47 protein-coding genes and 1 pseudogene are annotated in these 56,448 nt (G+C 63.2%); 14 read left to right on the top strand and 34 right to left on the bottom strand.

The window, feature by feature from the left end:
* Positions 1-19: 19 nt before the first annotated feature.
* From amaB to NMG80_RS19455, 16 genes are all read right to left on the bottom strand, one after another.
* The gene (gene amaB / locus NMG80_RS19530) at positions 20-1,531 is read right to left on the bottom strand and encodes an L-piperidine-6-carboxylate dehydrogenase (RefSeq protein WP_254019603.1); all 1,512 of its coding nucleotides are present in this window, start codon (positions 1,529-1,531) and stop codon (positions 20-22) included.
* A gap of 181 nt (positions 1,532-1,712) precedes the next feature.
* Entirely contained in the window at positions 1,713-2,984 is a 1,272-nt protein-coding gene (locus tag NMG80_RS19525) for an RNA polymerase sigma factor (RefSeq protein ID WP_254019602.1), read from the bottom strand.
* Positions 2,981-3,355 (bottom strand): YciI family protein, encoded by a 375-nt coding sequence (locus NMG80_RS19520; RefSeq protein WP_254019601.1) that lies wholly within the window; start codon positions 3,353-3,355, stop codon positions 2,981-2,983. Before NMG80_RS19520 ends, NMG80_RS19525 begins: the two co-directional genes overlap by 4 nt.
* 115 nt (positions 3,356-3,470) lie before the next feature.
* Positions 3,471-4,571, bottom strand: coding sequence for a DNA topoisomerase IB (locus NMG80_RS19515; protein ID WP_254019600.1), 1,101 nt, complete (start codon positions 4,569-4,571; stop codon positions 3,471-3,473).
* Positions 4,572-4,729: 158 nt separating this feature from the next.
* Positions 4,730-5,614, bottom strand: coding sequence for a transglutaminase family protein (locus tag NMG80_RS19510; RefSeq protein ID WP_254019599.1), 885 nt, complete (start codon positions 5,612-5,614; stop codon positions 4,730-4,732).
* A gap of 25 nt (positions 5,615-5,639) precedes the next feature.
* A complete protein-coding gene (locus NMG80_RS19505; protein WP_254019598.1) occupies positions 5,640-8,045 on the bottom strand; it encodes a circularly permuted type 2 ATP-grasp protein in 2,406 nt (801 codons plus the stop codon).
* A 6-nt stretch (positions 8,046-8,051) separates the two neighbouring features.
* Complete coding sequence (locus NMG80_RS19500; RefSeq protein WP_254019597.1) at positions 8,052-11,447, bottom strand: transglutaminase family protein; 3,396 nt, start codon at positions 11,445-11,447, stop codon at positions 8,052-8,054.
* 285 nt (positions 11,448-11,732) lie between these two features.
* Positions 11,733-12,938, bottom strand: a complete 1,206-nt coding sequence (locus NMG80_RS19495) for an acyl-CoA dehydrogenase (protein WP_254019596.1) — start codon at positions 12,936-12,938, stop codon at positions 11,733-11,735.
* A 670-nt stretch (positions 12,939-13,608) separates the two neighbouring features.
* Positions 13,609-15,921: a Tex family protein gene (locus NMG80_RS19490; protein WP_254019595.1), complete on the bottom strand. Its 2,313-nt coding sequence runs from the start codon at positions 15,919-15,921 to the stop codon at positions 13,609-13,611.
* Positions 15,922-16,050: 129 nt separating this feature from the next.
* The gene (locus tag NMG80_RS19485; protein ID WP_254019594.1) at positions 16,051-17,232 is read right to left on the bottom strand and encodes a serine hydrolase domain-containing protein; all 1,182 of its coding nucleotides are present in this window, start codon (positions 17,230-17,232) and stop codon (positions 16,051-16,053) included.
* A gap of 172 nt (positions 17,233-17,404) precedes the next feature.
* Complete coding sequence (locus NMG80_RS19480) at positions 17,405-18,601, bottom strand: serine hydrolase domain-containing protein (RefSeq protein WP_254019593.1); 1,197 nt, start codon at positions 18,599-18,601, stop codon at positions 17,405-17,407.
* A gap of 67 nt (positions 18,602-18,668) precedes the next feature.
* Entirely contained in the window at positions 18,669-19,703 is a 1,035-nt protein-coding gene (locus NMG80_RS19475; RefSeq protein WP_254019592.1) for an ABC transporter substrate-binding protein, read from the bottom strand.
* A gap of 11 nt (positions 19,704-19,714) precedes the next feature.
* Positions 19,715-20,521, bottom strand: coding sequence for an ABC transporter permease (locus NMG80_RS19470; protein WP_254019591.1), 807 nt, complete (start codon positions 20,519-20,521; stop codon positions 19,715-19,717).
* Entirely contained in the window at positions 20,514-21,434 is a 921-nt protein-coding gene (locus NMG80_RS19465; RefSeq protein WP_254019590.1) for an ABC transporter permease, read from the bottom strand. The genes NMG80_RS19470 and NMG80_RS19465 overlap by 8 nt, the downstream gene beginning before the upstream one ends.
* Entirely contained in the window at positions 21,434-22,528 is a 1,095-nt protein-coding gene (locus tag NMG80_RS19460; RefSeq protein ID WP_254019589.1) for an ABC transporter ATP-binding protein, read from the bottom strand. The genes NMG80_RS19465 and NMG80_RS19460 overlap by 1 nt, the downstream gene beginning before the upstream one ends.
* A gap of 125 nt (positions 22,529-22,653) precedes the next feature.
* Positions 22,654-24,321, bottom strand: a complete 1,668-nt coding sequence (locus tag NMG80_RS19455) for an amidohydrolase (RefSeq protein ID WP_254019588.1) — start codon at positions 24,319-24,321, stop codon at positions 22,654-22,656.
* Between the two features lie 169 nt (positions 24,322-24,490).
* Here NMG80_RS19455 and NMG80_RS19450 point away from each other — a divergent pair, with 169 nt between their 5' ends.
* Positions 24,491-25,522, top strand: a complete 1,032-nt coding sequence (locus NMG80_RS19450; protein WP_254019587.1) for a histone deacetylase family protein — start codon at positions 24,491-24,493, stop codon at positions 25,520-25,522.
* Positions 25,523-25,567: 45 nt separating this feature from the next.
* On the opposite strand, the gene NMG80_RS19445 is transcribed toward NMG80_RS19450, so the two are convergent.
* On the bottom strand, positions 25,568-26,821 hold the full coding sequence (locus NMG80_RS19445) for a DUF5996 family protein (protein ID WP_254019586.1): 1,254 nt from the start codon (positions 26,819-26,821) through the stop codon (positions 25,568-25,570).
* A gap of 597 nt (positions 26,822-27,418) precedes the next feature.
* Entirely contained in the window at positions 27,419-28,312 is an 894-nt protein-coding gene (locus NMG80_RS19440) for a LysR family transcriptional regulator (protein ID WP_254019585.1), read from the bottom strand.
* 155 nt (positions 28,313-28,467) lie between these two features.
* Here NMG80_RS19440 and NMG80_RS19435 point away from each other — a divergent pair, with 155 nt between their 5' ends.
* The gene (locus tag NMG80_RS19435) at positions 28,468-29,118 is read left to right on the top strand and encodes a hydrolase (protein ID WP_254019584.1); all 651 of its coding nucleotides are present in this window, start codon (positions 28,468-28,470) and stop codon (positions 29,116-29,118) included.
* Positions 29,119-29,528: 410 nt separating this feature from the next.
* Positions 29,529-30,364 (top strand): annotated as a pseudogene (locus NMG80_RS19430) (alpha/beta fold hydrolase).
* Positions 30,365-30,470: 106 nt separating this feature from the next.
* Here the strand turns inward: NMG80_RS19430 and NMG80_RS19425 are convergent.
* The 4 genes from NMG80_RS19425 to NMG80_RS19410 all read right to left on the bottom strand — a co-directional run bounded on the left by NMG80_RS19425 (position 30,471) and on the right by NMG80_RS19410 (position 32,633).
* A complete protein-coding gene (locus NMG80_RS19425; protein ID WP_254019583.1) occupies positions 30,471-31,019 on the bottom strand; it encodes a dihydrofolate reductase family protein in 549 nt (182 codons plus the stop codon).
* A 41-nt stretch (positions 31,020-31,060) separates the two neighbouring features.
* A complete protein-coding gene (locus tag NMG80_RS19420; protein WP_254019582.1) occupies positions 31,061-31,207 on the bottom strand; it encodes a hypothetical protein in 147 nt (48 codons plus the stop codon).
* A 161-nt stretch (positions 31,208-31,368) separates the two neighbouring features.
* A complete protein-coding gene (locus NMG80_RS19415; protein WP_254019581.1) occupies positions 31,369-32,295 on the bottom strand; it encodes an SRPBCC family protein in 927 nt (308 codons plus the stop codon).
* On the bottom strand, positions 32,292-32,633 hold the full coding sequence (locus tag NMG80_RS19410) for an ArsR/SmtB family transcription factor (RefSeq protein ID WP_254019580.1): 342 nt from the start codon (positions 32,631-32,633) through the stop codon (positions 32,292-32,294). Before NMG80_RS19410 ends, NMG80_RS19415 begins: the two co-directional genes overlap by 4 nt.
* A 287-nt stretch (positions 32,634-32,920) precedes the next feature.
* On the opposite strand from NMG80_RS19410, the gene NMG80_RS19405 reads away from it, so the two are divergent.
* Positions 32,921-34,564 (top strand): MFS transporter, encoded by a 1,644-nt coding sequence (locus NMG80_RS19405; RefSeq protein ID WP_254019579.1) that lies wholly within the window; start codon positions 32,921-32,923, stop codon positions 34,562-34,564.
* 78 nt (positions 34,565-34,642) lie between these two features.
* Here the strand turns inward: NMG80_RS19405 and NMG80_RS19400 are convergent, their stop codons facing one another.
* The gene (locus tag NMG80_RS19400; RefSeq protein WP_254019578.1) at positions 34,643-35,638 is read right to left on the bottom strand and encodes an NADP-dependent oxidoreductase; all 996 of its coding nucleotides are present in this window, start codon (positions 35,636-35,638) and stop codon (positions 34,643-34,645) included.
* A gap of 108 nt (positions 35,639-35,746) precedes the next feature.
* Here NMG80_RS19400 and NMG80_RS19395 point away from each other — a divergent pair, with 108 nt between their 5' ends.
* Complete coding sequence (locus tag NMG80_RS19395) at positions 35,747-36,361, top strand: TetR/AcrR family transcriptional regulator (protein WP_254019577.1); 615 nt, start codon at positions 35,747-35,749, stop codon at positions 36,359-36,361.
* Entirely contained in the window at positions 36,358-37,224 is an 867-nt protein-coding gene (locus tag NMG80_RS19390) for an alpha/beta fold hydrolase (protein WP_254019576.1), read from the top strand. Before NMG80_RS19395 ends, NMG80_RS19390 begins: the two co-directional genes overlap by 4 nt.
* Before the next feature lie 205 nt (positions 37,225-37,429).
* Here the strand turns inward: NMG80_RS19390 and NMG80_RS19385 are convergent, their stop codons facing one another.
* Positions 37,430-38,848: a coiled-coil domain-containing protein gene (locus tag NMG80_RS19385; protein WP_254019606.1), complete on the bottom strand. Its 1,419-nt coding sequence runs from the start codon at positions 38,846-38,848 to the stop codon at positions 37,430-37,432.
* Positions 38,849-39,123: 275 nt separating this feature from the next.
* Positions 39,124-40,236, bottom strand: a complete 1,113-nt coding sequence (locus NMG80_RS19380) for a TauD/TfdA family dioxygenase (protein ID WP_254019575.1) — start codon at positions 40,234-40,236, stop codon at positions 39,124-39,126.
* 477 nt (positions 40,237-40,713) lie between these two features.
* On the opposite strand from NMG80_RS19380, the gene NMG80_RS19375 reads away from it, so the two are divergent.
* Positions 40,714-40,998, top strand: a complete 285-nt coding sequence (locus NMG80_RS19375) for an SCP2 sterol-binding domain-containing protein (RefSeq protein WP_091594836.1) — start codon at positions 40,714-40,716, stop codon at positions 40,996-40,998.
* A gap of 59 nt (positions 40,999-41,057) precedes the next feature.
* Here NMG80_RS19375 and NMG80_RS19370 read toward each other — a convergent pair whose 3' ends face one another.
* Both NMG80_RS19370 and odc2 read right to left on the bottom strand, forming a co-directional pair.
* Complete coding sequence (locus NMG80_RS19370; RefSeq protein WP_436798638.1) at positions 41,058-41,729, bottom strand: GNAT family N-acetyltransferase; 672 nt, start codon at positions 41,727-41,729, stop codon at positions 41,058-41,060.
* 160 nt (positions 41,730-41,889) lie between these two features.
* Entirely contained in the window at positions 41,890-43,023 is a 1,134-nt protein-coding gene (gene odc2 / locus NMG80_RS19365) for an ornithine/lysine decarboxylase (protein WP_254019574.1), read from the bottom strand.
* Positions 43,024-43,568: 545 nt separating this feature from the next.
* Between odc2 and NMG80_RS19360 the strand changes: the two genes are divergently transcribed.
* The 4 genes from NMG80_RS19360 (at position 43,569) to NMG80_RS19345 (ending at position 47,557) form a co-directional block, all read left to right on the top strand.
* Positions 43,569-44,768 (top strand): amidase, encoded by a 1,200-nt coding sequence (locus tag NMG80_RS19360; protein ID WP_254019573.1) that lies wholly within the window; start codon positions 43,569-43,571, stop codon positions 44,766-44,768.
* 1 nt (position 44,769) lies between these two features.
* A complete protein-coding gene (locus NMG80_RS19355; protein WP_254019572.1) occupies positions 44,770-45,669 on the top strand; it encodes a LysR family transcriptional regulator in 900 nt (299 codons plus the stop codon).
* A gap of 84 nt (positions 45,670-45,753) precedes the next feature.
* Positions 45,754-46,422 (top strand): DUF1007 family protein, encoded by a 669-nt coding sequence (locus NMG80_RS19350; RefSeq protein WP_436798637.1) that lies wholly within the window; start codon positions 45,754-45,756, stop codon positions 46,420-46,422.
* A 58-nt stretch (positions 46,423-46,480) separates the two neighbouring features.
* Entirely contained in the window at positions 46,481-47,557 is a 1,077-nt protein-coding gene (locus NMG80_RS19345) for a nickel/cobalt transporter (RefSeq protein WP_254019604.1), read from the top strand.
* A 264-nt stretch (positions 47,558-47,821) separates the two neighbouring features.
* Here NMG80_RS19345 and denD read toward each other — a convergent pair whose 3' ends face one another.
* From denD to NMG80_RS19325, 4 genes are all read right to left on the bottom strand, one after another.
* Positions 47,822-48,793: a D-erythronate dehydrogenase gene (denD, locus tag NMG80_RS19340; protein ID WP_254019570.1), complete on the bottom strand. Its 972-nt coding sequence runs from the start codon at positions 48,791-48,793 to the stop codon at positions 47,822-47,824.
* A gap of 1 nt (position 48,794) precedes the next feature.
* Entirely contained in the window at positions 48,795-49,001 is a 207-nt protein-coding gene (locus NMG80_RS19335; protein ID WP_254019569.1) for a hypothetical protein, read from the bottom strand.
* 63 nt (positions 49,002-49,064) lie between these two features.
* Positions 49,065-50,048 (bottom strand): cation diffusion facilitator family transporter, encoded by a 984-nt coding sequence (locus NMG80_RS19330; RefSeq protein WP_254019568.1) that lies wholly within the window; start codon positions 50,046-50,048, stop codon positions 49,065-49,067.
* A 134-nt stretch (positions 50,049-50,182) separates the two neighbouring features.
* Positions 50,183-50,869, bottom strand: a complete 687-nt coding sequence (locus tag NMG80_RS19325) for a GNAT family N-acetyltransferase (RefSeq protein ID WP_254019567.1) — start codon at positions 50,867-50,869, stop codon at positions 50,183-50,185.
* Between the two features lie 83 nt (positions 50,870-50,952).
* On the opposite strand from NMG80_RS19325, the gene NMG80_RS19320 reads away from it, so the two are divergent.
* Entirely contained in the window at positions 50,953-52,137 is a 1,185-nt protein-coding gene (locus NMG80_RS19320) for a pyridoxal phosphate-dependent aminotransferase (protein WP_254019566.1), read from the top strand.
* A gap of 34 nt (positions 52,138-52,171) precedes the next feature.
* Entirely contained in the window at positions 52,172-52,552 is a 381-nt protein-coding gene (locus NMG80_RS19315) for a YciI family protein (protein ID WP_254019565.1), read from the top strand.
* 9 nt (positions 52,553-52,561) lie between these two features.
* On the opposite strand, the gene NMG80_RS19310 is transcribed toward NMG80_RS19315, so the two are convergent.
* The 3 genes from NMG80_RS19310 to trhO form a co-directional block, all read right to left on the bottom strand.
* Positions 52,562-53,317, bottom strand: coding sequence for an SDR family oxidoreductase (locus NMG80_RS19310; protein ID WP_254019564.1), 756 nt, complete (start codon positions 53,315-53,317; stop codon positions 52,562-52,564).
* A gap of 278 nt (positions 53,318-53,595) precedes the next feature.
* Entirely contained in the window at positions 53,596-54,375 is a 780-nt protein-coding gene (locus NMG80_RS19305) for a tellurite resistance TerB family protein (protein ID WP_254019563.1), read from the bottom strand.
* A 178-nt stretch (positions 54,376-54,553) separates the two neighbouring features.
* A complete protein-coding gene (trhO, locus tag NMG80_RS19300; RefSeq protein ID WP_254019562.1) occupies positions 54,554-55,477 on the bottom strand; it encodes an oxygen-dependent tRNA uridine(34) hydroxylase TrhO in 924 nt (307 codons plus the stop codon).
* A gap of 191 nt (positions 55,478-55,668) precedes the next feature.
* Here trhO and NMG80_RS19295 point away from each other — a divergent pair, with 191 nt between their 5' ends.
* Positions 55,669-56,307: a 2-dehydro-3-deoxy-phosphogluconate aldolase gene (locus NMG80_RS19295; RefSeq protein ID WP_254019561.1), complete on the top strand. Its 639-nt coding sequence runs from the start codon at positions 55,669-55,671 to the stop codon at positions 56,305-56,307.
* The last annotated feature ends 141 nt before the right edge of the window (positions 56,308-56,448 follow it).

Below are 56,448 nucleotides of genomic sequence, written 5' to 3'. Positions count from 1 at the left end.
ACATCACTGTGAAAAGGTACTAGTCGATGTCGAAGGATACGCCCTGGGCCAGCGGCAGCGCCTTGGAATAGTTCACCGTGTTGGTGGCGCGCCGCATGTAAGCCTTCCAGGCGTCGGAGCCCGACTCGCGGCCGCCGCCGGTCTCCTTCTCGCCGCCGAAGGCACCACCAATCTCGGCCCCCGATGTGCCTATGTTGACGTTGGCGATGCCGCAGTCGGACCCGTCGACGCCGAGGAAGCGCTCGGCTTCCTGCAGGTCGCGGGTGAAGATCGACGACGACAGCCCCGCTCCGACCGCATTGTGCTCATCGAGCACGGCGTCGAAGTCCGAGTATTTCATCACGTAGAGGATCGGCGCGAAGGTCTCTTCCGTCACCGGCGATACCTGCTTGGGCATCTCGACCAGCGCCGGACGAACGTAATAGGCGTCGGGATGGCCATTCTCGACCCGCACGCCGCCGGTGACCTTGCCGCCTTGAGCGGCGGATTCCTTCAACGCATTCTGCATGCTGTCGAAGGCCGCCTTGTCGATCAACGGTCCGACCAGCGCTGATGTCTCCAGCGGATTGCCGACCGAGACGCTTTCATAGGCCTTCTTCAGGCGCGGAACGAGTTGGTCGTAGACGCTCTCATGCACGAACAGGCGCCGCAGCGTCGTGCAGCGCTGGCCGGCCGTGCCCATGGCGCCGAAGGCGATGGCGCGCAGGGCCATGTCGAGATCGGCTGTCGGGCAGACGATGCCGGCATTGTTGCCGCCGAGCTCCAGCACGGCGCGGGCAAAGCGCTTCGCCAGCCGCGGACCGACATCCCTGCCCATGCGGGTCGAGCCAGTGGCCGAGACCAGCGGCACATCAGGATGATCGACCAGAATTTCGCCGACGGCCCGATCGCCGATCAGCACCGAAATCAAGCCTTCCGGAGCATCGCCGAAACGTTGTGCCGCACGCTTGAAGATCGCCTCGCAGGCGAGCGCCGTCAGCGGTGTCTTTTCCGACGGCTTCCACACCACCGCGTCGCCGCAGACCAGCGCCAGCGCGGCGTTCCACGACCACACCGCGACCGGGAAGTTGAAGGCCGAAATCACGCCGACGACGCCCAGCGGGTGCCAGGTTTCCATCATGCGATGACCCGGGCGCTCGGTGGCGATGGTCAGGCCGTACAATTGCCGGGAGAGGCCGACGGCGAAATCGCAGATGTCGATCATCTCCTGTACTTCGCCGAGACCTTCGGAGGGGATCTTGCCGACCTCGATCGACACCAGCCGGCCAAGCTCGGCCTTGTGCGCGCGCAATTCCTCGCCAAGCAGCCGCACCAGCTCGCCGCGCTTCGGTGCCGGCACCAGCCGCCATGTCTGGAAGGCTTTATGCGCCCTGTCGATGGTCGCTGCCGCGCCGGCCGCCGAGATCGCCTTCAGCGCGGCGATCTGCTCACCCGTCACCGGGCTGCGCACGATGAGATCGCCGCCCGAAAGCGCGGCATCAGCGACACCCAGTTTCGCCAGCAGCCCGGCTGTTTCCTTCGCAATCGTCATTTTCTTTCCCTTCAGATCCCGTCGCTCTCATATGGCGTCGGTCAAAGCCTTGTGCCATGCCGTCCCCGTGCGGATCGGCACATCAGGCGCAGTCAATGGCGTGGCATTACTCGTTTCGGGGAAAAATCGCCATCCCGGCATGGTCTAAGCCAAAGGCAGACCGTTGAACCAGCGAGTCGTCTCAGCGCGCTGTCTTCGCACCCCGCACGGCGCCTTCCTTCATCAGCCGGTCGATATGCATGCGGATATGGGCGGCCTCGGCGGCCGTATTGGCAAGCGCAATGGCGCGGTCGAAGGCGATGCGCGCCTCCTCGCCACGACCAAGCTGCATCAGCAGGCCACCCTTGAGGCCGAAGAAGTGAAAATAGCCGGAAAGCCTTTGATCCAGCGGCTCGATCATGGCAAGTGCGGCTTCCGGCCCGCGCACCTTGGCGACCGCGACGGCGCGATTGAGCGTCACCACCGGCGACGGCTGCATCTGCTCGAGCAGGCTGTAGAGCAGTTCGATCTCATTCCAGTCCGTGTCCTCGGGCTTTGTCGCGCGCGCATGCAGGGCGGCGATCGCCGCCTGCACCTGGTAGGGACCGGGCTTCTGGTGGCGCAGCGCCTTGTCGACCAGCGCCAGCCCCTCGTCGATCATCTTGCGGCTCCACAGGCTGCGGTCCTGGTCTTCGAGCAGCACGATTTCGCCGTTCTCGTCGAAACGCGCCGGCGCACGCGCATGCTGGAGAAGCAAGAGCGCCGTCAGGCCCATGATCTCCGGCTCGGTCTGGAACAGCCTGAGCAGCAGCCGGGCCAGCCGGATCGCCTCCTCGCAGAGCGGCGCGCGCGCCGGTGCCTCGCCGCTGTTGGTCGAATAGCCCTCGTTGAAGATCAGGTAGACCATGGCGGCGACCGCGGCGAGCCGCTCGGAGCGCTCGACCGCGCCGGGCGTCTCGAACGGCACGCCGGCATCGGCGATGCGCGCCTTGGCGCGGGTGATGCGCTGCTCCATCGCGCTTTCACCGACGAGAAAGGCGCGGGCGATCTGCTTGACGCTCAGGCCTGAAACGATGCGCAACGCCACGGCGATCTGCTGCGTGGCCGGCAGGTCGGGATGACAGCAGATGAACAGCAGCCGCAATATGTCGTCGCGGTAGTGCGCGCCGTCCAGCCGTTCGGCGATATCGGTCTCGGCATCTTCGAGATCGGAGATCTGGTGCTCTTCCGGCAGCGGCGCCTGCTTGGCACGTTTGCGCACCGCGTCGATGCCGCTGTTGCGGCCAACGAAGATCAGCCAGGCTGCCGGATCGCGCGGCGGGCCGTTTGTCGGCCAGTTCTTCAGGGCTCGCAGGCAAGCGTCCTGGAAAGCTTCCTCCGCCGCGTCGAGATCGCGGAAGTAGCGCAACAGCGCGCCCATCGCCTGTGGGCGGGCGGTGCTGATCGCTGTGCTGATCCAGGTAAGGTCGGTCATGCTGAAACCTTGGCGGGACTGAAGAGCGAAACCGGCCGTATTTCGTAGGAGCCGCCGCTCGGGTTGACCTCGGAAAGCTCGCGCGCGAAATCGACGGCCTCATCGAGATCGGCGCATTCGAGCGTGTAGAAGCCGAGGAACTGTTCCTTGGTCTCGGCAAATGGGCCATCGATGACGACCGATTCGCCTTTGACCTTTCTCAGCGTAGTCGCAGCGGTCGTCGGCAGCAGCCGCGCCACTGGGCCAAGCCGGCCGGCCCGAGCGTATTTTTCCTGCACGCCCAGGAGTTTTTCCATGACGGCATCGTCCTGTTCCTTGCTCCACGAGCAGACGACGTCTTCGGAGGCATAGCAGAGGATTGCGTAGAGCATGGGTGCGTCCTTTTCTCTCTCAAAGGACGAAACAGTAGGACCGATCCCGACACAACGTCGATAAAAAAATCGCGTCCTGCCAACACAATGAAGGTCTATGGCTGCTCTGTTCGGTTCAGCTTTCCTGCGCCTTCAGCCATCTCAGAACGACGGCTTCTTCGTCGTCAAGGCCGGCTATCGATCGCTTCCGCTTGTTCACATCCGCCATTTCGCTGAGCAGCCGTCCTTCGGACCAGGCTTCGAAGACCTGTGGGTGGATGTAACATTTGCGGCAGATGGCGCGCGTGTTGCCCAGCCGCTCGGCGACCTTGTCGATGACGCCGTTCATCACCCGCTTCTGTTGTGCCTGGCTTTCGGGTCGTTCGGTTTGCGCAAACAGCGACGCAGCATGGATGGTGCCGCCCCAGGTTCGGAAATGCTTGGAGCTGAAATCCGCCCCCGCCGTCTCCCTGATATAGCGGTTGACGTCGTCGGAGCGGATCGGTCGCCTGCGTCCGTCCTCGTCGAGATATTGGAACAGCTTCTGGCCCGGCAGATCCTGCGCCCCGCGCACGATCCTGGCGATCCGGCGATCGACGAGCTTCAGCTTCCATTCCTTGCCGGACTTGCCCTTGAAAGCGAAACGCAGGCGCGAGCCATCGATGTCGACATGGCGGTCGCGCAGCGTGGTCAGCCCAAAGCTGTTGTTGTCGCGGGCGTAGGCGGCATTGCCGACGCGGATCATCGTGTTGTCGAGCAGCCAGACCACAGCGGCGACGACGCGTTCCAGCGGCAGGCCGTGACGGCGCAGATCGGCGTCGATCTGGCGTCGCAGCTCAGGCAGGCTCTCTGCAAAGGCAACCAGGCTCGAATATTTGACGCCGTCGCGCTCCTCGGCCCATTGCGAATGGTAGCGATATTGCTTGCGTCCGCGCTGATCCCGGCCGGTCGCTTGGATGTGACCGTTGGCATCCGGCGCGATCCACACATCCGTCCACGCCGGCGGGATGGCGAGCGCCTTGATGCGGGCCATGGTGTCCTCGTCGACAGCCTGCCCGTCAGGCCCTTTGTATGAGAATCCCCTGCCGACCCTGAAACGGCGGATACCGGGCTCGGCATCGGTGAGGTAGGTAAGCGAGGCTCGATCGGCAGAGGCTTGCGACCCATTTGTCAGCGCCCCTGGTGCAATCTTCGTGCTAGCCGACCGGCCAGGCGACGATCCGGATTTGTCCAGCATGTCCTCTCCACGAAATTTTCCCGTAGATAAGCGCAGGAACGGCTGCTGGTTCCGCTAATGACTTTCAGAATGATGTCAGGCTCACCGCGTGTGCCTTCGAGGAGCCGTCTTCAATCGATGTTCGGCGCATACGAAATCGATTGCCGCCTCTCTTGCCGTCACGCCTTTTCCAGGACGACCGGAACGACGTCGACAGCCTGCTCGCCGACCTGTCCGCCCGTCGTCTTCAGCACGCCGACGATCGGCGCTACATCCGAATAGTCGCGGCCGTGGCCGACGGTGATGTGGTCGTTGCTTGCTCGCATGCCGTTGGTCGGATCGAACTCCTGCCATCCGGTGTCGCGCCCGCACCACACCTTCACCCAGGCATGCATGGCGTCGGCCCCTTCCAGTCGCGGCTTTCCGCGCGGCGGAATGGTGCGCAGGAAGCCGCTGACATAGCCGGCGGGGATACCGAGGCCGCGCAGGCCGGCGATCATGATGTGCGAAAAATCCTGGCAGACACCCCGCTTCAGGCTGAAAGCATCGCTCGCCCGGGTCTGCACCGTGGTCGCCTCGCCATCGTAGGTGAAATCGCGATGAATGCGGTTGCACAGGTCCATGGCGGTGCCGACGACAGAACTGCCGGCACTGCTCCGCGCATACAACGTGATATCAGCATCGACGCCGGCATGGTCGCTGGCGGCCAGGAAGTGATGCGGTGTATCGGGCGACAGCGACCGCATCGCTTCGAGTTGCTCCCGCAGCCGGCGAATGTCGGGCGACACGTCAAGCCCGGGTTCCGGCCGCGAGACGGCGACGCGCGCGCTCATCCTGATGTCGAGCGCATCATGGGCATCGCGAAAGGCGATCGACGTGACATTGTTGCCGAAGAAATCGGAAAAATCCGAGCGTTCGCTCGGCGCCGGCGCGAACGACAGCGAAGCGGCGATTACGCGCTGCACGCCGGATATCGTCGGCGGCAGCACGCGCACTTGATGGCGGCCGCCGCCGGCTGCAGCATCATAGTCGTAACGCAGATTGAGCCTGATGTCGTAGAGCATGCCAGCCTTTATCCGGACCCCGTCCTTAGCCGAAATACGCCTTGGCGAGGCTGTTATAGAGGCCGCCGATCTCGGTGGCGAGATCGTCCAGGGCCTGCGCCGTCATATCCGAGGGCTCCTTGATGGCGATTGCCGTATTGAGCTGCAGTATCTCTTTCGCCGCCGGCGACATATGCCCCTCGCCGCCGATAGAGGGCAACAGCGCGATTTCGGCCTTCAGCCGCTCGAGCTGGAACAGGATGGAGCGCGGGTTGAGCGGATCGAGCACCAGGAGGTCGATCACCGTGCGCCGGCCGGCCTGCACCGGATACTGCCGCCGGTGGGTCATGACGCTGTCGCCGATCTCCAGCATCATGTCGAGCGCGCCTTCGGGCGCCGCAGCCCTGGTCAGCCGGGCCAGCGTGCGGGCGATCTGGATGCCGCGTTCCAACCGCCGGCCGATCTCCAGGAAGCGCCAGCCGGTGAAGCGGTACATATTCTCATGCAGCAGGCCGGAAAACCCGGCGAGCTTGCGCAGGATGACAGTCATCGCCTGCGTCGCGTCATCGCCCGGCGCCACCGTTGTCGCGAATTGATGAATGGTCTTCGAAAGATCCTTCAGCGCCAGCCAGCCGTCGGGCGAGAAGCGGTCGCGGATCTGCCCGGCGCTGTAGACGGCGCTGTCCAGCGTGCCGATCAGCCCCGGCGGGATCGCCGCCGCGACGTCGATGCCGAACGGTTCGAGATGGTCTCTGATATCGGCAAGCAAAGGCATGTCCGGGTCGGAGGCCTCGGCCAGCCGCACGTGATAGGCGCGCAGGATGCGCACCGTGTCTTCCGATCGCTCGATATAGCGGCCGAGCCATGTCAGGTTTTCCGCCGCCCGGCTGGGCAGGCTGCCTGGCGAGGTGCGGGTGAAGCTGTCATGCTCCTGCGGCAGCAGCGTCTCGCGCTCTACCGGCCTGTCGCTGACCACCCATACATCCGCAGCCTGGCCGCCGCGCTGCATGGCGATCGCAGTCGGGTCGAGCGAAAAGCCGACACGGGCGAAACCGCCTGGCATCACCGTCCAGCCTTCGGGCATTCGCGCCAGATAGACGCGCAGGGCTGCCGGCCGCGGCTCAAGCCAGCCGCCGACATAGACCGGCGTGGTCGAAAGCGTCACCGCTTCCTGTCCGACGAAGGCGCCGCCGTCCCGTTCGATCCGGGCTATCAGTTCCGCCCGCTCCCCGGCAACCAGCGCCGAGCCCAGCCTGGTGCAATCGTCATCCTCGAAGGCAAGCCGCGTCGACAGCGCCGGACCGATCACCATGCGGTCGAGATTGGCCAGCACATGGTCACGGTCCGCGTCCCGCCCGCACCACCATGTCGCGACACTCGGCAAGAGAAGCTCCTCGTTGCGCAATTCGCGCGAAATTTTTGGCAGGAAGGCGAACAGCGCCCGCGTTTCCATCAGCCCGGAGCCGAGCGCGTTGACGGCTGAAACGGCCCCCCGGCGGATCGCCTCGACCAGCCCTGGTGTGCCGATCTGCGAATCCGGCCGCAGCTCCAGCGGATCGGCGAAGGCGGCGTCGAGCCGCCGCCAGAGCACGCTGACCGGCATCAGCCCGGAAACCGTGCGCACCATCAATCGACCGCCGGAGACGGTCAGATCCTCGCCTTCGAGCAGCATGATGCCGAGATAGCGGGCGATATAGGCATGCTCGTAATAGGTTTCGTTGAGCGGCCCCGGCGTCAGGATGGCGACACGGCCGCCCGATACCTTAGCCATGCCGTTCAGCGCGTCGCGAAAGCGACGGAAGAAGCCGGCAAGGCGGTGCACATGCATTTCGCCATAAATGTCGGACAGCGCACGCGTGGTGGCGACGCGGTTTTCCAGCGCAAAGCCGGCCCCCGACGGCGCCTGCGTGCGGTCGCCCAGCACCCACCAGCGGCCATCCGGTCCACGGCCGAGCTCGAACGCGCAGAAATGCAGGAAATGACCGCTGTGCGGTCTGGTGCCGACGACGGGCCGCAAATATTCTGGGCTGGCCGCGATCAGCCCTGCCGGCAGGATGCCTTTCTCGACCAGGCGGTTCGGCCCGTAGATGTCGGCAATCGTCTCCTCGAACAGTTCGGCCCGCTGGACCAGGCCGGCACTGATCGCGGCCCATTCCTGCTCCTCTATCAGGAGAGGCACATGCGCCAGCGGCCATTCGCGCTCATTGGCGCCGGCCTGATCGTAGAGACGGTAATAGACTCCGGCGTCGCGCAGATACTGGTCGGCGCGGGCAAAGCGCTGGGCGAGCTCTTCAGGCCCCAGTTCTTCCAGCGCTTCGATGAACTCCTTCCAGACCGGACGGGGATTGCCTGATGCATCGACCATCTCGTCGACGACGCCGTCGATCGGCTGGTAGTGCTCCAGCAAATTATGCGGCCTGCCGCGTAATTCCTTGTGATTCCCCTTTGCCATGGCTGATCAGAGTCTTGCAGGCCGCCGCAGGTCGAGGGTCATCGGGAAATCTTCGGAGGCTTGTTCGTCGCGCAGCACGTAGGCGGACGGCGTGTGGCCACGCGGCTCGAAGCGGGCAAGTCGTCGCGCCTCCGCTTCGTTGCCGTTGACCGGGAAAGTGTCGTAGCTGCGCCCGCCGGGATGCGCGACATGGTAGACGCAGCCGCCGACCGCCCGGCCCGACCAGCGATCGTAGATGTCGAAGACCAGCGGCGTGTTGACCGGCAGTGCTGGATGCAGGCCAGATGCCGGCTGCCAGGCCTTGAAGCGGACGCCGGCCACCGCGATTTCTCTGCTGTCGGTCACCTTCATCGGCACGATGCGGCCGTTGCAGACGACGGCATGACGCTCCGGGTTGAGCCCTTCGGTCTTCACCTGCAGCCGCTCGACCGAGGAATCGACGAAGCGCACGGTTCCGCCGATCGCGCCCTGCTCGCCCATGACATGCCACGGCTCCAGCGCTTGCCGCAGCTCCAGCTTGATGCCGGCATGCTGGACCTCGCCGCAGAACGGGAAGCGGAATTCGAGCTGCGCGTCGAACCATTCGGGACGAAACTGGAAGCCGTTCAGCTTGAGGTCGTCCAGCACGTCGAGAAAGTCAGCCCAGACATAGTGCGGCAGCATGAAACGGTCATGCAGCGACGTGCCCCAGCGGACGAAACGGCCATCGAGCGGATTCTTCCAGGCGCGGGCGATGACGGCGCGCACCAGCAATTGCTGCGCCAGGCTCATGCGCGCATTGGGCGGCATCTCGAAACCGCGGAACTCGACCAGCCCCAGCCGGCCGGTCGGCCCGTCCGGCGAAAACAGCTTGTCGATGCAGATTTCCGACCGGTGGGTGTTCCCAGTCACGTCGGTCAACAGGTTGCGGAACAGCCGGTCGACCAGCCAGGGCAGGGGTGCCGCGCCCTGGTTCGGATGCGGCACCTGAGCCATCGCGATCTCGAGCTCGTACAGCGAATCGTGCCGCGCCTCGTCGAAGCGTGGCGCCTGGCTGGTCGGACCGATGAACAGGCCCGAGAATAGATAGGACAGCGACGGATGGCGCTGCCATTGCAGGACAAGGCTTTTCAACAAATCGGGGCGGCGCAGGAACGGACTGTCGTTGGGTGTTGCGCCACCGACGACGACATGGTTGCCGCCGCCGGTGCCGGTATGACGGCCGTCGATCATGAACTTGTCGGCGCCGAGCCGCGTCTGCCGCGCCTCCTCGTAGATCGCCGTGGTCGTCGCCACGCAGTCCTGCCAGTTCGCAGCCGGATGGATGTTCACCTCGATGACGCCGGGATCCGGAGCCACGCGGATGACGTTGAGGCGCGGATCGTGCGGCGGGCCGTAGCCCTCGATATGCACCGGCAGGCCGATAGTTTTTGCAGCGTTCTCGGCCGCCGCGACCAGTTCGAGATAGTCTTCCAGCGCCTCGACCGGCGGCATGAACACACAAAGCCGTCCGTCGCGCGGCTCGACCGACAGCGCGGTGCGCACCGCGCCGCCGATCTCGGTGATCTCCTGTTCGACACGGTCCTGCTGGCCAGTCGCGGCGGTGAAGGACGCCGCCTGTTGGCGGCGCGCCATTTCGTCGGCGCCTTCAAGTTCGGCCGGAGCAGGCTCCGGCACCGGAGCAGCTCCCGGCAAAATCGCCTCGCGCGCCGGCAATGGCCCGCGCGGCAGCGAAGGATCGACCGGCACGATATAGGGGAACTGCGCCGGCGGCACATGGGGCAGCGTGCCGAGCGGCAGGCGGTAGCCGACCGGTGAATCGCCCGGCACCAGGAACAGTCTGCCGCGCCGCGTTTTCCATCTCTCCGAACGCCAGCGCGGTCCCGACGCCTGGCTGTTCCAGCGCTGGACAGGCAGTACATAGCCCGACGGCTTGGTCAGGCCGCGTTCGAACACCCGCGCCATGCGGCTGCGCTCCTCGGGGTCGTCCAGCTTCGAATTCGACGGATCGACATTGTCCGGCAGCTTGCCTTCCTTGAGCAGCCACTCGGCCGGGTCCTCATAGGCTTCGCTGACCATGGTGTTGTCGATGCCGAGTTCATCGGCAATCGCCGTCAGCAGGCTTTCGGCCTGCTTCGGCCCCACCTCTGCTTCGCCTGCTTCATTTGCTTCGCTGTTTTCTCGTGCGATCAGCGACGGGTCGCTCCACACCGGCTCGCCGTCGGCGCGCCAGTACAGCGAAAAGGTCCAGCGCGGCAGGCTTTCGCCCGGATACCACTTGCCCTGCCCGTAATGCAGGAAGCCGCCGGGCGCGAAACGCTCACGCAGCCGGCGGATCAGCGCATCGGCCTTTTCGCGTTTTGTCGGGCCGACGGCGGCGGTGTTCCACTCCTCAGCCTCGAAATCGTCGATCGACACAAAGGTCGGCTCGCCACCCATGGTCAGCCGCACGTCTCCGGCCTCGAGCGAGGCGTCGACCTGCTTGCCCAATGCGTCAAGCGCCTGCCAGCTTTCGTCGGAGAATGGCTTGGTGATGCGGGGGTGCTCGGCGATGCGGTCGACCCGCATGTCGAAGCCGAACTCGACATTGGCGAAGCTCGCCATGCCGGAAATAGGCGCGGCGTTGCGGAAGTGCGGTGTTGCGGCGAGCGGCACATGGCTTTCGCCGGTGAGCAGGCCGGAGGTCGGGTCGAAGCCGATCCAGCCGGCGCCCGGCAGATAAACCTCGCACCAGGCATGGAGATCGGTGAAGTCGATCGCCGTGCCAGGCGGACCGTCAAGCGCGACGAGGTCGGGCTTCAGCTGGATCAGGTAGCCGGAAACGAAGCGCGCGGCGATGCCGAGGTTCCTCAGGATCTGCACCAGCAGCCAACTCGTATCGCGGCACGAGCCCTTCTTGGCGGCCAGCGTTTCCTCCGGCGAAAAAACGCCGGTTTCCATGCGCACGATATAGGCGATCTCGCGCTGCAGGCGTGCATTGAGGTCGACGACGAAATTAACGGTGTTGGTAGGACTGCGATCGATGGTTTGCAGGAATGCCGATAGTAACGGTCCAGCCGGTTCCGGAGCCCGGTAGATGGTGAGATCGTCGCTGATCTCTTCCGGGTATTCGAACGGAAAGATCTCGGCCGACGGCTCGACGAAGAAATCGAACGGATTGTAGACCGTCATGTCGGCGACGAGGTCGACCTCGATCTTCAGTTCCGTCACCGGTTCCGGAAACACGAAGCGGGCCAGGAAGTTGCCGTAGGGATCCTGCTGCAGGTTGACGAAATGGTTCGCCGGCCCGACCTTCAACGAATGGCTGAGCACCTTGGTGCGGGAATGCGGCGCCGGCTGTAGCCTGATGACCTGCGGGCCGAGAACGACCGGCCGGTCATATTTGTAATGGGTCAGGTGGTAGACGGCTGCCAGAATTGCCATGGGGCCTCGAAAGTCGGCGTTTCAACGAATTCGCCGAACCCTGACACAAATGCTGGCCATTCTCCAAGCAGAGATGTTGCGCTGCATCTAATTTAAGCAGCTATTGGCCGCTGTAATTTCGCTCAATGCGACTGGCCACCACCGGCCTCCAGCGTCTGCGATTTGCGAAAGCCCGCGCGTTTTCGTCATTCTGGGGCGGAGCAGGAGCGAAGCGACGCGGCGCAGACCCCAGAATCCATGCCGTGACGCTAACCGAAGAATGCAGCAGTGCAGGGCATGGCCGGCTCAGAAAAACGCCTGCAATCCCGTCTGCGCCCGCCCGAGGATCAGCGCATGCACGTCATGCGTGCCCTCATAGGTGTTGACCGTCTCCAGGTTCTGCGCGTGGCGCATGACGTGGTAGCCGATCTGGATGCCGTTGCCGCCATGCATGTCACGGGCCTGGCGGGCGATGTCGAGCGCCTTGCCGCAATTGTTGCGCTTGACGATCGAGATCATCTCCGGCGCCATTTTGCCTTCGTCCATCAGCCGCCCGACCCGCAAACTGCCCTGCAGGCCGAGCGCGATCTCGGTCTGCATGTCGGCGAGCTTCTTCTGGAACAGCTGCGTGCCGGCTAGCGGCTTGCCGAACTGCTTGCGGTCGCAGCCATATTGGCGGGCCCGGTGCCAGCAATCCTCGGCCGCGCCCATCGCCCCCCAGGAGATGCCGTAGCGCGCCCGGTTGAGGCAGCCGAACGGCCCCTTCAAGCCGGAGACATTGGGCAGCAGCGCATCCTCGCCGACCTCGACGCCTTCCATCACCACTTCGCCGGTGATCGACGCGCGGAGACTGAGTTTGCCGTCGATCTTCGGCGCCGACAGCCCCTTCATGCCTTTTTCCAGCACAAAGCCGCGAATCTCGTCGTCATGCGCGCCCCTACTCTTGTCGGACAACTTCGCCCAGACGACGAACACGTCGGCGATCGGCGCGTTGGAGATCCACATTTTCGTGCCGGAGATCCTGTAGCCGTTCGTCGTCTTCTCGGCCCGCGTCTTCATGCCGCCCGGGTCGGAACCGGCATCCGGCTCGGTCAGGCCGAAGCAGCCGATCCATTCGCCTGACGCCAGCTTCGGCAGGTATCTTTTGCGTTGCGCTTCCGAGCCATAGGCATGGATCGGATACATCACCAGCGACGACTGCACGCTCATCATCGAGCGATAGCCCGAGTCGATGCGCTCGACTTCGCGCGCCACCAGGCCATAGGTGACGTAGTTGGCGCCGAGCCCGCCATATTCTTCCGGAATGGTGATGCCGAGCAGCCCGACCTCGCCCATCTCGCGAAAGATCCCGGCATCGGTCTTTTCCTCGAGATAGGCCTCCTCGATTCTCGGAGCGAGCTTGTCGGCGGCGAATGCCGCCGCGCCATCACGCACCATCCGTTCGTCTTCCGAAAGTTGGTCCTCGATCAGGAAAGGATCATCCCAGACGAATGCGTTCTTGTCGGCGGCCATGGCTCTCGGTCTCCAGATCACGGAAGTGCGCGGCTTATCGGCTTCCGGCTCGAAAAAATCAAACGAAATTGCTTCGCCGATAAATGAGCGAAAGTAATGGATCATGAACGTGCAGCGCCGCCTTTTGACTGGTATCGGCGCCCTTGCCACCTCCGAGGCGGGCCCGGCCGATGCAGAGCCGCGGCGCCTATTACCTCGTCGTGCCGCACGACAAGGCGCGGCCATCCGCCGGTCGCAAAAAACCCGCCTCTTGGGCGGGTCGGTGGCGCACATGCACTGTGCCTGAATCATTAGCATAGCTGCAGCATAGCTGCCGGCACAAAGCAAGAACAAATATGCTCTACCTCCGGGCAATCAATCACCTGAGGTTGGCGCTGCCCCTCATTGCCCTGCCGGGCATCTGTTAGCTCTTCCTTCTCCCCTTGTTGTGGGAGAAGGTGGATCGGCGCGTAGCGCCGAGACGGTTGAGGGGTGTTGGACGGAGTGCTGTCGGTGCCAAGCTGGAACACCCCTCATCCGACCTCGCTTCGCGAGGCCACCTTCTCCCACAAGGGGAGAAGGAAGAGCCGCGCTGCTTGCGCCGTCACTATACGGGGAGAAGGTGCCGGCAGGCGGATGAGGGGCAGCGCCGACATCGACAGCGCCAGTTTCTCTTTGGCCGGTCTATCAGCTACTTTCGCTTCATCGCTTCCGCCAACGCGGCGCCGAATGCGCCCTGCCCAGCCGGTCGTTCCGGCTGGCGCTGCGGCGCCGGCCCGCGCGGCGCCGGTCTGTTGCCATTGTCGCGCGGCTTCGGTGTGCCGCCGTCACCATCCCTGCGCATCGACAGGCCGATGCGCTTGCGCTTGATGTCGATGTCGACCACGCGCACCTTGACCACGTCGCCGGCTTTGACCACCTCATGCGCGTCCTTGACGAAACGGTCGGCCAGTTGCGAGACATGCACCAGGCCGTCCTGATGCACGCCGATATCGACGAAGGCGCCGAAAGCGGCGACATTGGTGACAGTGCCCTCCAGCAGCATGCCTGGCTTGAGATCTTTGATGTCGTCGACGCCGTCGGCGAAGGTCGCGGTCTTGAAGCCGGGGCGCGGATCGCGGCCGGGCTTTTCCAGTTCCGCCAAAATGTCTCGCACCGTCGGCAGGCCGAACCGCTCATCGACGAAGACACGCGGATCGAGCGCCTTGAGAGCGGCACTGTCGCCCATCAGCGAGCGGAGGTCACGTCCGCAGGCCGCAACGATTTTTTTCGCCACGCCATAGGCTTCGGGATGCACGGCCGAGGCATCGAGCGGTTCGGTGCCGTTGGCAATGCGCAGGAAGCCGGCGCATTGCTCGAAGGCCCGAGGTCCGAGCCGGACCACCTTCAACAGGTCGCGGCGGCTGGCGAAAGGGCCGGTCGCGTCACGATGCGCGATGATCGCCTCGGCCAGCGAGGCGCCGAGACCCGAAACCCGCGCCAGCAGCGGCGCCGAGGCGGTGTTGAGGTCGACGCCGACGGCATTGACCGCGTCCTCGACCACCGCTTCCAGCGAGCGGCCGAGCCGGTACTGGTCGACATCGTGCTGATACTGGCCGACGCCGATCGACTTTGGCTCGATCTTGACCAGTTCGGCGAGCGGATCCTGCAGCCGCCGCGCGATCGACACGGCGCCGCGCAGCGACACGTCGAGGCCGGGAAATTCCGCCGCTGCCGTTGCCGAGGCGGAATAGACCGAAGCACCCGCTTCGCTGACGATCACCTTGAGCGGCTTCGGCCCAGAATCCGACGGCATGTCGGACAGCATGTCGGTCACCAGCCTTTCCGTCTCGCGGCTGCCGGTGCCGTTGCCGATGGAAATCAACTCGACCTTGTGCAGGCGGATGAGCTTTGCTAGTTCGGCCTGCGTGCCGCGCACGTCGTTCCGTGGCGGAAACGGATAGACTGTCGTCGTCGCCAGCAGCTTGCCGGTGCCGTCCACCACCGCCACCTTGACGCCGGTGCGGATGCCGGGGTCGAGCCCCATCGTGGCGCGCGAGCCGGCCGGGGCGGCGAGCAGCAAATCCTTCAAATTGCGGGCGAAGACATGGATCGCTTCTTCCTCGGCCCGTTCGCGCAGATCGCGCATCAGATCGAGCGTCAGATGCAGCGACAGCTTTATGCGCCAGGTCCAGCCGGCCACCTCCATCAGCCAGCGGTCGCCCGGCAACTGGCGGCCGATGGCATAGGCATCGGCGATCATCCGCTCGACCGGCTTCACCGGCGACGCGTCGTCGGAATCGACTTCGATATCGAGTGACAGCACTTCCTCATTGCGGCCGCGCAGCATCGCCAGCGCGCGATGGCTCGGCACATTGGCCCAGCGCTCGACATGGTCGAAATAGTCGGAGAATTTCGCGCCGGCCTCCTGCTTGCCGTCGACGACGCGCGACCGCATGAAGGCGCGTTCCTTCATGTAGCTCCGCAGTTTGCCGACCAGATCGGCATTCTCGGCGAACTGCTCGGACAGGATGTCGCGCGCGCCCTCCAGCGCCGCCTTGGCGTCGGCCACCTCTTCACTGATGTAGGCCAGCGCCAGCTCGGCGGGCACCGCCGCGCGGTCGACAAGGATCGCCTCGGCCAGCGGTCCCAAGCCGCGCTCGCGCGCGATCTCGGCCTTGGTCCGGCGCTTCGGCTTGTAGGGCAGATAGATGTCTTCGAGTTCCGCCTTGGTGGCCGCCGCTGCGATCTTGGCTTCAAGGTCTTCGGTCAGCTTGCCCTGGTCGCGGATCGAACCGAGGATGGTGTCGCGACGCGCGTCGAGCTCGCGCAGATAGACGAGCCGCTCGGCCAGCAGGCGCAGTTGCGTATCGTCGAGGCCGCCGGTGACCTCCTTGCGGTAGCGCGCCACGAACGGCACCGTCGCGCCTTCGTCCAGCAGCCCGATCGCCGCCGCGGCCTGTTCGGGCCGGGCCGCGATCTCGGCTGCGATGATTGCTGCGATGCGCTTGATGTCAGATGCCATGTCGTTCCTGCCGTCCTGTCGAAAAGAGCGGCGACCATAGGCGCAGAGCGTCGCTCCGCCAACCGCGGCGTTTTCGATCACCCTGACAGGTCCACAGGAAAGCTGCGATCGCGGTCGGGCTGGAATCGGTCAGACTATCCGGCTCAGTGCTTCGAAGACGGCAACCGTATCGACATCGAGCGGCTCGTCGACCGGCTCCGGCTGCGACGACATCTTGGCGATAACCACCTCGGCCGTCGGATTGACGTAGAGCCACTGGCCGTGGATGCCGATACCGCAGAAAGCGCCGCTTGCCGCGCCGGTCTGGTACCATTTGTTGCGGTAGCGCCCTTTCGGGAAGAGGAACGCCATCGCGCCACGCTGCCAGGCCTCGGTGTCTCCGCCTGCGCTGACAGTGTCGCGCACCCAGGCTTCCGGCACGATGCGCCGGCCATAGGCCATGCCGCCCTGCCGCATCATCTCACCGACACGCGCCAGGTCGCGCGGCGTCACCGAGATGCCGCCGGCCGTGCGCGCTGTGCCTTCCATGTCGACCGTCACCGACGCTTCGCTCGTTGCACCAAGCGGCAGCCAAAATTTTTCGCGCGACAGCTCTGCGAAGCGCTGGCCGGACGCGCGCTCGAGCAGGATGCCGAGCAGGTCGGAATTGGGCGAGCGGTAGCGGAAGATCCGGCCATGCGGCTCGGCAAGGCGCTGCAGCGTCAGGATGAAGTCGGCCAGGCTTTCCGTGCCTTCGCCCGGATTCCACAGCGTCGCGCGGCGATAGCGGGCAAAGGCGCTTTCCGGATCGAGATAGGCTTCTTCGAAGTCGAGGCTGACGCTCATGTCGAGCACATGCCGCACGCTGGCATCGCCATAGGCCGAGCCGGCAGCTTCCGGCAGATAGCGGGTCACCGGCGCCTGCGGATCGAAAACTCCCTCGCCTTCCAAAATGCCGGCCAGAATCGCGGTCAGCGACTTGCTGATCGAGAAGATGATGTGGCGGGCGCCGAACTGCATATGCGGTGCAAACCAGTCGCCGACGATCTTGCCGGCTTTCATGATTGTCAGCGCGTCGCTATCGGAACGCGTGAGAAAGGCCGCAACGGTCTCCGGCCCGCCGGCCAGCGCGACCTTTTCGTCAAGCAGCCCACCGAAATCCTGAACCGGTATTTCGCCACTGCCCGGCACGGCTGCGACGCGTGCGCTCGGCACCAACTCGCCGACATTCTGGAACGACCACCGGCTGAACGGGCTTTCGCGCCAGTTGTCGAGCAGCACCTGGTTGCGGGCAAAGCCATGTCTGGTCTCGAACGCGGTCTTGCCGGTCATGGCGTTTTCCTCCGGTTTTTAGGAACTTAGAGACTGTTTCGAAATTCGCTCTGGCGAGTCATATGGTGGTGGTTTCGAGAACCGGCGCGCAGCGGACATTTGGGTCCGTGAGCACCGGAAGCGCAGAAAACGCCATCAGATGGCCGCCAGAGTAGAGTTTCCAAACGGTCTCTTAGGCCAGCGCGGCGGCGATCGCGTGCACGGCCTTCATCGTCGCCACCGAGTAGGCGATGTCGGTGAAATCCGGGTAACTCGAAAGCTTCACCACCACCATTCTCGTGTTCCAATCGATATGGATCAGCTGGCCGAACACGCCCCGGCACATCAGCGCGCGTGAGCGCGGATCCTCGATCCAGAACTGGTTGCGGTAGCTGCCTTCCGGCAGGCTGGGATTGAAGTCCTGTCCGTGCCTGCCGTTGCGCGTCGCTTCGATCCAGTCGGCCGGCACCACGCCGCCGCCATTGTCGAGGATCAGCTGGCCGAAGCGGCCATAGTCGCGCAGCGTGGCATTGAAACCCCCGTCGGCGATGGCGTAGCCGGCGCTGTCGACAGTGAAGCAGGCGCTTTCCTCCGCGCCAAGCTTTTGCCAGAGTTCCTCCGAAACCAGCTGCGCCAGCCGCTTGCCGGTTATTCGTTCCATGATGAAGGCGAGCACGTCGGTCTCGATCGAACGGTATTCGAACGCAGCGCCATGCGGCCGGCTTGTCTCCTTGAGCCGCAGGATCAATTCGAACATATGCGACGGCCATTCGAAGGCCGGATCGCTGTCCGGCGGCACCGGTTTCCAGCCGCTGGCGACATCGACCTGACCGATGTCGGAATAGCGGTCGGTGTATTCCTCGGAAAAGCGCACGCCGGTCGTCATGTCGAGCACATGCTGCACGCTGGCACCGGCCCAGCCGGTAGTTTCCAGCTCCGGCAAATAGGTCGTCACCGGCAGGGCCGGATCGATCAGCCCGCGCCCGGCCAGTATGCCGAACACCGAGCCCGTAACCGATTTCGCCATCGACTGCGACAAATGCAGCGTGCGCTCGGTCATGCCGTTGCAATAGCGCTCATAGGCGATCTTGCCGTCCTTGAGCACGAGAAATCCGTCCGTATAGGTTTCGTCCAGCAGCCCGGCCAGCGTCGTCGGTGCGCCCGTGCTGTCGCTCACCGGCAGCGCATCGAGATCGACTTCGGCTCGCTCGAACCGGCGACGATGGCCATTGCCGCGCCAGACTTCGACGGTCGGCAGAATTTCGCGGATGTGCTGGAACGCCCAGCGGTTCCATGGTCCCCTGTCCCAGTCGAGCTTCGGCGGCACCATTTTGGGCGGCGAGCCCTGCATGATCGGCGGCACCGGTTCGGTGTTGCGGTAGGAAGTCATGAGATGCATCCCGGCAAACATGAAAACGGACCCGGCGGCACCCGCCGCCGGGTCCGTCACAATGCGATTACTTCTGCAGTTCGGTCCATATCCTGGTGTAGAGTGCCTGCACGTCGGGCGCGCAGTTCAGCATGAACTTGCCCTTATCGGCGAACTCGGCGGGGATGTTGACCTCCGGCGCCGTTTTCATGTCCTCAGGCATGAAGGCTTCCGACCCCTTGATGCCGTTGGCGTAGCGCGCGAAAGTCGAGATCATCGCGGCGCTCTTTGGATCCATGACGAAGTTCTGGAACAGCTTGGCGTTCTCGACGTTCTTGGCGTCCTTCAACACCGCGAGATTGTCCATCCAGATCGGATAGCCCTCCTTCGGATAGCCATAGACGATGTCCTTGTTCTGCAGGCGGGAGCGGAACGATGCGCCGTTCCAGTCGACGCTGGCGGCGAAGTCGCCCTTGGCGAACTTCTCGACCGTGCCGTAATCCATGGAGATCCATTTCGGCTTTGCCGCCACCAGCGCATCGCGCACCTTCTTCAGCACCTCCTTGTCGCCGGTGCACGGCTCGCCGCCGATATATCTGATGGCGAGATGCATGACGTCGGCCATTTCGGGAACGACGTTGACCTTGCCGACCAGTTCCGCCGGCGGATCCATGAAGATCGCCGAGGTGTTGGGATCGCCCTTGTAGACCGAGGTGTTGACCGTGACGCCGGTCGTGCCCCACTGCCACGGCACGGTGTATTTGCGGCCCGGATCGAAGGGAACATCGACCCATTTCGGATCCATGTTCTTGAAGTTCTCCATCTTGTTCGGCTCTGTCTCCAGGAGCAGCCCTTCCTGGATCCAGATCGGCACGAAGCTCGCCGAAGGCACCACGACGTCGAAGCCGCTGCCGCCCTGCCTGATCTTGGCCAGCGCGGTGTCGTTGGAGTCGTAGTCGGTGACTGTCACCTTGACCTTGTATGTCTCCTCGAATTTCTTGACGAGCTCGGGGCTGGTGTAGTTGCCCCAATTGTAGATGTTGAGTTCGCCATCGGCGCGGGCGAGCCCCGCCGAGGCGAAAAGCGCGGCGCTGAGTGCCGTCGCAGTCAGTTTCCACTTCATCGTTTCTCCTGTCACTCGTGATCCTTTTTCCTGCTGATGAAAAAGAAGACGGTGACGATCAAGATCGAGATCAGCAGGAACACCGTCGAAATTGCGTTGATTTCCGGCGTGATAAAGCGCCGGAACTGGCCGAGCATGTAAGTCGGCAACGTGTCCTGGCCGCCCGACTTGACGAACTCGGTGATGACGACGTCGTCCAGCGAGATGACGAAGGCCAGCATCAGCCCGGCAAGGATGCCTGGCCAGAGCAGCGGAAAGGTGACGCGCCGGAAAGCCTTCCAGGGTGTCGCGTAGAGGTCGGCCGCCGCGGTTTCCAACGATAGGTCCATGCTCTCGAGCCGCGCCCGGATCGGCAGATAGGCAAAGGGAATGCAAAAGGCGGTATGCGCCGCCATCAAATAGCCCAGCCCCGAATAGCCGGTCCAGATTTTGATGCGCGAGAAGAAGATCAGCAGCGCCACCGCGGTGACGATCTCCGGCACCATCAGCGGCTGGTTGATGAAGGCGTATTTGAAGCCGAGGCCGGGATAGGGCTTGGTTCGTGTCGTGGCGAGTGCAGCCATGGTGGCGACGATGGTGGCAACAGTCGCGGCGACCAAAGCGATCTGTAGCGACCGGATGGCGGCATCGACGACCTGGTCGTTGTTCCAGGCCTGGTAGAACCAGCGCAGCGACACGCCTTCCCAGACCGCGATCGAATTGCCTGAATTGAAGGCATAGACGACAAGCGTGACGATCGGCAGGTACAGCGCGAAGAAGCAGATCATGGCGATGGTGGTGAAGCCGGTCTGCCGGCGGATGTCGAAGCGGCTAGCCATGCGCGCCACCCCGGCGCCCGACGGCGCGGACATATAGGAGCAGCGCGACCATCACGATCGCCATCAGAGACAGCGACAGCGCCGAGCCGAGCGGCCAGTTGCGGCCCTGCCCGAACTGCAGCTCGATCAGATTGCCGAGCATCATATTCTTCGACCCGCCGAGCACGCGCGGGGTGACATAGGCGCCCAGCGCCGGGATGAAGACGAGGATCGAGCCGGCGATGATGCCGGGCTTGACCAGCGGGATGATGACCCGCCTCAGCACCTGGAAGCGGTTGGCATAGAGGTCGTAACCCGCCTCGACCAGCCGGAAGTCGATCTTTTCCATGCTGGCATAGAGCGGCAGCACCATCAGCGGCAGATAGACATAGGTCATGCCGACCATCAGCGCGAAATCGGTGAACATCATCTGGATCGGCTGGCTGATGATGCCGAGCTTGATCAGCACCGTGTTGGCGATGCCCTCGTTGCGGATCACCTCCTGGATGGCGAAGGTGCGGATCAAGAGATTGGTCCAGAACGGAATGGTGATCAGGAACAGCCAGATGTCGCGCTGGCGCGCCGGCCGGGTGGCGATGAAATAGGCGGTCGGGAAGCCGAACAGCAGCGTCAAGATCGTTGTCATGAACGACAGCTTGGCCGAGCGCCAGAAGATCGACAGATGCGCGTCGGCGAAGGCCAGCGTGTCATCGAAGATGTCACGCTGCATCAGCACCGACAGCCAGCCGTCGGTCGAGAATTTCCACACCACGTCGCCATACGGCCCAGGCGTCAGGAATGAGTAGACAACGACGATCAGCAGTGGGCCAGTCGCGGCGAGAAAGATGATGATCAGTGCCGGCGCCGACAGCAGCCAGCGATCGCGGATCTCTCGGCGTTCGGCGTCCTTGGCGACCTGTTCCGCGCTCGCCATCAATCCCTCAGCACTTGCGCGGCGTCGTTGCCGATCGAAATGCCGACCTTGTCTCCCCGCTCGAAACCGCAGCCGGCGCTGCGCGTGTTCTGCTGGCGCACGGTGAAGGTCTCGCTGCTGTCCAGGCGAACATGAATGTGCGTGTCGGTGCCGAAATAGACGATGTTTTCGACCGTGCCCGACAGGTCGCCCTTGCCGCTGGTCAGCTTGGCATGTTCGGGCCTGACCACCACGGTGGCATTGTCCTTCGGCTGGAAGCCTTCAGCCACGGTCGCGTCGATCGTCGCGCCGGATTTGAGCGTTGCGCGTGCCTTGCCGTTGCCCATGCCTGATATGGCTGCCGTCAGGAAATTGGTTTCGCCGATGAAGTCGGCGACGAAGCGCTCGGCCGGCTTGTCATAGATATCCCATGGCGTGCCTACCTGCAGGATCTTGCCCGACGACATCACCGCGATGCGGTCCGACATGGTCAGCGCTTCTTCCTGGTCGTGGGTGACGAAGATGAAGGTGATGCCGGTCTCGTGCTGCAGCCGCTTCAGCTCGATCTGCATCTCCTTGCGCAGCTTGAGGTCGAGCGCCGACAGCGGCTCGTCGAGCAGCAGCACTTTCGGCTGCGGCGCCAAGGCACGCGCCAGCGCCACGCGCTGCTGCTGGCCGCCGGAAATCTGGCTGGTGCGGCGGTTGCTGAGCGCTTCCATCTTGACCAGCTTCAGCATCTCGGCGACCCGCGCCTTGACTTCGGCCTTGGGCTTGCCGAGCATTTCGAGGCCGAAGCCGATGTTCTCGGCCACCGTCATATGCGGGAAAAGCGCATAATTCTGGAACACGGTATTGACGGGCCGCTTGAACGGCGGCAGCGGCGCGATGTCCTGGCCATGCAGCAGGATCTCGCCGGCGCTGGGGAAATCGAAGCCGGCGATCAGCCGCAAAAGCGTCGTCTTCCCGCAGCCGGACGGACCAAGCAGCGTGAAGAACTCATTTTCGCGGATCGACACCGAAACCGTGTCGAGGGCGGCGACCTGTGACTCCCCGGTACCGAAGACCTTGCGGACGCCACGAACTTCAATTGCACTTCTACCCGGTTGTTCCGGCACGATTACCCCATTCTTGTGTCCGCTCTTCTGGGCGGATCAGTTCCCACTCGATTGACAGCACACGGCGGATGGCTTGGCAAGCCTACGTCTGAATGTCGATCCAGAACGCAATTCCCGTGCCACCGTCAGGCCTGGTAGGTGATCTTGCCGCCGCAGATCGTCGTCATCGGCCGCGCCGTATGCAGCGCTTCCGGCGCGGTCGCCTCGATGTCGGCTGAGAGCACCACGAGATCGGCCATAAAACCTGTCCTCAGGCGGCCCTTGCGATGCTCCATGAACTCGGCATAGGCGCCTTCCACCGTGTAGCCAGCAAGTGATTCATGCAACGAAAAGCTCTGGTCGGGATCGCTTTCTGCCCATGGTTTGCGCAGCACAGCCGCCTGAATGCCTAGGATCGGATCGATCGGCGACACCGGCCAGTCGGAGGCGAAGACGATGCGCGCACCGGCATTCTTCAGTGTCCGCCATGCATAGCTCAGCGGCCAGCGGGCAGGCCCGATGCGCGACACTGTCGGTTCCAGCGGCAAGCCCATGCTGCCCGGCGGATGCGGCGGCTGCATCGAGGCAATGACGCCAAGCTTTGCGAAGCGCGGTATGTCGGCGGCGGTGACCACCTCGATATGCTCGACCCGGTGCCGGCTGTCGCGCCTGCCGTTTTGTTTCTGTGCAGCCTCATAGCCGTCGAGCACGGCGCGCACGGCGCCGTCGCCGATCGAGTGCACCGCCATCTGCAGCCCGCGCCTGTCGACGGCCACGGCAAGGTCGATGAATTGCTGCGGCGTGAAAAGCGGCTCGCCCAGCCAATCCGGACGGTCCGCATAGGGCTCGACCATCACCGCCGTCCAAGAATCGAGCACCCCGTCGTAGAACACCTTGACCATACCCGACGACAGCCATTCGCCATTGTAGCGCTCAGCCATATCAGAGGCTTTGTCGAGCATGTCGAGCGTCATGAAGTTCTTGTAGTGGAACGGCACCTGCACCCGGCACAGCAAGCCGCCCTCGGCCTCGATCTCGGACAGGAGTTCGAGCTGGTGCAGATTGCCGTCCATATTCTGGATCGAGGTGATGCCGTGCTTGGCACACCATTCCAGACCGCGGCGCATGATCGCCCGATCGGAGGCCTGCTCCGACGGCGTCGGCTTCGGGTCCGGCTCGCCGCCGGTGGCCAGGCCGAGCCGCACATGCTCCTCGCCGGCCAGCGCGATCAGTGGCCCAAAAGCCTCGCCCTCGCGCAATTCGCCGCTGGCCAGCCCGTCGTCGCCCATGACGATCTCGTTGCCGGGACCAAGCCGCTTGCCTCTCAGCAGGCCGGCCAGTTCCAGCGCCTTGGTGTTCGCCCACATCGTGTGGTGGTCGGGCGCGGCCATGACGAAGGGCCGGTCCGGCAGGATCCGGTCGAGGTGATGGCGGCTGACCCGCTCCGTCGCCGACAGGATGGTGTAGTCGGCGCCTTGCGCCTGCAGGACGGATAGGTCCGGCCGCTTTGCGGCATAATTGCGCACAGCGTCGCAAAGCGCCTCGAAACCGTGGACGCCCATCAGCTGGAGATGATCGAGCTCGGCCGCGCCGGCGAAAAGATGCATATGCGCCTCGATGAAGCCGGGGACGACGGAGCCGCGCTCGGCGTCGATGACACGCGTGCCGGGTCCCTTGTGCTCCAGCACGGTCGCGCGATCTGCGATCGCAATGATTTCGCCGCCCTTGATGGCTATGGCTTCGGCGCGGGGAGTATCGGGATCCATCGTCAATATGCTGGCGTTCTCGACGATCAGATCGGCCGATGGCGGCATAATTTTCTCCCGTTTGAGCTTAGGCTAGCAGAGTCTTGGCGTCTGGCAAGCCGTCCCGCTGCCACTCGCAACAACTGTCTGGATGCCTCTTGGCGGCGCTAAAACTCTCTGCCACAAAGCAATCCGTCAATGACGGATACGCAACCCGAAGAGCGAGCCGGCCGCCAAAATGAAGACTGTTTTCTCCCCTCTCCACGCCGGTCATGCCGGCAATTTCGAGCTCATTTCCGGCGCCATCGTGCCGGCCTTCGAGAAGCCCTCGCGCGCCGAGTTCATCAAGGCGAGGGTGGAGAGCGAAAAGCTCGGCCCGATCCTGCCGCCCGCCACGCACGACCTCGCTGCCGCCAGGCAGGTGCATACCAGCGAGTTCATCGATTTCCTGCCGACGGTATGGCCGCTCTGGGAAGCGTCCGGACGGACCGGCTCGGCCCTCCCCTTCACCTGGCCGACGCGCGGCCTGCGCGGCGATGTGCGCCCCCAAAGCATCGATGCGCTGCTTGGCTTTTACTCCTTCGACGGCGGCGCCAGCTTCGTCAAAGGCACCTGGGAGGCGATCAAGTCGTCCTATGATGTGGCGCTGACCGCAGCCGCCCTGGTCAAGGGCGGCGAGATATCAGCCTTCGCGCTCTGCCGCCCGCCCGGCCATCATGCCGGTGCTGCCTTCATGGGCGGCTATTGCTACATCAACAACGCCGCGGTTGCCGCGCAATGGTTCCGCGACCAGGGCGCCAGGCGTGTCTCGATCCTCGATGTCGATTACCATCACGGCAACGGCACGCAGGAGATATTTTACAGCCGCGGCGACGTGCAGGTGCTGAACCTGCATGGCGACCCGATGACCGAATATCCGTTCTTCCTTGGCCATGCCGACGAGCGCGGCGCCGGCGCCGGCGAAGGCTTCAATGTCAACTACCCCATGCCGTTCGGCACCACATGGGATGCCTGGAATGCTTCGCTGGAGGACGCCTGCGCAAAACTTGCGGCTTACGCTCCCGAAGTCGTTGTCGTCTCGCTCGGCGTCGACACGTTCGAGAAGGACCCGATCAGCAGGTTCAAGCTGAAAACCGCCGACTATCCCAAGATTGGCCGTCGCATCGCCAAGCTCGGCCTGCCGACGCTGTTCGTCATGGAAGGCGGCTATGCCGTCGAGGAAGTCGGCATCAATGCCGTCGGCGTGCTGACCGGATTCGAGGATCGGTAATGCATGCGCCGCAATGCGCGTGGTCGGATTAGTGCTGTTGGCAGCCTATGACCGAGGAAGCACATCCTGCCATTCCGGATGACGGTCGATCTGCGCTTTTGCGAACGGACAAAGCGGAATGATATTGACCCCTTCGCGTCGTGCATCCTCGACCGCCTGGCGCACCATTTGCTCGCCGACCTTGCGGCCCCGCAAGGCTGCTGGAACTTCTGTATGGTCGATGATGATCAATCCTTCGCCGGCCCGGCTATAAGTCATCTCGGCTTCGACGCCATTGATGACCATCCGGTAGCGTCCCTTGGATGTGCCATCCTCCCGTTCAACGTTTTCGTCGGTCGATGAAGGGGCCTTCTTCGGCAGCTCGGCGTGTGGTGGCCGCACCTGACCCGGCCGCCCTTGCAGGCACTCCAGCAGATCGCGGTCCCATCCTCCGAGATCGGCGGCCGCCTCGTAGGTCGAGACGAGAAACGCCAATAGGGTCTCGTCGCCATCGGCCGCCGACTGCACGGCATCGTAGGGCAGGATGAACTCCGACAGGCCGTCATGCCAGGACGCCGCATCCGGCCGGACCGATGCGCCTCGAAAGCCGTTCGGCGTCGGATAGGCGTAGGCGTAGAAGGCGGGATAATCGATGCCGCCGCCGCCCGGCCAGAAGCCTGCCGAGGAGACCTCGCGGTCGTAGGCCTCCTGCGTCACGTGGTCCGGCAATGCCGGAATGCCGCCCGGATGGAGAGGAGCACGCCTCCCTGAGAAGCGCGTGACGGCCAGATCGAGAGCGCCCCAGAACAGGTGAACCGGGCTGGACTTGCCAAGAAAGGAGGTCCGGAACGTCTTGAAGACCCTGTCGACCGCCATCGACGCGTAATGGAAGCGTTGAACGGCGTCGCGGTCATAGGGCCGTTCGCGATGATCCTCGCTGAACGGCACCGGGTTCGGCACTTCGTTCGGCTGGCCGTTGAAGGTCGGCGTGCCGCCGAGTTCGGAAACCAGCCGGACGAAGCTGGCGTGGAACGCCGCGACCGTGGTCGGCCCGAGCGCAAAGGACGCCTTGCGGCCGTCGCCGCTCGCGCCCATCACCATGTGGTCTCGAAGGTCGAACAGGATATGGATGCCAGGGCCGTCGGGGATCGGCGAGGATGTCAGGCCGTTAGGCGTGACATAGAAGGTCGCGTTCCAGGAATGGTTGAGCCACGGAGTATGAGCCAGCCGATACTTGCCGGCGATCTGCAAATAAAGATGCAGCGCGGAGCACGTCTCGCGCCAACCGAGGTAGTCGAGGTGGGGCCACCTGTTGCTCATTTTCGCTGTCTCCATCCTGCATTCAATCGGCACGCGACATCGTTCATGTCGTCCTCGACCGCCCGAGCCGCGTCCGCGCGATCACCTTATCAGCGCCGGTCAGTCCGGAAGAGAAATATGCGCTCATCGATCGGGAGATCGAAGCGTCCCTTGTTCTCAGCGCGCCATTCGACCTTGAGTGCTACCCGCCCGACGACGGCCCGAACTAGCGAGCGGCCGTCTCCGCAGCTAGCCACGCAACGCGCCAAGCTGTGTCGCGGAAAGTGGAACGTGCAGCCAATGATGTCGCTGAGAGACTGTTTCGAAATTCGCTCTGGCGAGTCATATGGTGGTGGTTTCGAGAACCGGCGCGCAGCGGACATTAGAGCGTCGCGCGTCCAATTGGACGCGCAAAGGACGCTCTAACACTCTGCATTTGCGCATGATCCTTTCCGGAAACCGAAATCGGTTTCCGGGGTCATGCGCTGGTCCGTGAGCACCGGATGCGCAGAAAACGCCATCAGATGGCCGCCAGAGGAGAGTTTCCAAACGGTCTCTGAGGCCCGGTGGCCCGCAGGCGAGCGCCTCGTCTGCCAAGGCTTCGCGGATGTCAGCGCTTTACCGGTCGAGACCCCAGAGATGGGGATTTCGTTCGAAATGCTCGATCAGCATTTCGGTGAGTATGCGTATCTTCCGTGCCGGGTGCTGCCCCGGCGGGCGGACGACATACGCGGCCCCCGGCGGTACCGGATAGCGTGTCATGATCGGGACCAGCGCGCCGGAGGCGACGTATTCATGTGTGATGCAATCGGGGAGCCAGGCGATGCCGAGACCTGCCGCCGCGGCAGCGGCGAGCGCCGTGGCGCTGTCGGCCTTGAACCTGCCCTGCGGCTGGACCGTGACGATCTTGTCGCCATCCATGAACTGCCAGGCTTCCGTTCCCTGCATGAGGGCCTGATGGGTGACGAGTTCGTCCAGCGTTTCGGGTGATCCGTGCGCTTCGACATAATCCGGGCTGGCGACAAGCTTTCCATGGATCGGCCCGACGCGCTTGGCGATCAGGTTGGAGTCCTGAAGGTAGGCGCCCCGGATCGCGCAATCGAAACCCTCTGCGATGAGATCGACGAAGCGATCGCTGTAGGAGGTATGAATGTGAAGCTGCGGGTGCTGGCGCGCCATTTCCGCGAGCACCGGGGCGAAGTGGGTTGGGCCGAAAGTAAGCGGCATGGCAACCCTCAGGCGGCCGCGAAGGTCGCCGGTCGGGAGGATCGTTTCCTTGGCGGTGTCGATCTCGGCGCTGGCTCTGGCCGCATGGTCCCTGAACGTGATCCCCGCTTCCGTGAGCGCGGCGCCGCGGGTCGTTCGTGCAAGCAACTGAACGCCAAGCTCTGCTTCAACCCGAACGAGCCGTCGACTGACGATTGACTTGGAGACGCCAAGCCGGCGCGCGGCGGCCGATACGCCCCCGGCATCGGCCACTGCGACGAATGTCTGTAGATCTTCGATGTCCAATTTCGGCGTTCCTCGTTTCGCGACACAGCTTGCCTGACTATGGCACTACTGCATCACCAAAAGGAACAGCAAATTGCGTCCAGGCAACGTCGCCCGCTGACGCATGTCTCCCGTGAACCCATCGCCGTCCATAGCGGCAGAGAAAGGAAGTCTTGATGACCCCTCGTAACGGCCTCGATTCGCTTCTTCGTCCCGAAGATTCGGTCCTCGTTCTGATCGATCACCAACCTTATCAACTCGCGAACCTGAACAGCCACGATCCGCATATGGTGGTCAACAACACGACCGCGCTGGCGAAGCTGGCAAAAGCCTTCAATGTTCCGACCATTCTCACCAGCGTGATCGCGGCGCGCGGTGGACTTCTCTTTAAACAGATCACCGACGTATTTCCGGACCAGGAAGTCATCGATCGCACCTGGGTGAACACCTGGCAGGACGAGAATGTGGTGAACGTCGTCAAGGCGACCGGCCGCAAGCAACTGATCATCGCCGGCCTGTGGACCGAGGTCTGCGTCGCAATGCCTGTCATCCAGGCCGCCGGCGAAGGCTGGGACGTGACCGTGATCACCGACGCGTCGGGCGGGATTTCGAAGGAGTCTCACGAAGTTGCCATCCAGCGCATGGCCGCGGCCGGCGCGAACGTGATGACCGTGATGGCGCTCGCTGGCGAATGGCAACGCAATTGGGCGCGCACCGAGCATGTCGAGGAGCTGACCGAGATTCTCATCCAGCACTTCGGCGGCAGCGGCATCGCGTATCTTTGGGAGCAGCAGCTTCTCAACACGCCGGTGCAGAGCGAAGGCTGACCCGGGCCGGCATGGCGAGCATTGCGGTGAGGGTCGGAATCGATCCGTTTGCCGGCCCTCGCCATCCTCACCTCACAGGGACGCCATGTGATGTCAGCGATGAATGCTATGGCGCAGATGCTGGCCCCGGCCGATCCGGCAGCCGGTGAAGCCTGCCGCCGAAACGGCTCGATCTGGCCTGCCGCAACAGACCCGTCCATGTGCGGCGACTGCGTGTGATCCCACCCGCCGCCTTTTGAACAACTCGCGGAGACTCCTTGATGCCTCCCACCTTCACCCTCGGCCTGCTGCTCAACCGCCGCGACGTCCTGATCTCGGCCTCGGCGCTCAGCGCAAGTTTCGCCCTTTCACTGGGTACCGCGCGTGCCGCGGGGCCTGCCACCCACGACACTCCAGAAGGAGAACACACCATGGGCTTTGTCACGACCGACGACGACGTACAGATTTTCTATAAGGACTGGGGTCCCAAGGACGCCAGCCCATCGTTTTTCACCAGGGCTGGCCGCTCAGCTCCGACGACTGGGACGCGCAGATGCTTTTTTTGCTGTCGAAGGGCTATCGTGTCGTCGCGCATGACCGGCGAGGCCACGGACGTTCGGAGCAGGTCGCCGACGGTCACGACATTGACCACTACGCGGCAGACGCGTTTGCCGTCACCGAGGCGCTGGACCTGCGGAACGCGGTTCACATCGGCCATTCCACCGGTGGCGGCGAAGTGGCCCGTTATGTGGCCAAGGTCGGCGAACCTGCGAACCGAGTGGTCAAGGCCGTCCTCGTCGCCGCCATTCCGCCGCTGATGCTGAAGGCCGACGATAACCCCGAAGGCACACCGATGGAGGTCTTCGAAGGATTTCGGACTGCGCTGGCCAGCAACCGCGCACAATTCTTCCGCGACGTCCCGTCCGGCCCGTTCTACGGCTTCAACCGCGAGGGCGCGTCGGTCCATGAAGGAGTGATCCAGAACTGGTGGCGGCAGGGCATGATGGGTAGCGCCAAGGCGCACTACGACGGCATCAAGGCTTTCTCGGAAACCGACCAGACCGATGACCTCAAGGCGATCACCGTGCCGACGCTGGTGCTGCACGGTGAGGACGACCAGGTCGTCCCGATCGCCGCCTCGGCTTTGAAGGCTGTCAAGCTGCTGCCGAACGGCTCGTTGAAGACCTACCCCGGTTTCTCGCACGGCATGCTGACGGTGAATGCTGACGTGCTGAACGCCGACCTTCTGGAGTTCGTCACCAGCTAAGGTGCCCGCGGGGACGGGGCTCCCAGCCCTGTGAAAGAGTTAGCGCCGCTTCCCCGGGCCCTCCCATTTCGACAAGCCTGGTTGACGGCAAAGAGTGGATCGATCGTCATTGTCTGCTCTCCGGCGCGTAATGGAGGATGACAACACCTGACTTGAGCGTCTTCGTCTCGAGATGCTTCAGGGGTATCCGGTTCGGCCCGCCCTTGAAGAGCGGCGTGCCTTTCCCGAGAATGACGGGGTTGATCCCGAGGTGATACTCGTCGATCAGGCCGTGCTCCATCAGGGTCGCCGTGAGGTCGGCGCTGCCGAACACGAAGATGTCTCCGCCGTCCGTGGTCTTCAGCTTGGACACTTCTTCCGCGACATTGCCGTTGAAGAGCTTCGTGTTGTTCCAGTCGGCGCTTTTCAGCGTGCGCGAGAAGACCACCTTCTCGATCTTGTTCATGAAATCCGCGATCCAGCCTTGCTCGGACGGCCAATAGGCTGTCATGAGCTCGTAGGTCACGCGGCCGAAGATCAGCGTGTCGGCGTTTTCCTGGGTCTCACGAATGTAGTTCTCGAGTTCTTCTTCGAAGACGAACCAGCTGATGTCCCTGTCAGGACCTTCGAAGAAGCCGTCGACGGTCACCATGTCCCATATGATCAGTTTTCTCATAGAACACTCCTCCTCGTGTATCCCTTTGTGGATTCTCGGCCCTATCCAGCGAAGCGGAAGCGCATGATCTGCCCCGCTTCCGGGACCTCGGTCTTCTCCAGCCTGACCGGCTCCATGCCGTTCTGACTGAAGCGGCGGATGCCGTCGCCGATGAGGACGGGCGCGACATGGATGAGGACCTCGTCCACAAGCCCTAAAGCGCGTCGCGTTGACCGGCCTCCTGCGACGCGCTTTAGGGTGTTGTTTCATGCATGTCGTTATCGCAAAACCGCTGCACACCCTCGGTTCAGGCCCGAGGGCATGCTTTTGCGCGACATGCACTTTCGGGCCGACGGGAAGTCGCAGCATTTCAGCGGGAGGCGACGAAGCGTTCCAGTTTGCCCAGAGTTTGCAGTCCCAGTTCCACGGCACCGAAGCCCTTCGCCTCCTGGAACTCGGCAGCCGTGCTGAATACCATGCCCAGCGTTACCTCCGTTGCCCCGTCCTGATCCTCGAACGAGGCCCAGGCGTCGGCATGTTTCGGCCCGTTCTCGCCCCAATGCAGCGTATAGCCGATCCTCTCCTCGGGCCGGACCTCGTTATAGAGATGGTGGTTCGGGAAAACCGTGCCGTCAGGCGCAATCATGTCGAATACCCACTCGCCGCCCGCTCGCAAGTCGATCCTCTTCGTTCGACAGGAGAAGCCTTCCGGTCCCCACCATTGCGGCAGCGTTACAGGGTTCATCCACGCGCCCCAGACGATGGACCGCGGCGCCCGGATCACCCGCTGCAGCACCATTGTTCGTTCGGCCGCGCCCGCGAGGTTGTCCAGGCCGGCACCGAAGCCCGCCCGGTAGCCTGCTTCCATGTCCTGCGCCAGCGAGGAAAGCTGTACCGTCACGACCAGCCGGCTGCGCTTGTCCGTGCCCGAGAACTCAGCCGTCACCAGCGCCGCTGATTGCGTCACGCCTTCGCACGAGATCACCTCGTAGTTCACACTGCACACCGCTGGCTGCAACACAAGCCAGCCATTCTCGCAGCGGATGGCCGGCTGGCCCTCTGCCTTGCAGAGCGAGATCTCGCGACCACCCACCCTGGTGTCGGCCTCCAAAAACTCCACGGTGACCGAGGACATGGGCGCAGCCCAGACTGCCCCCGCGGCCGGGGCCGTCCATGCCTGCCACAGCGCCGACAACGGCGCGGCCACGTCCCGTTCGAAGGTGAGCTTCGCAAAACGGCCTTTGCTATCGTCAGGCATCGCACCGGTCGCACTGTTTGCAGCGAGGTTCTGTGTCATTCTTTGCCTTCCTTCATCACATTCATCACAAATGCGTCCAACCGGTCGAGCCGAGCTTCCCAGATGGCCCGCTGTTCATCGAGCCATGTTCGCGCTGGATCCAGAGCCTCGGGCACGATGGCGCAGGTGCGTATCCGCCCGTCCTTGGAGGTGGTGATCAACCCTGCCTCCTCCAGCACGGAAAGGTGCCGCATCACCGTGGGCAGCCGTAGTCCCGTCGGCCCAGCCAGATCCGTTACCCGCGCAGGTATTTCGGCGAGCCGGCTCAGGATCGACCGGCGGGTCGGATCGGCGAGCGCATGGAAGAGCAGCGAGAGATCAGGATCATGCTTAGCCATGTCGCTAACTATCGCCCAATTTGCCGGTGGTGCAAGCGAAAACTTCGTCAAGTCGCTAAGTATTTTTTGCCCAACGCGCCGAGTTCTTGGAGCAGGCGGCCGAAACGCGCTTCACGCGGCCTGCAAGAATGGCCGCTGACCTGTCCCGGCCACCGCTATCTCTTTGTTGGACCATGATCTTCCTTGAAAAGGCGTTCGCCCTTTGCAAACTCATGCTCTACTTCTAAGGGACGGCATGGGGGCACCGATTCTGGAAGAACGCAGCATTTGAAGTCAGGGAAGCATCCATGATCGACGACGAGCCGGACAGCGAAAGCGTCTCGGCGCTGGCGCCGTTCCGGCACGGCATTTTCCGCGCCGTATGGTCCGCCAGTCTGGTTTCGAATTTCGGTGGCTTGATCCAGGGCGTCGGCGCCGCCTGGATGATGACCACGATCGCCACCTCGCCCTATCAGGTTGCGCTGGTCCAGGCTTCGACCACCTTGCCGATCATGCTGTTTGCGCTCGTTGCCGGGGCCATCGCCGACAGCTTCAACCGGCGCAAGGTCATGCTGATTGCCCAGATCTTCATGCTGGTCGTCTCGGTTCTGCTGACCGTGTTCACCTATCTTGGCTTGATAACGCCATGGACGCTACTCGCCTTCGCCTTCCTGATCAACAGCGGCACGGCGCTTTACAACCCGTCATGGCAGGCGTCTGTCGGCGACATGGTGCCGCGCGCCAAGCTGCCTGCCGCCGTCGCGCTCAACTCGTTGGGCTTCAACCTGACGCGCAGCGTCGGCCCGGCGATCGGCGGCATCATCGTTGCCGCCGCAGGTGCTGCAGCGGCCTTTGCCGCCAACGCATTGAGCTATGTCGGGCTGATCATTGTGCTGGCCCGCTGGAAACCGGAATTGCCGACCTCGACACTGCCGCGCGAGACGCTGGGCGCGGCGATGGGTGCTGGCCTGCGTTACGTCGCCATGTCGCCCAATATCGGCAAGGTGCTGGTCAGGGGTGCGGCTTTCGGCTTCAGCGCCGGCGCGGTTCTGGCGCTGCTGCCGCTGGTGGCGCGCGACGTCGTCAAGGGCGATGCCTTGACCTACGGCATCATGCTCGGTGCTTTCGGCATCGGCGCCGTCGGCGGCGCGCTGATCAGCGTCCGGCTGAGGCAGATCCTGTCGAGCGAGACGATGGTGCGCATGGCATTCGCCGGCTTTGCGCTCTGCGCCTTCAATGCCGCCGTCAGCGACCAGGCCTGGCAAACGTCGCTCGGGCTGTTCATCGGCGGCGCCTGCTGGGTGGTCGCGCTGTCGCATTTCAACATCACGGTGCAGATGTCGACGCCGCGCTGGGTGGTCGGCCGGGTGCTCTCGGTCTATCAGACGGCGACCTTCGGCGGCATCGCGCTCGGCAGCTGGATCTGGGGTGTCGTCGCCGATGTGCAAGGCGCCGAGTTCGCGCTGACCGCGGCCGCCGTCACGATGCTGGCGGGCGGCGCGATCGGCCTGTTGCTGCCCTTGCCGCAGCAGGCGGTGCTCAACCTCGATCCGCTGAACCGTTTCAAGGAGCCGCATCTTGCACTCGACCTGAAACTGCGCAGCGGGCCCATCGCCATCATGATCGAGTACATCATCCGCGAGGAGGACGTGCCGGAATTCCTGGCCACCATGGCCGAACGCGGCCGCATCCGCCGCCGTGACGGCGCCCGCAACTGGACGCTGGCGCGCGATCTCGAAAATCCCGCAATATGGATCGAGCACTATCACACGCCGACATGGCTCGAATACATCCGCCACAACAAGCGGGCCACCCATGCCGACGCCGTTGTCGGCGAGCGCGTGCGGGCGCTGCACAGCGGCGACGAGCCGCCGCGCGTCCGCCGCATGATCGAGCGTCCGACAACCGCCGGCACCGCGATCGTCATGCCGAAAGGACCAATCGAGCATTGATGCATGTCGCGCAAAATCATGCCCATCAACCTGAAGTTGCACCCAGAGGCGGGCGTCGTCGTCTGAAGCATTGCGGAGCTATTTGACCTTGATGACAACCTTGCCCTTGGCCCGGCCCTGCTCGATGTAGGCCAAGGCCTCATTGGTCAGCTCAAACGGAAAGACGCGATCTACGACCGGGCGAATGACGCCCGTTTCGATCAGCGACGTGATCTTTGTCAACTGCTCGCCGTTGGCCGCCATGAACAGGAACGAGTATCGGATACCTGCGCGTTTCGCTCGCCTCCTGACGCCGGCGCTCAAAACGCGTATGACCAGGTTCAGCACCCAGCTCAGCTCCCTGGCAAATTCGGGATCGGGCGGACCGGAGATCGAAACGGCGACGCCGCCTGGCTTCAACACGCGCAGCGATTTTTCGAGGGTCTTGTTGTCCTGGCTATTCAGGACCACGTCGTAGCCCGAAAGGACTTTCTCGAAGTCGTCCTTCTTGTAGTCGATGACGACATCAGCGCCCAGCTTCCTGACCATATCCATGTTCGAGGCGCTTGTTGTCGTGGCGACCGTCGCGCCGAGGTGCTTTGCCAATTGAATGGCGAATGTTCCCACTCCGCCGGAGCCGGCCTGAATGCAGACCTTCTGTCCTTTCTTCAGCTTCGCCCTTTCGACCAGCGCCTGCCAGGCGGTTAGACCCACCAGGGGAATCGACGCAGCCTCTTCCATGCTGAGGTTTTTTGGCTTCAGGGCCACGTCCGCATCATCAATGGCGATGTATTCGGCGAAAGCTCCGATCCGGCCGTCGCGCGGTCGCGCATAGATCTCGTCACCCGGTTCGAACTGTCGGACTTTAGAGCCGACGCGAATGACCGTTCCGGCCACGTCATGGCCCGCAACGAAGGGCCGGCGATAGGGCAGGATGAGTTTGAATTCTCCGTCCCTGATCTTGGAGTCCAGCTGATTGAGACTGGCGGCATGGATCTGCACCAGCACGTCCTTCTCCCCGACTTCCGGCTCCGAAACCTCTCCGAGCCGCAGGGGAGCGTTCTTTGCGTATCGATCGACGATGAAGGCCTTCATTGCAGCTTTCCCAAATTAAGGAGACCCGGAGTGACGCGTCCCTATTGCATTACGATCATTTACTGATATTACGATCATAATTCAATGGCTGATCGAAGGAGAAATGACATGCGCTACGAGAAGGGCAGGAAGGACGCATCGCGGCAGCGGATCATGGATGTGGCGACCGAACGGTTTCGCTCCGACGGCATCGCTGCATCAGGCATCGCCGGCATCATGGGCGAGGCGGGACTGACCAACGGCGCTTTCTATCCCCATTTTCCGTCCAAGGCGGCGCTCGTGCGAGAGAGTGTGGCGGCTGCCCTGGAGGCTCAAGCGATCCAGATTCAGGAGGCGCTGGCTGCCGGTGGCCTGTCAATGGCCATCAATGCGTATCTGTCGGCGGAACACCGAGACAATCCAGGCAAAGGTTGCGCTTCAGCCGCGCTGTTGCCCGAAATTGCGCGTGAGCCGGTCGAGACGCGCCAGGTATACGCCGAGCACCTGCTCAAGCTCGTACGCCCAGTGGCGGCCGAGCTGGCGGCCGAGCTGACGCCCGACGCCCGCGACCCCGATTCTGTCGCGTTTGGCGTCTTCGCGACCCTGATCGGCACGCTTGAGCTTTCGCGCGCGGTGAACGGAACCGAGCTGTCCGATCGCATTCTTGAGGCTGGCGCGGCAGCGGCGAAGGCGCTGCTCCAGCCCCGCGAGAACGACAAGCCAGAAGAAAGGAAACCATCATGAACGTGCATCATCTGTCGCGACCTGCCGCGATCATCAAACACAGGGACGTGCCGACGAAGACGGTCGACGTCGGCGGTACGAAATTCGCTTACCGCGAGCTCGGCCCCACGTCAGGGGTACCGGTGATCTTTCTTACGCATCTGAGTGCGGTTCTCGACAATTGGGATCCCCGGGTCGTCGATGGCATTGCCGCAAAACGGCGGGTTATCACCTTCGATAACCGTGGTGTTGGTGCATCAGGCGGATCCACTCCCAACACGGTGGAGGCAATGGCCCGCGACGCGATCGCCTTCATCCGGGCCCTCGGTTTCGAGCAGGTCGATCTGCTCGGCCTGTCTCTTGGCGGCTTCATCGCCCAGGCGATTGTTCAGCTGGAGCCTGATCTGGTCCGCAAGATCATCCTCGCGGGAACCGGCCCAGCCGGGGGTATCGGCATCGACAGGGTGACGTTCGTCACCATCTTTGACATGGTCCGCGCCGCGCTGACCATCAAGGACCCAAAGAACTACCTGTTCTTCACCCAAACCCCCAACGGCAAGAAGGCGGCGCGCGAATTTCTGCAGCGCTTGAAGGAACGGATCAATGACCGCGACAAGCCCATCGCGCTCGGCGCTTTCAGACAGCAGCTCAAGGCAGTCCGTGCCTTTGGCCAGGAGCGCCCTGCCGACCTGTCGCGTATCCGGCACCCGGTCCTCGTGGTGAATGGCGACCACGACAGAATGGTACCCACCAGCAATTCCGTCGACCTGGCACGGCGCTTTCCCAATGCCGAGCTGGTCCTGTACGAGGACGGCGGGCATACGGCCATTTTCCAGTATCACGCCGCCTTCGTGGAAAAGGCCCTGGAATTCCTCGAGGCCTGATCAGGCCGTGGGTGTGCCCAGTTGGCGAGCAAATGACGCTTCGATCCATGCGCTAACCTGACGGTCAACACCGCACATTGGATCGGACGAAGCCCAGAAGGAGGCACGCGCAAGCTAATTCGGCGAACCTGCGTTGCGTCGACAACGGACGTTCAGTCTGTTCTCGCAAAGCAGACGAGATTGCGACGTGTCGACGCCCCGCGGCTCAGGATGCAGCGCGCAGGCTCGTGCGGACGCGCCGCCTGCTTGTGGCGCGGGCCTTCTCCGCCACGACACCGGTGATCTCGACCACGCTGTTCTCGTTTGGTCTGGCGTTTGTCACCTTGTGGAGACGCTCATAGGGTAACAATTCCTTGACCCGGGCATCGAGCAACGCGACTTCGGCTCGCAGATCCTCGCATTCCTGCCTCTGGACATCGTGCTGTATCTGTTCGGATGCCTGCTGCAGGGAAAGCTGCGAAAAATTCGCGCTCACCGTCGAAAGGTGCATCTTGTCGTTCTCGTTCTCCTTTCTGAGAACGGACAACCTTTCCTCCGCAATTTGCTTTTCGGCGACAGCGTCGCTCCACTGAGCCTTGAGATTGGCGATCTGGCTGGCGGCTTGACTGTTCTCGTTCGAGGCAGCCTCCAACCGCGATTGGAGGTTCCAAATTTCAGAACGCAGGCCGCCGATCTCGGTGAAACTACGTGCACGCTCGGCCTCCCTGTCACCTTCCACGATACGGGCCGCTTCCGTCATTTCCGACAGCTTCGCTTGCGCGATATCGAGCGATTTCTGCAGCCGCAGCTCCTCCTTCTCGCTCTTGCCAAGCGCAGCCAGCAATTCTGAAAGTCGCGCCGCGTCATTGGCATGAATCGTCGAGATTTCATCCAGCCTGTGCCGCGCCTCGGCTTCTCGTTTCAGCGCCTTGTCGAAGTCGATCGACAGGCAGACATGTTTTTCCCGCAATAGCTCGTTCTCGCGCGCGCATCTGTTGGCCTCGGCCGTTCTGGCCGAAAGCGTTCTGACGAGGTCGCCGAACTCCGCTTCGAGTTTTGCGTTCGCATTGCCTGCCACGACGAGTTCCAGCCTTGCTGCAGCCAACTCACCGCGAAGGGCCTCCTTGTCCTCGACCAGGCTTGTCTCGCGCTGCTGCAGGGCCGCGACAGCGCTTTCACGCTCGCTCTGCTTTTTAGTCGCATCGTGGAGTTGCTCCGCCAGCACTCTTTGCTGCGTGGTCAGGCTGACATTTGCCAGTTCCAGTTCGTTGGCGCGAAGAATGTCCGCGTGAAGCAGCTTCAGGAATTCGCTTGACAGATGATGCGAGGTCGCGACCTCCGACAGTTTCGTGTTGATCTCGTCCAGATACTCGCGCGCATCGTCAAAGAGTCCATCAACGGCACTTAACGCAGCCAGGCGGGTTTGTGTATGGGAAGTCAGCCGCAATGCGATCTCGGGAGTGTCCGCATCGTCCTCAGGCTGAGAGTTGTCATTCCATGCCGCGAGATTCTCATCTGGGACGTTCGGCCACTGCTCGTCGTCCAGGTTGAGACACTCATCGAAGGCATCCGCCAAATCGGCTTCGAGCTGCTTGAATGCCCTGTCCACCGTCTCGGCACGCTTGATCAGACTTTTGATTTTCATGACTGAACATCCCCCTTGTAACGCCATCATGGGGCCGCGATCCTCGCCTCCCGGATACGGGTTCATCCCCATCCCGTGATCGCGGTCGCGCATGAGCCGAGCCACGCTAGGGACAGGCTTGGCCACTGTCCTCGTCTGTTTGAATGATGCAGACCTTGTAACTGCCCTGATTGCCGCCGGCTTTCGGGCAAACAACCACCGTCGGAACGTCCGCCGGACTTCAACACCTTGCACCGACAGCTACTGAACGCACGTCAGCGATCATCGTCGTGCCGCTATCGGGAGAGGACGCGAATGCGGCTCTGAAACTCACCCCGATCGACATAGCATCCCCGCAGATGTCTCAGCCCCGTGTTTGGGTTGAACGATTGACGGCCGTGAAGCACCCGGCGATTGTCGAAGACCGCCATTTCGCCGGCCTTGAGGCGGTAGGCTATTTGAAAACGCGAGCTGCGGGTTATCATCATCAGCTTGCGATAAGCCGCATAGAAGGGGGTGCATATCTCGGAGGGAAGGTCGATGACATCGACAAGATGGGCGTTGAACCGCAACTCTGTCACGTCTCCATTGCGTCGAGTTACGATCACAGGAAACCGACCGCGCAGATCGTAGTTTTCGTCGTGAAAACGATAGGGGATATCGACCTCGCACAAGAGACGGTAGGCTTCCGGATCTTCCGCCTGTAATGCGGCCACGACTGCAAACCCGTCGGCAAAGACCGATCCACCGCCTTCAGCTTCATTCGCGATACAATGCAGGAACTGATAGCCGGGCGGCATTTCCTGGTTCGCGAGATCGGTGTGTAACGGCAGGGCGACAGGGGTGTAGGCCAAGTTGTTCGGGTTCGGCATCGACACGACTTCGAACATAGTGCCGAAATTTGTCTGGCGCAGGAAACCTACCCGCTCGGCCGCACGCCGCCCGGCGTCGGGATCATCGCCAAGCCCCTCGACGATGGAGAGCCCGTATGCAGCCGTCGCCCTCAGCCAGGCAAGCAGATCGGCATCGCTTTGAAAGAGGCCCCCGGTAGAGTAACGCGGTATGGTTTCAAGATCGATCGAGCCGTCCCAGAGTTTCGGAGCGATCTCAGCCGGATCGTCCCGCTTTCTGCCTGGGCGGTAGGATTCAAAGAAATGGCCCGGGATTTCCTCCTCAGCCTGGTCGTTCGGCCAGACAATGCTCACAGCGCCGCGTCTGTCCTGGACGTTGAGGGGTCTGAGCGAGGCGTCTACGCTGGTCAGGTCGAATATTCGCTCTTCGGTTTGTGGGTGAAACGCCGATGGTGCATTATCCTTTAACCAAAGCCAGGGATAGCAGACTGTTTCGCCTGACGAGAACGTCACGGCAAGCGCGGTCTCCCGGGCTTCCACGGAAAGCATGGTATCCATGATTGTGTCTCTCTGAACACGAAATTAAAATTTTCAGATTGGATCAGGCCCGCAGGCCATCAACCCAGAGGTGGTGGCCACCACAAGCTCGGCTTCCCATAACGATGGGATCCGGGATTTCTGTTCGGTTCTTCGAGCACTCGATCTCCAGGTAAAACCTGATTCAAGCCACATGGCGATGGTAGCGGTCATTTGCCGGCAGTGTCCAGCTAAATGCGATGGGACCGCCATCCCTCTCCCGGCTGCCTCTCGTGGACAACGCAGCTTCACTGCGGCGATAAAACCCATCATCATATCGGGAACCGCGTTGACGTAAACGTCAACCCGAAGCTATATGCGACGGCGACCTTGATCGCGAAATGCGCAAGACGCGACTTCGGCCGGACCGAAGTACCCCAGACCGAAGTACCCCAGACCGAAGTACCCCAGACCGAAGTACCAATGTGCGACAAACGCAACGAGACGAGGAGAACGGCCATGGGCGTTCAGGAAATTGCCGACAAGATCAGCGCGCGCGTGGCGAGTGCCGGGTTCGATCGTTCCGTGAAATTCGATACCGGTGACGATGGTGTCATCGTCATCGACGGCGCTGCTGTCTCGACCACCGACGCGCCTGCCGACTGCACCATAAAGCTTTCGCTCGACGATCTGGAGTCGCTGATATCAGGCGATCTCAACCCGACGATGGCGTTCATGTCCGGCAAGATAAAGGTCGAAGGCGACATGAGCGTCGCCATGGCGCTGAGCCAGTTGATCGGCTGATCCAACCAATTCGGGATGAAACAAGCCGCCGCCCGATGGCGGCGGCTGGTTTCCGATCGTCAGGCAGCGAGCGGCAGTCGCTGTGCCTTCAGCTTGCGCCCCGCCGCCTTCAGCGTGCCCTGCTCGCCGGCGAGCACGCCTTCCACCAGTTCCAGCGCCAGCAGGCGGTGCCGCTCATAAGGGCCCGGCATGGCCAGCGAGCCGGTTTTTTCGGCCGAAAACCCAAAGCGCTCGTAATAGGGCGCATCGCCGACCAGCAGGATCGCCGCATGGCCGAGGCGCGCGGCTTCAGCGATTGCATGGCGCATCAGCGCCGAGCCGATGCCGGCATTCTTGATTGTCGGATCGACGGCTAGCGGGCCAAGCAGAAGCGCTGCCCGACCGCCCTCGCCCAGCACGACGTCCCACAGCCGCACTGTGCCAGTGACAGCGCCCGATGCATCACGCGCGACAAAGGCCAGACCTTCCGAAGGCCGGCGGCCGCGCCGCAGCTTTTCCGATGATTTCTTCCGGCGCTTCGGCCCCATGGCGCAATCGAGCAAAGCCTCGCGCGCCGAAACGTCAGCAGCGGTTTCGGCGGTGATGACGAAAGCGTCAGCAATCTCCCCCCTTGAGGGGGAGATGTCGCCGATGGCGACAGAGGGGGTCGCCGCGCGTGAAGCGCCGGCCCCACACAGCCCAAGAGAGGTCGCGACAGCTGAGCCGACCCCCTCTGGCCGCTTTGCGGCCATCTCCCCCTCAAGGGGGGAGATTTGCCAGCCCACGGCGCCTTCAACAATGAAATCCACAATTTCCATTTCCGCGATCCTTCACGAGCGGATTGTTCCACAGGCGAGCCCGGGCGGGCGACAGGGGCCCACCTCGGGTGATCTGACCGGCTCTTGCGAGCCGTCAGATCACGTAGGATCGGAGAGGCTCGAAGCCGTTGAAGGCGACCGAGGCGTAGGTCGTCGTGTAGGCGCCAGTGCCCTCGATCAGCACCTCGTCGCCGATGGTCAGTGACAGCGGCAGCGGATACGGCGTCTTCTCGTACATCACGTCGGCCGAATCGCAGGTCGGGCCGGCGAGCACGCAGGGCGCGGTTTCGGTGCCGTCATGCGCGGTCACGATCGGGTAGCGGATTGCCTCGTCCATCGTCTCGGCGAGACCGCCGAACTTGCCGATGTCGAGGAAGACCCAGCGCACATTGTCGTTGTCGGCCTTCTTCGAGATCAGCACGACTTCCGACTTGATGACGCCGGCATTGCCGACCATGCCGCGGCCCGGTTCGATGATGGTTTCGGGAATCGCGTTGCCGAAATGCTTGCGCAGCGCCGAGAAAATCGCCTGGCCATAGGCCTGCGCCACCGGCACGTCTTTGAGGTAACGGGTCGGAAAACCACCGCCCATATTGACCATCTTGAGCACGATGCCTTCCTCGGCGAGCGTGACGAACACCTTTTTGGCATCGCCGAGCGCGCGGTCCCAGGCGGCCAGGTCGGTCTGCTGCGAGCCGACATGGAACGACACGCCATAGGCGTCGAGCCCGAGCGCCCGGGCATGGCGCAGCACGTCGACCGCCATCGCCGGCACGCAGCCGAACTTGCGCGACAGCGGCCATTCGGCGCCTTCGCCGTCGGTCAGCACGCGGCAGAACACACGGGCGCCGGGTGCAACGCGGGCAATCTTCTCGACCTCCTCGACGCAGTCCACCGCGAACAGCCGAATGCCGAGCTGATAGGCGCGCTGGATGTCGCGCTCCTTCTTGATGGTGTTGCCGAAGGAGATGCGGTCCGCCGGCGCGCCGGCGTCCATCGCCATCTCGACTTCGGCAACGGAAGCGGTGTCGAAGGACGAGCCCATCGCAGCAAGCAGGCGCAGGATTTCCGGCGCCGGATTTGCTTTCACCGCATAGTAGATTTTCGAATCGGGAAGCGCCTTCTCGAAGGCGCGGAAATTGTCGCGCACGACATCGAGATCGACGACCAGGCATGGGCCGTTCGGACGTCGGGTGGCGAGGAAGTCAAGGATGCGCTGGGTAGCCATCGGGGTCTCTCCATCAGCGCCTTTCGGCGCGCACAAAGGCTGCGGGACGCGGGTCATCGACCTCGCGAACACGCGGTGGACAAAGGCGGGACGTCAATCCATGGAACCAGCCGGTGGAGACCCCGGAACCATGAAGCGCCGTCTCGCGGCGGTGAACCTTGGCCTTGCCCGGCCTCGGTTCGCTTTGTCTGCCTTGGCTTGGATTGGGAGAACCCGTTCCGCACTGCCGGCAATGAAGGTGTGCCTCTTCAGTAACCCCGGTCTTTGGACGACCGGCAGAACACCAGAAAGGCCCGCACCGTCGTTGCTTCAAGGTGTCCTCGGTCTGGCGGTTGGCCGCTAAACCGACTGGAGGGGTTAGCTCCAGTTACCTTACCGATATCCCTCACCATTTTGAGGATCGGCGGACACCCACAGGCACGTGCGACTTTGGGCAAGCGCGATATAAGGTCGAAGGATTTCACAATCAATAAAAATCGTGCGCCAGGTTGTAAAATTCCTGGCAGCGCACAATGTTGCACAGACTGTATCCGGATATCGAACGTATGACAGGCACTCGCGGCCCCCTGAACGCTTTTCTCGACCTCGACGATATCCCGGTATCCAATGCGCAATCCGGCCCGCTTGCCGGCCTGCGGCTGGCCGTCAAGGATATTTACGACGTGGCCGGCTACCGCACCGGCTGCGGCAATCCGCAGAAACACCAGCAGGCTTCAGCCGCCTCGGCGACAGCGCCGGCCGTCCAGGCGCTGCTTGATTCGGGCGCGCGCTTCGTCGGCAAGACGCAGACCGACGAGTTGGCCTTCTCGCTGATGGGGCTGAACGCGCATTTTCCGTCGCCGGTCAATCCGGCAGCGCCGGACCGCATCACCGGCGGCTCGTCCTCCGGTTCCGCCGCCGCGGTCGCCGGCGGGCTTGCCGACATTGCCACTGGTTCCGACACCGGCGGCTCGATCCGCGCGCCGGCAAGCTTTTGTGGGCTGATCGGCCTGAGGGTCACGCATGGCCGCATCTCGCTCGAGGGCGCCATGCCGCTGGCCCCTTCACTGGACACGTTCGGCTGGTTCGCCAGGGACATGGTCACCTACGAAAAGGTCGGCGCGGTGCTGCTCGGCGACGGTCGGCAACGCCATGACCTGGCACGCCCCCTCGCCCTCGACGCACTGGACGGCCTCGTGCTCGGCCCGCAGGCGGCCGACGAGTATCGCGCCATGGTCCGCACTGTCGTTTCGGTGCTGGGCGCGCCGCGCACCGTTGCCCCGCTGTCGCATTCCACCGACGATCTCTACTGGTGCTTCCGCAAGCTGCAGGGGTACGAGGCCTGGCAAAATCATGGTGCCTGGATTTCGCAGGGTGACCGGATGCTCGGCCCCGGCGTCAAGGAGCGCTTCGAGCATGGCGCAACCATCGACGCGGCAACCGCGCAATCCGAAACGGAACGTCGCGTTTCGTTTCGTCGCGAGCTTGCCGACCTGCTTGGCGAGAACGGTGTCCTCGTGCTTCCAACCGTTCCGAGTGCCGCCCCGCTCAAGGCCGTTTCATTCGACGATTTGCAGTTGTATCGCGAACGCGCGCTGAGACTGTTGTGTCTTTCCGGCCTGTCCGGTTTTCCGCAGATCAGCCTGCCGCTGGGCCATGTCGATGGCGCCCCCTTCGGCCTTTCGCTGCTCGGACCTGAGAACAGCGACCGCCAGCTGATGGCGCTTGCCGCGCGCATCCTTTCAGCCCACCAGGGGAGCGTATGACATGGATACGCTGACCCGCATGCGCGCCTTCATCGACGTTGTCGAGGCCGAGGGATTTTCGGCAGCGGCGCGCAAAATCGGCCGCTCCAAGGCGCTGCTGTCGAAATATGTGCGCGAGTTGGAGGACGAGCTCGGCGCGCTGCTGCTCAACCGCACCACCAGGCAGTTCTCGCTGACCGAGGCCGGCCACACCTATTACCGCCGCGCCTCGGAAATCGTCCGTGAGGTCGACAGCCTGGCCGATGCGGTGCGCGAATCCTCCGGCGACGTGCGCGGCAGGATCAAGCTGTCGGCGCCGCGCACTTTTGCCGACGCGCCGATCGGACTATCGCTGATCGATTTCGCCAAGCAGCATCCCGACATCGTGCTCGACATTCATCTCGACGACCGCTTCGTCGATCTGGTCGAGGAAGGTTTCGATCTCGCCGTGCGCATTTCGCGGCTGGAAAGCTCCTCGCTGATCGCCAGGCGTCTGGCGCCGTTCTCGGTGCGGCTCTGCGCATCTCCCGAGCTGATCGCCAGGCACGGCATGCCGGCGCGGCCGCAGGACCTTGGCCGCGTGCCCTGCATCATCGACACCAATGGCCGCTGGCTGACCAACTGGCCGTTCAAGGGCGACAGCGGCGACACGGTAACCGTTTCGGTCTCCGGTCCGATCGAGGTCAACAGTCCAATGGCGGCAAGGGCCGCCGCCGTGGCGGGATTGGGATTTTCCATCCTGCCGGATTTCATCGCCGCGCCCGATATCGAAAGTGGCCGGCTGGTGACCGCGCTGGATGACCGCATCCTGCCGGGTGGCGGCATTTTCGCCGTCTATCCGCACCGGCGCTATTTGCCTGCGAAAGTTCGCGTCTTTGTCGATTTCCTGGTGCAGTGGTTCAAGACGATTGACAATGCATGAGCTTTTAGCCGCCCGGGGTCCCATTTTCGCCCGCTTTCTGGTAACTCTCGACAGTCACCGAAGTCGATGGAATCACCACCCAGAATGCATTTGAAGCGTCAAGCAATCATAATGGCTTCGGCCATGGCGGCGACATTTTCCACGGTCGGGCCAGCCGACGTGCATCCCCACGTCTTCGCCGAGGCTCGCCTCGAAGTGATCCTCAGCCCGGATCACCAAAGCGTGAAGGCCTTGCGCCATGTCTGGCGCTTCGACGATTTGTTTTCGAGCACGGTGATGATGGAGTTCGACAAGAATTCCGACCTGAAGCTTGATGACAAGGAGCTGAAGGAAGTCGCCGATACCGTCCATGCATCGCTGGCGGAGTTCAATTACTTCCAGCTCGTCACCGTCGACGGCAAGGACGAGGCGATGAGCCCGCCGCCGCAGCTGATGGCGAATTTCGACAACGACCAGCTCATTATCCTGTTCGAGTCCGAACCTAAGGTGCCGACCAGGCTGGCCGGCAAGATCGATATCGGCGTCTATGACCCGACCTTCTATACGGCGATCGACTTCACCGAGGACGCCAATCTGCAGGTCGCCGGCTTGCCGTCGACATGCACGAGCAAGGTCGTTCGTCCGAACCCCGACGAGGCGATCGCCGAGAACCAGAAGACCCTGACAGACGCCTTCTTCAACGATCCGACGGGCACCGATATGAGCAAGATCTTTGCGACCAAGCTTGAACTGAACTGTCAGCCAGAAGGATGATCCGGTGACGAAACCGTCCCTGCGTTTGGCCTTCGGCCTTTTGGCCGTCGCCCTTGTGATGACGCACGTCCTCGGCGCCGCCCACGCCCAGAGCTCGCTCGGCATCGGCACCAATGACGGGATAGCTCCCACCACCGGCCCGTTCGCCCAAATCCTGATGTGGATCAATCTGCGTCAGCAGGAATTCTACCGCGCGCTTGCCGGCGCGATGAAGGCGATGCGCGAGGACGGCAGCAAGCTGTGGCTGCTTATCGGCCTGTCCTTCGCCTACGGCATTTTCCATGCCGCCGGCCCCGGTCACGGCAAGGCGGTGATCTCGTCCTACATGGTGGCGAACGAAGTGGCGCTCAAGCGCGGCATCATGCTGTCCTTCGTCTCGGCCCTGCTGCAGGCGTTGACGGCGATCCTGGTGATGATGCTCGCCTACTTCGTCCTGCGCGGCACCACCATATCGATGACCGACGCGGCATGGTTCCTTGAAATCACGAGTTTTGCCTTCGTCACCCTGTTCGGCGCCTGGCTTTTGTGGCGCAAGGCCGGCCCTGCCATCCTTCGCCTGTTCGGCGCCAACCCTGCCTACAGCCTGTCGGCGGCCCATGCCGGCCATTCGCACGCGGGCCATCCTGCACATGCGCATTCAGTGCATGCGCTTCACGCACATGGCCATGATGGCCACAACCATGATCATGGCGCACACGACCATCACCATGACCATGGCGGGCACGATCATCATCATCATGCAGCGGGCGAAGTCTGCGAGACGTGCGGACATTCGCACGCGCCCGACCCGGCGCTGCTTTCCGGCGACCGCTTCGACTGGCGCACCGCCTGGTCGGCGGTGGCTGCGGTCGGTATCCGGCCGTGCTCGGGCGCGCTGATCGTGCTGAGCTTTGCCATGCTCAACGGGCTGTGGTTCGGCGGCATCCTGTCGGTGCTGGCGATGGCGCTCGGCACCGCGATCACGGTCTCGATCCTGGCGACGCTGGCGGTGACGGCCAAGAACTGGGCAGTCTATTTCGCCGGTGACGGCCGCGTGGGCAACCGCATCCACTCGATCGTCGAGATCGGCGGCGCCGCCTTCGTCTTTTTGTTCGGGTTGCTGCTATTGTCGGCCAGCCTGACGGCTGGCGGATGACGCCTTGCTCGGACACGCAGGCGCCGCCCCCCTCGCCCTGCCCGGCACTTCTCCCCGTATAGAGACGGGGAGAAGGACGCCTTCGCAAAGGATTTCGCCAATATCCAGCGCTGCAAAAAACGCGCCGAGGGTGCGGCGAGCCCCTTCTCCCCGTCACTATACGGGGAGAAGATGCCGGCAGGCAGATGAGGGGCAGCGCCGAGGTCGAAAATTGGCGTAGTACCGGAAGGCGGCAGCCCACCGTGACCTGAATATCGACGGAAATTAAAACTTCCCGCCCAGTTCATCCTCGATATGCGCGCGGATGATGTCGTCGAAGCTGGTTTCGGCGGCAAAGCCAAGCTCCCTTGACCGCCGCGCCTCGAACCGTGTCGGCCAGCCCTTGACGATCGCCCAGATCGTATCGTCGGGCTCCTCGCGGATCAGTTTCACCGCCTTGGCGCCGGCGATGCGTTCCAGGGCCTCGATCTGCTCGCCGACGGTGACGGCGACCCCGGGCATCGTCAGATTGCGGCGCGGCCCGACGGCGCTGCCATCGATCCCTGCTGCGTGGATCAAGAAATTCACCGCCGAGCGCGGGCTGGCGTGGGTGTGCACGACAGAGCGCGGCACCGGCAATATTGCTTCCTGGCCGCTCAACGGCTCGCGGATGATGCCGGAGAAAAAACCCGACGCGGCCTTGTTGGGCTTGCCCGGCCTGACGCAGATGGTCGGCAGTCTGATGCCTATGCCGTCAAAGAAGCCGCGCCGCGTATAATCGGCGAGCAGCGCTTCGCCCATCAGCTTCTGCGTGCCGTAGGAGGTCAATGGCGTCGGGTGGAATTCGTCGGGGATGATGTCCGGGAACGGTGCGCCGAACACGGCGATCGACGAGGTGAAGACGACGCGCGGCGCAAACCCCGCCAGCCTTATGGCATCGAACAGCGCCCTTGTGCCGTCGAGATTGACGCGATAGCCGAGATCGAAATTGGCTTCCGCCTCGCCCGACACGATGCCGGCGAGGTGGAAGATCACGTCCGGGCGCGACCCGACCAGCCGTTCCATCGCGCTCGCCGCGGCGAGATCGCCTGTATGGATAGTGACGTCGACGCCTTCCAGAGTTGGCGCTTGCGGCGGCACGATATCGTGAAGGTCGAGCGCGGCGATCTTCCGGCCGCCGAGCGTTCCGTCCTTCGCCAGCCGGGCGATGAGCTTGCGGCCGACCATGCCTGCCGCGCCGGTAATCAAAACACGCATATCAATGATCCTTTTTGCGCTGACTGCGGCCACGCAGCCAAAACACGACGAAAATGGCCACCATGAAGACAGCGGCAATAACAGCGGCAAGAACGGTCGAGACTCGGCCGACCGCCAACATCACGGTTGGCAAATAATAGGCGGCGATGCCGAAAAGCAGCAGGACCCAAAGGGCGCCTATCGCTGCGTTGCGCGTGTCGCGATCCATCACGCGGCTCCGACAGGGCGGGAATTCATCAAGTTCGTTACCAATGCCATGGAACTCCCGGGGTCAGTGATGGTGGCGATGATGCGGAGCCGCATCATGCGCATCGTCGTGCTCGCCATCGTGCCCATCATGGCTGTCGGCGCAATGGCCGAATTCCGGTTCTACGGTGGCGTGGGCAATGCCATGCGCGGCCAGCCGCTTCTTGATGGCGCTGACCGCTTTGTGGGCATCGACGCCATCGTTGAGGCAAGCATGCAAGGTCGCCATGTTGCTCGACCCGTCAAGCGACCAGACATGCATGTGATGCACCTCGCGCACGCCCTTGACTGTCCCTTCTATGTCCCTGGCGATCAGGTCGCGATCGAGGCTCGCCGGCACGCCTTCGAGCAGGACATGGGCCGCTTCGCGCATCAGCGACCAGGCGGTGGACAGGATCAGCAGCGAGACAAGGACGGACAGGATCGGATCGATAGGCGTCCAGCCCGTTGCCAGGATGATCAGCGCAGCTATGATCGCCGCCGCCGAGCCAAGGAGATCGCCGAACACGTGCAGGATGGCGCCGCGCATGTTCAGGCTGTCGCGGTCGCCGCCATGCAGCACGAAGAAGCAGCCGATATTGACCAGCAGGCCGGCGATCGCCACGACCAGCATCGGCCCGCCGAGCACGGGCGCAGGCGTCAGCAGGCGTTCCGAGGCCTCATAGATGATCCACAGCGCAATGGCGAAGATGGCGATGCCGTTGGTATAGGCGACCAGCGTTTTGACCCGGCCGAAACCATAGGTAAGGCGAACGGTGGCTGGCCGGCCGGCCAGATGAAAAGCATACCAGGCAAGGCCGAGCGCGATACAGTCGGCGAGCATGTGGCCGGCATCCGCCAGCAGCGCCAGCGATCCCGTCAAGAGACCGCCAAGCGCCTCCACGACCATGAAGCCGGCGGTCAGGCAGGCGGCGATCAGCACGCGTTTCTTGTCGGTTGAGCCGTGCACATGACCGGCGCCATGGCTGCGGTCATGCCCTTGCGAACTATGGTCGTGGGTATACGCCACCTGCGAACTCCTGTTAGAGCCTGATCCATCCCGGCAGAATCGGAAGGAGGCTCTGTCTTCTTGTTTTGACCATGATCTTGCCCGAACCGAAGGTCAGCGCAGCAAAAACCGGCTTCCACTTTTCAGGATCATGGTCAGGCGCCGAACTCGGCGCGGAAATCCTCGAGCCGTCGCTTCTGCCGGCCGTCGCCATCGAAATTGCCCGGATCGAGCCATGCCTCATAGGCTCTGCGCAGTGCCGGCCACTCCTTGTCGATGATCGAGTACCACGCGGTATCGCGGTTTTCGCCCTTGACCACAAGATGCTGGCGGAAAATGCCCTCGAACTTGAAGCCGAAACGGTCCGCCGCCCGCTTCGACGGCTCGTTGCGGCTGTTGCATTTCCATTCGTAGCGGCGATAGCCAAGCTCATCGAAAATGTATTTCATGAACAGGAACTGCGCTTCCGTCGCCGCCGGCTTGCGCGAGATCAGCGGACCCCAATAGATGTTTCCAATCTCGATAACGCCATAGGCAGGGTCGATGCGCATCAGCGTCTGGCGTCCGGCGACCTTGCCGCTGCCCTTGTCGATGACGGTGAAGAACAGCGGGTCCTCGCTGGCTTCGGCCTGGTCCAGCCACGGCTGCAAGGCGGCGCGGGTCTGCGGCGGATAATCGGGCAGCCAAGCGAAGCGGCCGTCGACATCAGGCACCGACGACGCCTCGAACAGGCCGTCGCCATGCTTTTCGGAGCTCAGCGGCTCAAGCCTGACGGTGCGCCCCTCCAGCACCTTGCGCTCCGGCCGCGGGCGCGGTTGCCAATTCTTGAGATTTTCCGACACCCAAAGTTCCAATCCGTTTGACTTTTGCGAAAGGACGCTCACAAAAACGCTCGCTCGGTGAAAGAACCACACGGACGGGAAAAATGCTCCACACGATTTCGGCCTTCGATCGTCTCGGCGAGGAAAACGCATTCGCGGTGCTGGCTCGTGCCACCGCGCTCGCCCATCAGGGCCGCGATATCGTCAATCTCGGCATCGGCCAGCCCGACTTCAAGACGCCGCAGCACATCGTCGAGGCCGCGATCAAAGCGCTGCGCGACGGCCATCACGGCTATACGCCGGCCAACGGCCTGCTGGCGACACGCGAAGCGGTGGTGCGCCGCACGCTGACCACCACCGGCGTCGAGGTGTCGCCCGAGGCGGTGATGATCCTGCCCGGCGGCAAGCCGACCATGTTCGCCGCAATCCTCATGTTCGGCGAACCGGGCGCCGAGATCCTCTATCCCGATCCCGGCTTTCCCATCTATCGCTCGATGATCGAGTTCACCGGTGCTGCTCCGATACCGGTGCCGATGCGCGAGGAGAACGGCTTTGCCTTCTCGGCGCAGGAGACGCTGGCGCTGATCACGCCGAAGACCAGGCTGCTCATCCTCAACTCGCCGGCCAACCCGACCGGCGGGGTCACCCCCCGCGCCGAGATCGAGAAGCTGGTCAAGGGACTGGAAGCGCACCCGGACGTCGCCATCCTCTCCGACGAGATCTACGACGTGATGACCTATGACGGCGAGACGCACTGCTCGCTGCTCAATTTCCCCGAGATCCGCGACCGACTGATCGTGCTCAACGGCTGGTCGAAGACCTGGGCGATGACCGGCTGGCGTATGGGCTGGTCGATCTGGCCGAACGGCGACACGGGCGCCCACCTCTACGACAAGGTGCGCAAGCTGGCGGTCAATTGCTGGTCCTGCGTCAACGCGCCGAGCCAGTATGCCGGCATCGCCGCCATCGACGGCCCGCAGGACGACGTCGACAAGATGATGCGCGCCTTCGACCGCCGCCGGAAGGTCGTGGTCGAAGGCTTGAACGCCTTGCCTGGCGTTTCCTGCATCACGCCGAAAGGCGCTTTCTATGCCTTTCCCAATGTTTCAAAAACCGGCTGGAAGGCCAAGAAACTCGCCTCGGCTTTGCTTGAGGATGCCGGCGTGGCGCTGATCGGCGGACCTGATTTCGGCATTCTCGGCGAAGGCTATGTCAGGCTGTCCTACGCCAATTCCGAGGAGAACATCCTGCGCGCGCTGGAGCGGATCAAGACGTTTCTGGCGAAGTGAGGGCGGGAAACGACGACGAAAAAGGAGACGTCAGATGTTTTATGCAATCCTCGCCTATCACGTGGAAGAAGTGATCACGGCGCTGACGCCGGAGGAGGACGCGGCGCTGATGACCGACCTGCTCCAGATCCACGAACGGCTTTACCGGGAAGGCAGCCTCGGCCCGGCGGCGCGGCTCGGGGCGACACAAGACGCGTGCACCTTGCGCGGGCCGGGCGCCGGGATGGTCATTGACGGGCCCTTCGCCGAGACCAAGGAGCAATTGTTGGGACTTTATGTCGTCGACTGCGCCACCCGCGATGCCGCGATCGCGATTGCACGCGACCTTCGCCGCGTCAATCCGACCGCCGTCTACGAAATCCGCCCTATTTCGCTGTATCTTCCCGGCGTGCCGCTTTCGGTCACGCCATCTTAGACCGGCCGCTCACCCTCGCCCGATATACGGCATCTTCGTCGCCATTACGGTCATGAACAGCACATTGGCGTCGAGCGGCAGGCTGGCCATATGGACGACGGCATCGGCGACGTGCTGAACATCCATCACAGCTTCGGCGGCGATGGAGCCATTGGCTTGCGGCACGCCGACCGTCATCGCCTGCGCCATGTCGGTCAGGGCGTTGCCGATGTCGATCTGGCCGCAGGCGATATCATAGGGCCGGCCGTCCAGCGCCAGCGTCTTGGTCAGCCCGGTAATGGCGTGCTTGGTCGCGGTATAGGGCACTGAGCCAGGGCGCGGCGCATAGGCAGACACCGAGCCGTTGTTGATGATGCGGCCGCCCATCGGCTTCTGCCTGCGCATGGCGCCGAAGGCGGCGCGGGCGCACAGGAAGGAGCCGGTGAGATTGACCCCGACGATGTCGTTCCACACCTCGACGGGGATCTCGTCGATCAATGTCGACCTGTAGCCCGCGCCGGCATTGTTGAAGAGCAGGTCGACACGACCGAAAGCCGCCGCCACCGTCTCGAACATCTCGTCGACCTGCTCGGCCTTGCTGATGTCGCAGGCGACCGCCAGCGCCTTGGCACGTGCCGATCCGGCCTCAGTGATCGCCTGGTCCAGCACCGGCTTGCGGCGGCCGCAGAATACCGTGTTCCAGCCGGACCTGAGCAGCGCCGTAGCAACGCTTTTGCCGATGCCCGTGCCGGCGCCGGTGACGATGGCTGTTTTGTAGTCTGTCATAACTGTCCTCCTACAGCGCCGCGTGTCCGCAAGGACGCCATAGCACCTTGATTTCGAGCAATTTGATTTTGCGCATGATCGCTTCCAAAAATCGATTCCGATTTCCGATCATGCGCTAACCGGCTCCGAAGAAAAGGGCGGCCATTGGCGGCCGCCCTGATCTGAACCGGCCTGGGAGGAGGAAAGCCGATCCGACTGCTTAAAATCATGCGCTTCCTGGGTAAACGAGACATTAACGCGAAACGACGTCGGATTCCCGCTCTCCGCGGCCCTGAAGCCTACCAGCGCGAATTGGCGGTTGCCTTGCCCGATCCCGGCACCCCCGACGCCGAAACCCTTGACTCCGGCACCTCTGGCGCCGGCACTTTTGCCGCCGACACCGTCGCCTCGACATGGTCGAGCAGTGCATCGGGCAAGCTGAGGCGGCCGGCGAGCAGATCGAGATAGCCGCGTTCGGCACGTGTATTCGGATCTATGGCGAGGCGCGAGGCGGTGTAGAGCTCGAGCTTCTGGGCGTCGGTTTGGGCGCCGGCGACCAGCGTATCCAGGTCGAGCGGCCTCTCCAGTTCCGACATCAGGAATTTCTCCGCGTCGGAGTCGATGCCCGCGAGGCTGAGCTTGCCGGCGATCTTTTGCCGTTCGTCGTCATCGATATGGCCGTCGGCCTTCGCCGCCGAAATCATCGCGCGCACCAGCGTCAGCGTGAATTCGTCCTCGCCTTGCGGCGCTTGTGAGGGATGAAAGCTGGTGTCGGCGGGCGGCGGCAGCAATTCCGGTTGACCGGCCGTGGCCTCCGCCGGCGCTTTGCCGTTCTTGTAGTTCTGGTAGGCCTTGTAGGCGAGGCCGCCGACAACGGCCAGCCCACCAAGCTTCACCGCCGTGCCGGTGACCTGACGGCCGGCGCCGGTTCCGAGCAGCACCGCAGCCAGCGCGCCCGCGGCCAGCGGATTGTCCTTGGCCATCTGCATCGCCTGGCCCCCTTTGTCGCGCACGGTCGACCCGGTTCCGGGAATTTGCGAGCCGAGCAGATCGGTGAGGAGCTTCTTGGGATCGAACATCAATGCCTCCAGAATTGGCCGGCCGAAAGCGCCGGGCAGGTTTTCGGACGTTGAACAGGTAGGCCCCACATATGGACATTACAATGACGGCTGGGCGCTTTGCCGGTGATGGCACAAACGAGATGATGCCAGGAGTGTTTAGAGCGTGCTTTGTGCGTCCAAGCGGACGCACGTCGCTCTAACGTCCGATGTGCGGAGCCCTGCCTTGCGCTTGCGCAAGCTCGACTTGGCGGTGACGCTCGGCGTAGCGGGCGCGATCCTCGTCGGAACGGGCATCGTAGCAATGCGGGCATGAGATGCCGGCGGTGTATTTCGGCGACAGCAGGTCCTGCCCGGTCAGCGGATGCCGGCAGGCGCGGCAAAGTTCGGCCTCACCCTCGACCAGGCCGTGCGACACCGAGACGCGTTCGTCGAAGACGAAGCACTCGCCCTGCCAGAGGCTTTGCTCGGCGGGCACCTCTTCGAGATATTTCAGGATACCGCCCTTGAGATGGAACACATCCTCGAAGCCGAGCGACTTCACATAGGCCGTTGCCTTCTCGCAGCGTATGCCGCCGGTGCAGAACATGGCCACCTTCCGGCCGACGAGCTCGGCCCGATGCTGCTCGACCCAGGCCGGGAATTCGCGAAAGCTGGTTGTCGCGGGATCGACCGCTCCCTTGAAAGTGCCGATCGATACTTCGTAGGCGTTGCGCGTGTCGATGACGATCGTATCCGCATCCGATATCAGCGCGTTCCAGTCGGCCGGTGCGACATAGGTGCCAGCGCTTGCCGCCGGATCGATATCGCTAACGCCCATGGTGACGATCTCGCGCTTCAGCCGCACCTTCATGCGGTGGAACGGCATCACCGCGGCGTTGCTGTACTTGACCTCGAGACCGGCGAGACCTTCGATGGATTCGAGATGATCGATGAGCGCGGCGATGTCAGCTTCGCCGCCGGCGACCGTGCCGTTGATGCCCTCATGCGCCAGCAGCAGCGTGCCCTTGATACCGCGTCCGCAGCAGAAGGCGGCGAGCGGCGCGCGCAATGCCTCGAACCCGTAGAGCCGGGCAAACCTGTAGAGCGCGGCAACGCGCAAGGGTGGATTGGGCAGTGTCATCGCCGAAGCCACTAAACGCTCATGAAAGCCGATTCAAGGCTTGCGCGCGAAGCAGCTTCTCCTCGGTGGCTTTGACGGCCGGTCTGACGGACTTGTGGGCGGCGCGTGACATCGCGACACGCTTCGCTTCGTGGACAGAAAACCGGCCTTCTGCTAACCGATTGAACGGATCAATACCGGAGAGACGACAAATGCCCAGCAAGACCGAAAAGCTCCTGTCGCTCCTCAGCGGCCAACCGGTCATCCCGGTGCTGAAGATCGCCAATCTCGCCGATGCCGTGCCGCTGGCGCGCGCGCTGGCGCGCGGCGGCCTGCCGGCGATCGAGATCACGCTGCGGACCGCTGATGCGCTGGAGGCGATCCAGCTTGTGGCAAGCGAGGTCGAGGACGCCATCGTCGGCGCCGGCACCATTCTGGACGCCCGCCAGTTCGGCGAGGCGGCAGCCGCCGGCTCCAAGTTCATCGTCAGCCCCGGCATCACCCGCGAGCTTCTGGCGGCGGCGAAGGACAACGACGTCCCGTTGCTGCCCGGCGCCATCACGCCCGGTGAGATCATGGCCGCTCGCGAGGCAGGCCTGCGTTTCCTGAAATTCTTCCCGGCAGAACAGTCGGGCGGCATCGCCTCGCTCAAGGCATTCGCATCGCCGCTCGCCGATGTCAAATTCTGCCCGACCGGCGGCATCACCGACAAGAACGCCAGCGACTATCTGAGCCTGCCCAACGTCATCTGCGTCGGCGGCTCCTGGGTGGCGCCGGACGATTTGGTCAAGGCCGGAAAATGGGGCGAAATCGAAGCCCTGGCGCGCGCCGCGAGCAAGCTCGGGCGATAGTTCCTCTGCACAGAGGATTTGGTTCTTTGACTGAGCCTGAAGGAGGCTGTGATGGTTGCCGCCGACCGATCTCCTCCTGCCAATCTCGAGGGTTTGCGATTAGCCATAAGCCACCACGTCTTCGGTCGAGTAGAGGCGATG

The organism is Mesorhizobium escarrei, assembly GCF_935825525.1.
GTDB classification, from domain to species: Bacteria; Pseudomonadota; Alphaproteobacteria; order Rhizobiales; family Rhizobiaceae; genus Mesorhizobium; species Mesorhizobium escarrei.
The sequence above is the reverse complement of the archived record's forward strand: the minus strand, read 5'-3'. Positions and strand labels throughout refer to the sequence as shown.

What these genes read in the sequence shown, in the direction of transcription:
- NMG80_RS19490 (WP_254019595.1), bottom strand. Translation starts at nt 15,921, where the DNA reads ATGGCATCTGACATCAAGCGCATCGCAGCAATCATCGCAGCCGAGATC.
- NMG80_RS19295 (WP_254019561.1), top strand. Translation starts at nt 55,669, where the DNA reads ATGCCCAGCAAGACCGAAAAGCTCCTGTCGCTCCTCAGCGGCCAACCG.
- NMG80_RS19520 (WP_254019601.1), bottom strand. Translation starts at nt 3,355, where the DNA reads ATGCTCTACGCAATCCTCTGCTATGCCTCCGAAGACGTCGTCTGCTCG.
- odc2 (WP_254019574.1), bottom strand. Translation starts at nt 43,023, where the DNA reads ATGGCTACCCAGCGCATCCTTGACTTCCTCGCCACCCGACGTCCGAAC.
- NMG80_RS19505 (WP_254019598.1), bottom strand. Translation starts at nt 8,045, where the DNA reads ATGGCAAAGGGGAATCACAAGGAATTACGCGGCAGGCCGCATAATTTG.
- NMG80_RS19345 (WP_254019604.1), top strand. Translation starts at nt 46,481, where the DNA reads ATGACGCACGTCCTCGGCGCCGCCCACGCCCAGAGCTCGCTCGGCATC.
- NMG80_RS19355 (WP_254019572.1), top strand. Translation starts at nt 44,770, where the DNA reads ATGGATACGCTGACCCGCATGCGCGCCTTCATCGACGTTGTCGAGGCC.
- NMG80_RS19375 (WP_091594836.1), top strand. Translation starts at nt 40,714, where the DNA reads ATGGGCGTTCAGGAAATTGCCGACAAGATCAGCGCGCGCGTGGCGAGT.
- NMG80_RS19435 (WP_254019584.1), top strand. Translation starts at nt 28,468, where the DNA reads ATGACCCCTCGTAACGGCCTCGATTCGCTTCTTCGTCCCGAAGATTCG.
- NMG80_RS19320 (WP_254019566.1), top strand. Translation starts at nt 50,953, where the DNA reads ATGCTCCACACGATTTCGGCCTTCGATCGTCTCGGCGAGGAAAACGCA.
- NMG80_RS19470 (WP_254019591.1), bottom strand. Translation starts at nt 20,521, where the DNA reads ATGGCTAGCCGCTTCGACATCCGCCGGCAGACCGGCTTCACCACCATC.
- NMG80_RS19405 (WP_254019579.1), top strand. Translation starts at nt 32,921, where the DNA reads ATGATCGACGACGAGCCGGACAGCGAAAGCGTCTCGGCGCTGGCGCCG.
- denD (WP_254019570.1), bottom strand. Translation starts at nt 48,793, where the DNA reads ATGCGTGTTTTGATTACCGGCGCGGCAGGCATGGTCGGCCGCAAGCTC.
- amaB (WP_254019603.1), bottom strand. Translation starts at nt 1,531, where the DNA reads ATGACGATTGCGAAGGAAACAGCCGGGCTGCTGGCGAAACTGGGTGTC.
- NMG80_RS19445 (WP_254019586.1), bottom strand. Translation starts at nt 26,821, where the DNA reads ATGAGCAACAGGTGGCCCCACCTCGACTACCTCGGTTGGCGCGAGACG.
- NMG80_RS19510 (WP_254019599.1), bottom strand. Translation starts at nt 5,614, where the DNA reads ATGCTCTACGACATCAGGCTCAATCTGCGTTACGACTATGATGCTGCA.
- NMG80_RS19425 (WP_254019583.1), bottom strand. Translation starts at nt 31,019, where the DNA reads ATGAGAAAACTGATCATATGGGACATGGTGACCGTCGACGGCTTCTTC.
- NMG80_RS19475 (WP_254019592.1), bottom strand. Translation starts at nt 19,703, where the DNA reads ATGAAGTGGAAACTGACTGCGACGGCACTCAGCGCCGCGCTTTTCGCC.
- NMG80_RS19400 (WP_254019578.1), bottom strand. Translation starts at nt 35,638, where the DNA reads ATGAAGGCCTTCATCGTCGATCGATACGCAAAGAACGCTCCCCTGCGG.
- NMG80_RS19305 (WP_254019563.1), bottom strand. Translation starts at nt 54,375, where the DNA reads ATGTTCGATCCCAAGAAGCTCCTCACCGATCTGCTCGGCTCGCAAATT.
- NMG80_RS19500 (WP_254019597.1), bottom strand. Translation starts at nt 11,447, where the DNA reads ATGGCAATTCTGGCAGCCGTCTACCACCTGACCCATTACAAATATGAC.
- NMG80_RS19380 (WP_254019575.1), bottom strand. Translation starts at nt 40,236, where the DNA reads ATGGATACCATGCTTTCCGTGGAAGCCCGGGAGACCGCGCTTGCCGTG.
- NMG80_RS19480 (WP_254019593.1), bottom strand. Translation starts at nt 18,601, where the DNA reads ATGACTTCCTACCGCAACACCGAACCGGTGCCGCCGATCATGCAGGGC.
- NMG80_RS19525 (WP_254019602.1), bottom strand. Translation starts at nt 2,984, where the DNA reads ATGACCGACCTTACCTGGATCAGCACAGCGATCAGCACCGCCCGCCCA.
- NMG80_RS19385 (WP_254019606.1), bottom strand. Translation starts at nt 38,848, where the DNA reads ATGAAAATCAAAAGTCTGATCAAGCGTGCCGAGACGGTGGACAGGGCA.
- NMG80_RS19485 (WP_254019594.1), bottom strand. Translation starts at nt 17,232, where the DNA reads ATGACCGGCAAGACCGCGTTCGAGACCAGACATGGCTTTGCCCGCAAC.
- NMG80_RS19450 (WP_254019587.1), top strand. Translation starts at nt 24,491, where the DNA reads ATGAAGACTGTTTTCTCCCCTCTCCACGCCGGTCATGCCGGCAATTTC.
- NMG80_RS19370 (WP_436798638.1), bottom strand. Translation starts at nt 41,729, where the DNA reads ATGGCCGCAAAGCGGCCAGAGGGGGTCGGCTCAGCTGTCGCGACCTCT.
- NMG80_RS19390 (WP_254019576.1), top strand. Translation starts at nt 36,358, where the DNA reads ATGAACGTGCATCATCTGTCGCGACCTGCCGCGATCATCAAACACAGG.
- NMG80_RS19360 (WP_254019573.1), top strand. Translation starts at nt 43,569, where the DNA reads ATGACAGGCACTCGCGGCCCCCTGAACGCTTTTCTCGACCTCGACGAT.
- NMG80_RS19315 (WP_254019565.1), top strand. Translation starts at nt 52,172, where the DNA reads ATGTTTTATGCAATCCTCGCCTATCACGTGGAAGAAGTGATCACGGCG.
- NMG80_RS19335 (WP_254019569.1), bottom strand. Translation starts at nt 49,001, where the DNA reads ATGGATCGCGACACGCGCAACGCAGCGATAGGCGCCCTTTGGGTCCTG.
- NMG80_RS19350 (WP_436798637.1), top strand. Translation starts at nt 45,754, where the DNA reads ATGCATTTGAAGCGTCAAGCAATCATAATGGCTTCGGCCATGGCGGCG.
- NMG80_RS19395 (WP_254019577.1), top strand. Translation starts at nt 35,747, where the DNA reads ATGCGCTACGAGAAGGGCAGGAAGGACGCATCGCGGCAGCGGATCATG.
- NMG80_RS19410 (WP_254019580.1), bottom strand. Translation starts at nt 32,633, where the DNA reads ATGGCTAAGCATGATCCTGATCTCTCGCTGCTCTTCCATGCGCTCGCC.
- NMG80_RS19310 (WP_254019564.1), bottom strand. Translation starts at nt 53,317, where the DNA reads ATGACAGACTACAAAACAGCCATCGTCACCGGCGCCGGCACGGGCATC.
- trhO (WP_254019562.1), bottom strand. Translation starts at nt 55,477, where the DNA reads ATGACACTGCCCAATCCACCCTTGCGCGTTGCCGCGCTCTACAGGTTT.
- NMG80_RS19515 (WP_254019600.1), bottom strand. Translation starts at nt 4,571, where the DNA reads ATGCTGGACAAATCCGGATCGTCGCCTGGCCGGTCGGCTAGCACGAAG.
- NMG80_RS19415 (WP_254019581.1), bottom strand. Translation starts at nt 32,295, where the DNA reads ATGACACAGAACCTCGCTGCAAACAGTGCGACCGGTGCGATGCCTGAC.
- NMG80_RS19455 (WP_254019588.1), bottom strand. Translation starts at nt 24,321, where the DNA reads ATGCCGCCATCGGCCGATCTGATCGTCGAGAACGCCAGCATATTGACG.
- NMG80_RS19465 (WP_254019590.1), bottom strand. Translation starts at nt 21,434, where the DNA reads ATGGCGAGCGCGGAACAGGTCGCCAAGGACGCCGAACGCCGAGAGATC.
- NMG80_RS19495 (WP_254019596.1), bottom strand. Translation starts at nt 12,938, where the DNA reads ATGGCCGCCGACAAGAACGCATTCGTCTGGGATGATCCTTTCCTGATC.